Raw genomic sequence first — 57,671 nt, forward strand, 5'->3', positions numbered from 1 at the left:
CAGCTGCAGATAGAGGGCGGTGGATACGAAAGAGAGGGGGCATGCACCCCCTTAGTCGGTTTTCATAATGTTCGCGTAGAACTGCTTCGAGGAAGTGAACAGCCCCTTGAGTGCGGCGTTCAGCTGTTTCTTATCACGCGAGGTAAGCGCGGCGAGTATGGCGGACCGCTGCTTGACGCTGTTTTCTTTGGCTCCCGGTACGCGGAGCAGCTTCAGGCTCGTTTCTCGTCTGAGGTGAATGCTCATTTGCATCAGCTTGTTGAAGATTCGATTGTCGGAGCGTTCGCCGATGCGAAGGTCGAAATCATCAAGCAGCTGGAGAAAAGCATCCGCCTCCATATGAACCGACTCGGTCATATGGGCGAGCTTACTGTCAAGCAAAGCAAGCTCCTCCTCGGTGAGCTGTCCGGCGGCGGAAAGGTAAACCTCGGTTTCAATAAGCTGCCTAGCCGCATAAACCTCATCGAGGTTATGCTTCTCCCGATGGAACATCCATGCAATCGTGTCCGAAGGAATCGGCTCTTCCTGTTTATTCACAAAGCTGCCTTCACCCGCTTTGATGGTGATGAGGCCGATAAGTGCAAGAGCTCGAAGCGCCTCGCGGACACGCCCGCGGGTAACGCTGAACCGCTCGGCCAGATCTCGCTCGTTAGGCAGCTGCGCACCAGGCTCAAGATGACCGTTCGTAATCAGCTGGGCGATCTGCTCCATAATTTGTTCGGTAACCGTGAGTCGTTTGACAGGTTCAATCTGTATCATGAGAGGTAGTCTCCTTAATTGGCACATGGGATTGAAAATTAACATTGATGGATGATCATGGTTCGTGATACGCTGGTCTCGTGGTACTACCAGAGAACCGAGCTTGGAAAAAGCTTAACACGAAACAGAAACCGAGTAAAGAACAGCCAGTCAGCCAATTAGCCAATTAGCCATTCAGTCAGTCATCCGCAAGTTATCCAGCTATCCAGCCATCCAACCAGGCATCGAGTCATCCAGATATCGATCCAGCTATCCATCCAACCAACCAGGCATCGAGACATCCAGCTATCGATCCAACCAACCAGCCATCCAGCCATCCAACCATCCAACCATCCAACCAGTCATCCAGTCATCCAGTATCCCATTCATTAATCTCTAAATTTATATGTACTCAATCCATCAATCCATCAATCCATCAATCCATCAATCCATCAATCCATCAATCCATCAATCCATCAATCGTGGTACTACCAGAGTACCGCGCTATTACTAGTCAATCATGATGAAAGGTGATGACAAATTGACGACAACATTAAGAGGCATTACATGGAACCATAGCAGAGGGTATGTGCCGAAGGTGGCGACCGCGCAGCGTTTTATGGAAACGCATCCAGGCGTGGAAATCACTTGGGAGAAAAGGTCGCTGCAGGAATTCGCAGATGCTCCAATCGAGCGGCTGGCCGAGCGGTATGACCTGCTCATTATCGATCATCCATGGGCGGGTTTCGCAGCGGATAAAGGAATCCTCGTTCCGCTGGAGCAGCATGTGTCGGCGGCTTTTCTCGCCGATCAAGCGATAAATTCGGTCGGTCGCTCGCATGAGAGCTACCGCTTCGATGGTGTGCAGACAGCGTTCGCCGTAGATGCAGCGACTCCGGTAGCTTCGTATCGGCAGGATTTACTTGCGGCTTCAGACGAAGAGGTGCCGCAGACATGGGATGAGCTGTTAGCATTAGCGAAGAAGGGCAGGGTTGCTTTTGCAGGGATTCCGGTCGATACGTTAATGAATTTCTATATGCTCTGCGTCACGCAGGGTGAGGAACCTTGCAGCAACAACAGCGAACAAGTAGTGAGCGAGGAAACCGGCGTCCGAGCATTGGAGCTGCTTCGCGAATTAACGGCTCTATGCCCCGAAGAGATGCTGCAATGGAATCCGATCCGAGTATACGAAGCCATGTCCTCGGGGGATCAAATCGCTTATTGCCCGTTCGCTTATGGTTACTCCAATTACGCTCGTGTTGGGTATGCGCGGTATTTGCTTCATTTTGCCGATATGGTGTCGCTCGGTTCATACGGGCCGCTTCGGTCCACGCTTGGCGGAACGGGAATCGGCGTCTCGGCACGATGCGCGAATATCGATCTGGCGGTCGAATATGCTGCCTACATGGCTAGCCCGGTGATTCAGCGAACCGTATTCGCGGAGAATGGTGGTCAGCCTGGACACCGTGCTGCTTGGGTTGACGAAGAGCTCAATCGGCGCACGAATAGCTATTTCCAGGCTACATTACCGGCACTTGACCGCGCCTACTTGAGGCCGCGCTACAGCGGATACTTGGATTTCCAAGACCATGCGGGCGACGCGGTTCGCGATTATATCATTTCCGGCGGGCGGCCGCAGGAAGTACTAGAACGCCTTAATAAGCTTTACCGATCATCCAGAATGGAGGCGGCGAAATGAAACCATTAGAAGGGCTGCTGGTATTGGATTTCAGTCAGTTTCTGGCCGGACCTTCGGCTGCGCTGAGGCTCGGTGATTTGGGTGCGCGGGTCATCAAGATCGAGAAGCCGGGGACTGGAGAATTGAATAGGCAGCTGTCGATCAAGAATCAGATGGTGGACGGCGACAGTATGCTGTTTCATACGATTAATCGGGGAAAAGAGAGCTATGCGGCGAACTTGAAGGACAGTGAGGATGCAGCAAGTGTAAAGGCATTGATTGCGCGAGCGGATGTGCTGATTGAGAATTTTCGGCCGGGGACCATGGAGAAGCTTGGTCTTGGTTATGATGCGGTCAAGGGGTTGAACAGCGGCATCGTATATGCCTCTGTGACAGGTTATGGTCAGGAAGGACCTTGGCGGGATAAGCCCGGGCAAGACCTGTTGATCCAATCATTATCAGGACTCGCATGGCTGAACGGGAATGCGGATCAGCCGCCCGTACCTTTCGGGCTCGCGGTCGCGGACATGTTCGCAGGTGCTCATCTGGTGCAAGGGATTCTAGCCTGCCTAGTGCGCAGAGGCCGAACCGGTCAAGGGGGACGAGTGGAGGTCAGCCTTCTGGAATCCGCGCTGGATCTCCAGTTTGAAGTACTGACGACACACTTAAACGACGGCGGGGAGCTTCCCCAGCGAAGTGCGGTGAACAATGCGCATGCATATTTGGGAGCACCTTATGGGATCTACGAAACGAAGAATGGCTATTTGGCACTTGCGATGGGCTCCGTTGTGCGGCTGGGTGAGCTGTTGGCGTGCGAGTCGCTGACAGCTTTTCAAGATTCGAAGAGGTGGTTTACGCAGCGAGATGAGATTAAACAAATTCTCGTAGCACATATCCGGACGCGCAGCACCGAAGAGTGGCTGCAAATATTGGAGCCGGCGGATTATTGGTGCGCCGATGTGCTGACGTGGGAGCGTTTGTTTGCGCATGAAGGATTTAAGGCGCTTGGCATGGTTCAAGAAGTAGGGCATGAAGATGGCGGCCGCCGACTTCAGACGACGCGTTGTCCGATTCGAATCAATGGCGAGCGGCTATTCGATACGAATGCGGCACCGAAGGTGGGGGAGCACAATGCGGCAATCGAGCAGGAATTTCAACTGCGCGATGCACAGTCTCCCGAGGGACAACAGGAGCCTAACGGAGGCGAGAGAGCTTGATCGACTTCAGCAGCAAGAGCGAAACCGAGCCTGGTGCAATGATGCTTCAACGACCATTGGAAGGGATGCTCGTACTTGATTTTGGGCAGTTTCTGTCTGCTCCTTCCGCCGCGCTAAGGCTGGCTGACCTTGGCGCACGCGTGATCAAAGTGGAGCGGGCAGGCAGCGGAGATATTTGCCGAAGCTTGTATATCTCCAATATGGAGCTGGACGGAGACAGCACGCTGTTCCATTCGATCAACCGCAACAAAGAGAGCTTCGCCGCCGATCTGCGCGATCCGATCGATGCAGCCGAAGTGCATGCGCTAATCCGGCAAGCGGATGTGCTCATACAGAACTTCCGCCCGGGTGTCATGGAACGGCTGGGTCTTCATTACGATGCCGTCAAGGCGATTAATCCAGCCATTGTCTATGGAGAAATTACAGGCTACGGGAACGAAGGTCCGTGGGTAGGCAAGCCGGGTCAGGATTTGCTCGTACAATCGATGTCCGGATTGACGAATGAAGGAGGTCTCCGCCGCGGATCGCCAATGCCGCTCGGGCTCGCGGTTACGGATATGATTGCCGGTGCGCATCTGGTTCAAGGCCTATTAAGCTGCCTTGTGCGAAGAGCAGTTACCGGAGTCGGAGCGAGAGTAGAGGTCAGCTTGCTGGAATCGGCGCTTGATCTACAAGTAGAGTCGCTGACTGCGTATATGAATCGCGAAGATGAGAAGACAAAGCCGCAATTTCAGCCGGAGTCCCAGTCGCACTCCCAATCCCAATCCCAATCCTCACACATTGCCATACCTAACAGCGGCATCTATGCCACGAGTAATGGCTACGTCACTGTGCTGCCGCGGGAGCAAGAAGCAGCTGAGGCAGAAAACGATGCAAACGATGCAAACGAAGTTGCTGCAAATGCTGCAAATGCAGTAAATGCTGCATCCCCAGAATCCTACCTGCTCGCCGCCCACACCATGACGTCGCAGCAGTTAACCGAAGCGCTTGAGCCCATCGGATACGAAGCTGCAACGGTGCTGAATTGGCGGCAGCTGCTGGAGGAGGAACATGTTCAAGGGCTGAATATGGTGCAATCCATCACGCGCGGCAACGGAACCACGATGCGGACAACTTGCTGTCCGATTCGCATAGACGGCATACAGTTTAGGTCAGCGAAAGGCTCACCGAAGGTGGGCGAAGATACAGCAGCAATCCGGAAACAGTTGATGGATCCAACACCTTAAAGGAGGATGTCGCACAAAGATGATGAAAATCGACGCGCACCAACACTTTTGGCATTTGGAGAAGGTCGCTTATCCGTGGCTTGATCCTGCATTCGGCACGATTTGCCGCACAATCGAGGCGCCAGAGCTGGAACCGCTCCTTAAGGAAGCGGGCATTGATAAGACCGTAATCGTACAAGCGATGAACAGCTACGAGGATACGGAATATATGCTGCAAGTTGCGGAGGAGAAGGATTGGGTGGCCGGGGTCGTGGGCTGGGTGCCGCTCAATATCCCTGATATCGCAGATAAGAAACTGAAGCAATTGAAGCATAACCCCTATTTCAAAGGCGTCCGTCACTTAATCCACGAAGAGAAGGATCCGGACTATATCATTCGCGATTCCGTGATTGATGGTCTCCGCGTGCTTGCCTCCTACGACCTCACTTTCGATCTCGTGGCCGTATTCCCGGATCATCTCAAGCATGCTCCGCGTCTGGCCAAGGAAGTACCGAACCTCAGAATCGTCATCGATCATCTGGCCAAACCGCCCATAAAAGACAGAACGATGGGCGAGTGGGCGGAGCAGCTCGCGCGAGCCGCGCAGTTCGAGAATGTCTACGCCAAGGTGTCGGGGCTGAATACAGCCGCAGATCACGACAATTGGTCGGCCGAGGATTTGCAGCCATACATCGATTACGCTAAGGAACAGTTCGGTGCAGATCGCCTCATGTTCGGCAGCGATTGGCCGGTTGCGAACTTAGCCGGTACTTACGGCAAAGTATGGAGAGAAACGAACCGCGCTATCGCCGCTTATTCGGAAGCGGAGCGGGATGCGATCCTCGGCGGTACTGCAGCGAAATTTTATCAAATCAAATAGACCGGGAAGCATGTGCGTATACAGCGATATGGCAGTGTAATCCAAGTGAAGCCTGAGATGCTGGAGGAATTCAAGCGTCTGCATGCAGCGGTTTGGCTGGATGTGCTGGAGTGCCAAGGCGAATGGTTGGCGGACATGGAAGAAGTATTACATCTGGACTAACACTTAGGAGGAACGATTACGATGAGAAGCTTATTTTACGACGATTACGAGATTGGGACAGCAAGAAGCACGTTCGGACGCACGATCACGGAGACGGATATTGTGCTGCATGCCGGCCAAACCGGAGATTTCTATCCGCATCATATGGATGCCGAATGGTGCAAAACGCAACCGTTCGGCCAGCGAATCGCTCACGGCACGTTGGTGTTCAGTGTCGGTGTCGGAATGTCAGCAGGTGAACTGAATCCGGAGGCGTTCTCCTATGGGTACGACAAGCTGCGTTTCACCAAGCCGGTGTTTATTGGGGATACGATCTCGGTGCGCATTACCATCTCGGAGAAGCGTGATTATCCGAAACGTCCGGAATACGGCGTCGTTGTGGAACATGTGGAGGTCCTCAATCAGAATAACGAAACCGTTCTGGTCTGTGACCATCTGCTGCTGGTTAACAGAAATAAACCGGCTTCCCTATATACGGAAATCTAGCGTACAGTAGAAACGATTGACCATCTGCCAGACAAAATAGTATGGTAGGCTTGCAGCACCATCAGAGGGGCTAGGAGGCTTCTGCATGTTCAACGTCATGATTGTTGAAGACGAAATGCTCGTACGTTTGGGATTCAAAAACTCCGTGCAATGGGACAATTACGGGATGACCGTATGCGCTGATGCGGCCAATGGCAGGGAAGCGTGGGAATATTACACGAACAGCGTGCGACCGGACGTCATCATTACCGACCTTCGCATGCCGATCATGGGCGGGATTGAGCTCATCAAGAAGATTCGGGAGCAGGATGCGCAGACCCGTATTGTCATCTTGTCGTGCATGGAGGATTTTGACTTAATTCGCCAGGCCATGCAGCTTGGCATCTCCAGTTATATTCTGAAGCTGACGATGACGGAGGAGGAGATCCATCATGTGCTGATGCGTGTGCGCGAGGAGCTTGGCACGCAGATGACGCTCGGTTCATCCAAAGGGATCATCCGTAACCCGGATCTGCTGAAGGAAAACATTATCAAGAACTTCGTCTTCTACCATCTCTACTCCAAAGACGAGTTCGTTCATCATATCGATCAATTGAAGCTGCGGCTGAACCCGGAGCGGCTCATCGTTTCGATGATGGAAATCGATCATTTCGAGCTGGTGCAGACGAAATTCAATGACGAGAAGGGCGAGCTGATACGCGTTACCTTCTTGAATGTCTTGAATGAGCTGCTCGTGCAGTCGCAGCGCGGCGAGGTCGTATCCGATGAAGACAAGCGATATCTCTTCATCTTCAGCTTCCGTGATATCGCGAGCGAATATCAAATTCGCGAGGAAATGATCGGGATTATGACCCAGATCCAGAAGGTGCTGAGTCGGTTCTTCAACATTTCCGCAACGTTCGGCGTGAGCGGGATGAAGAGCGGATACGCGTCGCTGCACACGCTTTACAAGGAAAGCGAACGAGCGGTTGCGCAGAAATTCTTCTATGGCACGGAGCGATTGCTGTTTCTCCGTGATGTAGATTCCGATGCGACCGAGGAGCTCGTGCGCAGGAAGCTGCAGCAGTTTCATGAGAAATGGTCGATGATCGAAGAAGCGGCACAGAAGGATGTGGAAGCCATTGTGCAATCCTTCCTCACATCCGGTAGGCTGAGCCATGAGCAGGATATCAGGAAGCTGTTCGTCAGGCTGCTGCACTGCCCATCCGTCACTGCTTCGCTTAGCGAATCCGAAGTAACAGCGCTTGTCTCCACCTATGGGGAAGAGATGCAGAAATGCGAAACGCTGGATGAAGCAGCGACAGCTTATAGTAAATTTCTAACCGAAATCATCTCCAGAGGCGGCATCAAGAAGCAGCTGAGCAAAGACATTGCGCGTGCCGTAAGGTTCATTCAAGATCGATTCCACGAGGATATCTCCTTGCAGCAAATTGCGCAGTACTTGGAACTGACGCCGAACTACTTAAGCGTATTGTTCAAGAAAGAGCTGCAAATGAATTTCTCCGAATATCTCAACCGCATTCGCTTGGAGAAAGCGAAGGAGCTGCTGCTCGGCACCAATCTCCGATCCTATGAGGTGGCGCAGCAGGTCGGATTTACCGATGACAGCTACTTCAGCCGCGCCTTCAAGAAGCACACAGGCGTCAGGCCGAACGGCTTTCGCAGATTGTGGATCAATGACTGGACAGGCACGGCGGAGGCGGAGGACAAATGATCGCTAAAGCATCGAAGTTGAGGTTCAAGTTTAGACTCTCCGGCATCTCGCTCAAGGCACAGCTGATTTTCTCCTTTATGGCGGTTACGCTGCTTGTCCTGTCCGTCAGCTCCTATTACAGCTATAAGAAAACACTGGATATTTTCCAAACGAGAACACAGGAGACCACCTTATCGCAATTTCGTCAGATTGAAATGAATACGCTTACTTTACTCCATGAGGTGGATAAGCTGTCGAAGACCTTCCTCATGGAAACGAAGGTCCAGTCGTTTCTGCAAAGCGACAAGCTCTCGCACCTCGAATTTATTGCGCTGGAACGCGACATTATGGATCGGATCAATCAATATTTAACGACTTATAATTATTTGGATTCGGTGTATATCTTCGCTGAGAACGGCACGGTTATCGGGGGAACGCTTTCTCAGAATCAGAGTACGGCGGAGGTAGGCAAGAATTATCCGTTCTACGCTACTCCGTTGTACGAGCAAGTGAAATCCAGTTTCCCGCAAACGATCTGGACAGGCGGCTTGGAGACGATTGACTTTATGCGCAGCTCGATTCCGGATGGGCTGTCCAATTCCAGAGTCATCTCTTCGCTGCGCGGCGTCAGATGGATCGGGGGCAGTCAGATGAGCGCAGAGCTCGTCTTTAATGTGAATGAGCGGTATTTCAATTCCGGCTATGGAAGTTTGCAGAGCACGCCAGGCGGCTCCATGCATATCATTGATCGCTACGGCAAAGTGATTTCAAGCACGATTGAGGATACGATCGATCGGACGTATCCGTTCATCACCAAGCTCACGCCGGAGCATGCATTCGGCAGTTTCGCAGATAGCCGGGCCGGAACGCATGAACAAATTATTTATTATCGGATGAAAGAAACCGGCTGGACCTTGGTGAATGAGGTGCCAACCGAGCTGTATACGAAAGATATTAGCCAGATTGGGCGATTTACGGCTGCGGTCTTCCTGCTGTCGCTCATTCTGATCGTCGTCTTCGCATCGTTATGGATGGACCGCATTATGAAATCGCTGCATCAGCTGATTAAAGGGATGAAGAATGTCGGCCGAGGGAACATCGGCATGACCTTGCCGCAAGCGTCCAATAAAGAAATCGGACTGCTGATCGAGCAGTTCAACAGCATGTCTACCGGTATTCTGGAGCTGATGAATCAGAATGAGGAGACCGAGAAGACGAAGCGCCAGCTAGAGATCGAAGCGCTCCAATCCCAGATTAATCCTCACTTCTTGTACAACACGCTGAATACCGTGAAGTGGATGGCGGCTATCGCCAAGGCACCTAACATCATGGAGTGCATGACCAGCTTAGGTAATATGCTTAGGCCGATTTACTATGATCCTTCGCCACTCTGGTCGATTAAAGAGGAAATCGCGTTCGTTCAGAGTTATATCAACATCATGAATTTCAGGTACGGCGAGGAAATGAGGTTCGAGTTTGACGTGCCGGAGCAGCTGCTGCAATGCCAGACGCTCCGATTCATGATTCAGCCTTCCATCGAGAACGCGCTGATCCATGGCGAGATGCATAAAGGGGTCATTCAAATCTCGGTCTCCGAGCATGGCGGAGATTTGCTTGTCGTTGTGCATGACACATGCGGCGGTATGGCAGCGGATAAAGTGATCGAAGTCAATCGGAAGATTCAATCCCAATTGAATGGGGATCGGGCATCGAAGGGGATCGGGCTGAACAATGTGAACAAGCGGATCAGGCTGCATTTTGGCGAACGATACGGCATTGAAGTGCAAAGCAAGGAAGGGGTCGAGACGAAAGTATTCATGACCATTCCCGCGATCTATGACAATGCGGCTTCGTGATGACCGGAATCGCGAGCAACCAACCGACTAACCAAACAACCTCACTGATTACTGGAGGCGAACAGCTTGAACCCGATATTTAGGCCGCGAATCATGTTGACGATGACGATCATGCTTGCCTTGTTGACCGCTTGCAGCGGAACCGGCGAGCCGCAGCAGCAAACGCAGGATGTGCAGACAGCAGAAAACAACGAAACTGTCGTGCCGGCCAAACAGCCGGTAACGCTTAAGGTTCAGCTGAACAGCGTAGGCAAAGATTTCGAGCATACCGAGGTGTTTAACGAGATTACGAGACAGACCGGCGTGACGATGAATCTTGAATTGTATGATGAACAGAAATTCAAGGTCGAGCTGGCGGGCGGCGATTTACCGGATATTATCCAGGTGCCGAATAAGAACATCAAGGAGCTAATAGCAGGCAATAACATCATTCCGCTGGACGAGCTGCTGAAGACGAACGGGCCTGACTTGCAGCTCCCGGTATATGAGAAAAGCTTCGAGTACATTCGGAAATTCTGGAGCGATAATACGAACAAGCTGTACATGGTTCCGGTTCAAATCGGCACCAGTGATTTTGGCTTTGAGCAGCAGGTCGGTTTTAATGTGCGCTGGGATTATTACAAGGAGCTCGGGTATCCGAAGGTCGAATCCATCGACGATATGGTGAATGTGCTGGCCGATATGGTACAGAGGCATGGGACGACGAAGGACGGCAAGAAAGTGTACGGGGTCAGTATGTGGAATGACTGGGCAACATGGGGCATTCGAAGTATGGGGCTGATTACCGGAAACGGAATGTTCAACACAAATTTGATGCAGCTGATCAACACCTATACCGATACGACTCACAGTGAAATCTGGGACACCGCGAAGTTCATGTACAAGGCGCAGCAGAAGGGGATACTGGACCCGGATGCTTTTACAGCCAAATATAACGATATTGTAGCCAAAGCTTCAGAGGGCACACTGCTCTCGGCTGTCGCGACTTGGCCGTTTACACAGGTGAATGCGGATCTGCTGAAGGAAGGATCTGATAAAGGATTTGTCACGATTCCGCTGGACTGGGGATTCTCGAATGTCGGAGGCACGACGATAGCGGGCTGGAACGATCGCGCTTTTGCCATTTCGGCGAACTGCAAGTATCCGGAGCGTGCAATGGATCTCATCAATTTCCTTGTGTCCGAGCAAGGCTCGCGGCTGATTGCCAGCGGCATTGAAGGTGAACATTGGACCTATGTGGATGGCAAACCGGCGATGAAACCAGAGACGGTCACACTTGCGGCAGCCGGTGGAGACAACTGGAAGAAGACGGGAATTGGCATGATCGCCAACCAGCAAGGCCTAGCCGATTATACGAAGCTCAGCGACGGAGGAATTGTCAACCTGTTCAATACGCCTGAGGTATTCGCAACCAAGGTGAATTCGCTGAACAAGGATTATGACGAGTACTATGATGTTTCTTACCCGGCAGAGGCGTACAAGCGGCTCGTAGATCAAGGGAAAGTGAAAACGCTGTCCCATATGCCGCAGGATGTGCTGAGTGCAATGCCTTCGCCGCCGGATGACATCAAGCGCATTCAGACCAAACTCGATGAGCTGCTCGTAAAAGGAATGCCGATCCTCGTGCTCGGTTCCAAGGACGATGAAGCCTTCAAAGTCAATCAGCAGGAATTAATAGATGAATTAATAGACGCAGGCGCAGATAACTATTTCGCCTGGTATAAACGTTCCTATGAGGAAACAAAAGCACGCCTTGCAGGCGGATAAATGTTCATGCAATCATTCCAGGCTCTTCCAAAGCAGCTTTCAGCTGCCGCGGGGGAGCCTATTTTAGTCCAGAAATCGTAGAAAACTTCATATTTACGTCTTTGGCGATTTCTTATACTGAGGATAGAAAAAGAGATGGAGTGATACGAGAGATGAAATTTAAAGCTAGCCGAGTCACATTGTTCATCATGGTTGTGCCGTTTATCCTCCTGGTATTCGCCTTCAACTACATTCCATTGTTCGGATGGGTGTACGCGTTCTACGATTACAAGCCAGGCATTCCGTTATCGAAAACGCCGTTTGTCGGATTGAAGTTCTTCCGCTGGGCGATTGAGGAGAAGGAGGATTTGTTCCGAGTGCTCACCAATACGCTCGCGCTCAGCTTCTTATCGATTCTAGCTTCTCCGCTGTCTGTCATCTTTGCGATCATGCTGAACGAGTTGAGAAGCAAACGCTTCCGCAAAATCGTGCAAACGCTGACGACGCTGCCGAATTTTATAAGCTGGATTATCGTGTATTCCCTTGCTTTCTTCATGTTCTCCTCCGGTGGCTTGCTCAATGAAATACTGATGAAACTCCATTGGATTGATGAGCCGACGACTTTGCTTGGCAACTCCGCAGCGACCTGGTGGTTTCAAACCGGGATTGCGATTTGGAAAAGCTTAGGCTGGGGCGCCATTATCTACTTGGCCGCGATAGCGGGCATTGATCCCGAGTTGTATGATGCAGCCAAGGTCGATGGCGCGGGCCGCTTTCAACGGATTATGGCCATTACGGTTCCGGGGATCATGCCAACCTTTTTCGTTCTGCTGCTGCTCAACATTGCAAGCGTTCTCTCTAACGGGGCATCCGGCTTTGAGCAGAACTTCGTCTTCTACAATTCGCTGGTAGCAGATCGAATAGAAGCCCTTGATTACTACGTCTACCGCGTCGGGATTACGACAGGCGACATCTCCTTCGGTACGGCAATCGGCATAGCCAAATCGATCATCAGCATCCTGTTATTGTTCTCCATGAACGCGCTGTCCAAGAAAGTAAGAGGCCATTCCGTATTCTAGCTGGAGGTATTGACGACTTATGAAAAATGATTCCTCGCTTGTGTTCGATGTGTTCAACTACACGGTACAGATTCTATTCACGATCATGTGCATTTATCCGTTCTACTATATCTTAATCTACTCCTTTAGTGAGCCACAGGAAGCGCTGAAAGGGGTGCTGCTGATACCTAGAGGGTTCACATTCGTCAACTATACAACAATCTTTAAGCTAGACGACATGCTGCACTCCTTCTTCATCTCCGTACTTCGTACGGTCATTGGAACCGCGCTCACGATAGCCTGTTGTTCGTGGTTTGCTTATGCCGTAACGAAGAACGAGCTGTATCTGCGCAAATATATCTACCGGTTCCTGGTCATCACAATGTACTTCAACGCCGGTCTGATTCCGTGGTATATCACGATGAAGGAGCTGGGGCTGAAAAACAACTTCCTGCTCTACATTCTGCCAGGTGCTGTTGTCGCTTATTATGTTGTGCTGCTGAAGACGTTCATCGAACAGCTTCCGCAAGCGCTGGAAGAGTCCGCAATGATCGACGGCGCCGGACATTTTAAAATCTTCACAAATGTCATCTTCCCGCTCTCCATGCCGATTGTCGCTACTATTGCCGTCTTCGCTTCGGTGGGGCAGTGGAACACCTGGTATGACAATTATTTTCTCGTATCGAGCGATAGACTGCAGACGCTGCAGTTGATCCTATACAACTATTTGACGGATGCGCAGCGTATCGTGGCAAGCAGCAGCATGCAGGATTTAAACCGAGGCATAGCCTCCAAAATATCGCCGGATTCGATTCGAATCACCATTACGATGGTGGTTACCCTGCCCGTGATGCTCGTATATCCGTTCCTGCAGCGTTTTTTTGTCAAAGGACTCATGCTTGGCGCTATCAAAGGCTAGTAAGTCCATAGCGTTGGATGTAATAGCTCATTAGAAGCTATCATCATAGAACATAATTTCAGGAGGTCATGGTATGAAGGTAAAGAAAGCACGAGGCAAAGCAGCTCTCATGCTTGCCGCAATGCTGGTTGTATTGTCAGGCTGCGGCGGCAATTCAGGTAACAATGCCAATAATACGGCTTCGACGAACACACCTGCAACGACAGAAACAGAGAACACCACTGCAGAAGCTGCGAACAACGCCGCAGCGACAGATGAGACTGCTGCCAATGCTCCGGCCGAGAACGCCAAAGCACCTATTACGTTTAAAGTACAAGTAAACAGCACGACTAAGGATTTTGAGAGCACCGAGGTATACGCCGAAATTACGAAGCAAACAGGCGTCACGATGGATCTTGAAACTTTCGATGAAGAGAAGTTTAAGGTTGAATTGGCAGGCGGCGATTTGCCGGATATCATTCAAGTGAAGAACATCAATACCTCATACTTGAAGCAGCTGATTGAGGGCAACAATATCATTCCACTTGATGATTTGGTTGCGTCGAACGGCCCGGATATTCAGAAGCCGCTCTTCGAGAAAAGCTTGGCGTACAGCAAGAAGTTCTGGAGTAACGACACAGGCAAGCTGTATGTGATTCCGGTTCAAATCGGCCAAAAGGGATGGGGCTTCGAGCAGGGGACCGGCTTCGTCGTCCGTTGGGATTATTACAAAGAGCTCGGCTTCCCGCAAGTGAAGAGCATTGATGATATGGTAAACGTGCTGGCAGACATGGTTGCCAAGCATCCGAAAACAGCAGACGGCAAGAAAGTATACGGTACTTCGCTTTGGAACGATTGGGGCACTTGGGGCTTAACCAGCATGGGCATGCTGACCGGCTCCGGCGATCCGATTGTAAATGACTACACGGATCTGGAGAAAAGCGGTGTCTGGGCAAATGCGGAGTTCCTGTATAAATCGAAGCAAAAAGGGATTCTCGATCCGGATGCGTTCACAGCCAAATACGAGGACCTTGTAACGAAGGCTTCCCAGGGCACGCTTCTGAACGCGATTGCGACATGGCCGTTCCAAAACGCGAATGCAGAATTGCTCAAAGAAGGACCTGACAAAGGCTTTGTTACCCTTCCGCTCGACTGGGGCTTCGCATGGGCAGCCGGAACTACGGTTGCAGGATGGGGCGACCGCGCATGGGCGATTACATCTAACTGTAAAGATCCTGCGCGTGCAATGGATTTGATTAACTACCTGTCCTCAGAGCAAGGCTCCCGTCTAATCGAGAGCGGCATTCAAGGCGTTCACTGGGATATGGTTGACGGCAAACCGCAAATGAAGCCTGAGATTGTTGAACTTTCCAAAGCCGGCGGCGATCCTTGGAAGAAAACAGGCATTAACATGATGGCGAACCAACAAGGTCTTTCCGACGATACGATGCTTAGCGATGGCGGTCCTGTAAATCTGTTCAATACGCCTGAAGTGTTCACAACGAAGATGAATTCATTGCAAAAAGACTACGCCGACCACTTTGGAGTTCCATATCCAGCGGCTGCTTACTCTAAGTATGAGGATGCAGGATCGGTCAAAACACTTAATGTCATGCCGCAAGACGAGCAGGCTGCAATGGCACCGCTGACGGATGATATGAAACGGATTCAAACGAAGCTGGATGACTTAATTACGAAAGGCATTCCGGATATCGTCTTGCATGCGAAGAACGAAGAAGATTATAAAGCAAGACAGCAGAAGCTGATTGATAAGCTGAACGATGCAGGCGCAGAGGAGTTTTACCAATGGCGTCTCAAAGCGTTTGACGAAGCGAAAGCGAAATTCGAATAAGCGGCTAATGTTTAGTTCATAGAAACAGCGCCGGACTGTTGAGAGGATTCAACTTGTCCGGCGCTTGTTTTTTTGCCGTTTAGAAAGGGAGACGAACATGGGCATTGGCAGACAGGAACTGAATGGGGCATGGAAGCTGCGGGGAGCAGACGGACAGCGAGGCGCAGTGAAGACGCATCACCTATTCGAAACGGATGCAGCGAAGTGGATGGACGCAACCGTCCCTGGCGAAGTCCATCTGGAGTTAATGAAGCAAGGACTGATTGAGGAACCGACAGAAGGACTGAATGCCTTGTCTGCTCGGTGGGTCGAAGAGAACCTGTGGAGCTACAGAAGAAGCTTCACCGCTACGGATGAAGCCATCGAGAATCATGCTTGGTTGATTTTCGAAGGGCTGGATTATCATGCGAAGATTTATCTCAACGAGGAGCTGATTGGCGAACACGCCAATTTCTATCGCCCTTGTAAGGTTTCTGTGTCCGGCAAGCTGCGCAAGGAGAATCTGCTCGTCATCGTACTCGACAGCGGATTGCATTTGGCTGGGAACAAGTCCATCGAAGGCTACTACGAGAATTCACAGGATCATGAGCTCCATAAGCGGATCTGGCTTCGTAAGCCGCAAAGCTCATTCGGTTGGGATTGGTCAACTCGCCTCGTGAATGTCGGTATTCATAAGCCTATTGCGCTTGAATGGGCGACGAGTGTCCGGCTGGATGACGTCGTTATTCTGTCTCAGGTGAGTGAAACGATGGATGAAGCGGTCGTGACTGTTCGCGCATTCGTTGAAGGGTGCGGGGAACATCCTGTTTCTGGTAAATTAACGGTTCGAATCGGCGAGGATACGAGTGCCGTTCAGTCGTTTGACTATACAATCGAACCCGGCATGCAGCGGCTCGAAGCGAAATGCACGGTAACGCAGCCGAAGCTGTGGTGGCCGGCGGGTCAAGGGGAGCCGCATCTCCTTGAAGTGGCAGTGGAGCTGCTCGTGGATGGTGAGGTCGCCGGTTGCCGCTCGAAGCGAATCGGGCTGCGCAAGCTGCGGATTAACCAAGATCCGCATCCGACCGGCGGCAGTTACTTCTATCTTGAAGTTAACGATCGTCCGGTGTTCGCGAAAGGTGCGAATGCCATTCCGCCGGATATGATTTTCTATCGTGCGGATCGTGCTCGTTATGAGGGGCTAATCAGTCGCGCGCTCGAAGCCAACTTTAATTTCCTGCGGGTCTGGGGCGGCGGCATCTATGAGACGGATGATTTCTATGAACTGTGTGATGAACATGGCATCATGGTCTGGCAAGATTTTGTATTCGCCTGCGCGGATTATCCGGTGACAGATGCGTCATTCATGAGCAATGTAAAGCAGGAGGCTATTCATAATGTTCGGCGGCTTGCGCATCATCCGAGTCTTGTGATGTACTGCGGCAACAATGAGAACGAATGGCACACCTTCTACCGGGAGGAAGGCATTATTTATCCGGACTATGCCCTCTATCATCATATTCTTCCGCGTATCGTGCAGGAGGAGGCCCCCGGTCGGTATTATCAGCCGAGCAGCCCATTCTCGCCGGATCATCAGTATCCGAATGCGAATGATCGCGGCGATCAGCATCCATGGGCGGTTGGTTTTGAAAATAACGACTTCCGCGATTATCGCGAGATGATCTGCCGCTTCCCGAATGAAGGCGGCGTTCTGGGCACGACCAGTTTGCCTGCCACCGAAGCTTGCCTGCCTGAGAGCGGACGCTACGTGCAATCCTATGCGTGGCAGCAGCATGACAATGCGGTTGACTCGTGGTTTGCGCTCTCGGCACCGGATAAGCAAATCAGCGACTGGACTGGACTTGATCCGCGGGCGATGTCCATCGAGCAATACGTCTATTACGGAGGCTTGATTCAAGGGGAGGGCTTGCGGGAGTATATCGATAATTTCCGTCGGCGCATGTTCGACTGCGCATCGGCGATCTTCTGGATGTTCAATGATTGTTGGCCGGCGACGCGCAGCTGGACAATCGTCGATTATTATTTGAACCGGACCCCGGCGTTCTACCCGGTGAAGCGGGCTTTCCAGCCGATTTCGGTCGTGGCAGCCAAGGAAGGGCAGACGGTTCGTGTATTCGGAATCAATGAGACCGATCAAACCTGGGTGGGGCAGCTGCAGGTTGGTTTGTTCCGATTCTCCGGCGAATATGTGATGGATGAACATCGGACTGTGGAATTGCCGCCGAATACATCGGTTTGTGTAATGCAATTCAGCGATGCGCAGTGGGAGGAAGCAGGTATTTCCGATACGGCTGCTTTCGCAAGACTGCTGAATGAGCAGGGGGAGACAGTGGCGCGGAATCGGTTGATTTTACCTCGGTTTGTGGAGATGAAATGGAGTAAACCTCGGATTGAAGTGTCTAGAGAGGATTCGTTCGCGGTGTTCCGAAGCGACGTGTTTGCGTGGGGTGTATGTATCGATTTGGACGGAACCGAGCCGCTGTCCGATAACTTCTTCGACGTTTGGCCGGGGATGGCTCATCGGATTCCATGGCCGGAGGGTCGAGCGCTGCCGCTTGTGCAGTTTGTAGGGAACTTGGTTGAATAACGGATGTGGAGCGGCAGTACGCGAATGGAGCGTATTGCCGCCTTTTTTGCGTGGTGACAATCGGCTCCAAACCGTATGCTAACCGCCAAATGAGGTCACTACACACGGTTCGTCAGCGGTTCCCTCGAGAATCAAAACGAAACGTGGGGGAGTTTATAGGCTGGATTGCTGGGTTCAGAAGATCTAACGAACCGAGGGGAGTTTATAGGCCGGATTGCTGGGTTCAGATAATCTAACGAACCTTAGGTGCGGTAAATGGCTGCAGTGGTTCAATTCAACTGTCCAAAAACAGTAGAAATCTTCATTTCACCAACCAGCGCTGAAACGCTATACTTTATCTGTATAAGAAAGCGCTTTCAATTTGAGTTGTCGAACGACGATTATCACTTCATAAAGTCGACGATACTCGCTTCTTTATACGTCCTTCATAGCTTCTTAAGTCATAGGAGGTAGGTAGCTCAAGTGTAGGCATCGGCTCGGCTGATTTCAAGTCCGCCATCTGAGGGGTTTGAGATACAATTTTTTAGGAGGAAGGGTGTAATTGATGAAGAGAAGGTTAATCTCGTATCTTCTGATTGCGGCTTTGCTGTTGACCGGTTATGTTACGGCAGCCCCGCAGAAGGTATCCGCAGCAGGCAACACGTACTATGTCGATGGCGTGAACGGCAACGACACAACCGGAACAGGCAGCACGGGCAGTCCGTGGAAAACGATCAGCAAAGCGGCAAGCATCATGACAGCAGGTGATACAGCCAAGATCCGTACCGGCGTCTATCGCGAAACGGTCAAACCGACGAATTCGGGCACACCGGGCAATGAAATTACGTTCCAGCCCGATACCGGAGCAGATGTCACGATCAGCGGCGCGAATCTCGTAACCGGCTCGTGGTCGGTTCACTCCGGTAGTATTTATAAGGCAAGTGCCACGCTGCCGATGGGCGACTACCTGGATTCGGTGTACGTCGATGGGATAGCCAACAACTTGGCTCGATCCCCGAACACAGCCGTCGGCAACCTGTACGACCCAGCCCTCTATCAGTATAACAACACCTCAAACCGTGGACTGCTCGTCGATTCCACCAATCTGACACAGGCTGCGGGCTATTGGGATAACGCTTCTGTCTTCGTGGAGGATTCCGGCGAATGGAACTTCAGTAACGCGCTGGCAACCACTTATACACCTGGCAATCTGAATCTCAAAACCTCGCAAAATGCATACAGCCTTAAATTTTCCACCTATGATAATACACTCAAACTGCTTGGCGTAGGCGGGGCCGTATTAGGCTCCTACAATGTCACAATTGCTCAGAACACCACTTACAACCTGAAGGTTACGACCTCCGGAAGCTCCATTAATGTCTATCTGAATAATGGAGCATCGCCAGTCATCACAGCGACGGATACGAATTTGAAGGAAGGAAGCTTCGGCTTAGGCGTGGAATCGAGCAGTTCATCTACTGCAGCGAAGGCGGAGTTTACGAATGTTAACGCAACCATTACAAGTCAAGATCCGAATCAAGCGACTGGCCGGGAGGCAGCGTCTTTCACCAGTAACATCAAAGGCTGGTACGCACCGGAAGCTTCCGGCTACTGGAAGCCAAGCGGAGCTACATTGTTTGGCTACACGCAGCCTCAAACTTCAGGAACAACCGCGTGGTATGAGTCCACAACCACGGCCAAAGATTTTACCTACTCTGCAGATGTGAAGCTGACTAGTGCGGGTACGGCATATCTCGTATTTCGCAAGGAAATGCCACCGGGCAGCGTTATCGATCTATCCAACTGGGGTTATGGAGCAGCGGAATATTTTATCATGGGCAAGCTTGCCGCGCTCGATTATCCGGGGGAATGGTATTATGACAGAACAGCCGGTCAGCTGTACTTGCGCACAACGGCGAGCAACAGCCCGGCATCCCATACGGTAGAGTATAAAGCGAGGAATTTGGCTTTCGACCTGACGGGCAAATCCAATATCGTCATCAAGAACGTGAAGCTGTTCGCAGCGGCTATTGATACGACAGACGGTTCGAACAATGTCATCGACGGCATTAATGCCAAATACTTATCGGAGTTCAACCGCGCCATTACCTATTCGGCAGGTGTCTGTCTGTGCGGAACGAACAATACGCTGAAGAATAGCGAGCTGCAATATTCATCCGGTGCTATCGTGACAATCGAGGGCGATAATAATAAGCTCATTAATAACTCGATCCATGACGGAACGTATGGTCCGATCGTCTTTAACTCTGTCGTCGATATTACCGGCAGAGGCCACCTGATCAGCCATAATACGGTTTACAATTCAGGAAGATCGCTTATTGGCGGTGAATTCTTCGCTACGGTTATCCAATATAACGATTTTCATCACGGGAACTATTTTGCCAAGGATACCGCGATGCTGTATACGGCCCATAATGATCTCGGGAACTCCGAGATTCATCATAATTACTGGCATGATTCCGTAAGCCGTGCGAATGCGGATGCCAATGGTTCGGGAGGATGGACCGGCGGGATCTACTTGGATGAATCATCGGCCAACGCCTTAATCTATAAGAACGTGACATGGAATTTGTCCTGGGTCGGCGTTATCGTCAATCATCTCTCCGACTATGTCATGGTCTATAACAACACGACGCATAACTTCTCCGGTATCCGGATTTCGGAACCGACTTACGGCATTGATGCTTACAAGGATCGGATTGCCAACAACATAGCGCTGCAAGAGTTCGGCACGGGCGCTTCCGCCATTGGAGCGGTTTTCAGCAACAATATGACTTCCGGTTCACCGCTATACGTGAATACGGCGACGAATAATTTCCAGCTGCAATCTGGTTCAGGCGCCAAAGATATAGGGCTTGCGATCAGAGGAATCACGGATGGATATACCGGTACTGCACCGGATGCGGGGGCTTATGAATACGGCGGCACAGCCTGGACGGCCGGCGTCAATTTTGCCAGTCCGCCAAGTCCTGTCTATCAGCTTGCGGACACGGATTACAAGAATCTGGTCGTAAACGGCAGCTTAGATATGAATCGGATGCATCATCCGGTGATGGATAGTTTATATGGCTGGACAAAGACAAATTCACAGACTGCGCAGCCTGCCTATGATTATTCCGGAGGCAAGGTATCGAGTAGATTCAGCTATGAGACCGGTGCCAGCTTGGGTTCGGGGGCGGATGGAATCGAGCAGACGATTACGGGCTTGACGCCAAATACGACCTATGAGCTTTCAGGATATCTGCGGGCCGGAACATCTGGGCAAACCGTCCGACTAGGCGTCAAGAATTACGGCGGCAGCGACACCTACCAAGAGAACACCACGACAGCGTGGGTGAATAAGACGTTTACCTTTACAACCGGTGCCGCTAATACGAGTGCGACGATTTATGGGCTTAAGCCTACAACCGGCGGTTATGCTTTCGTCGACGATGTTATGCTGTCCGCGACGACTGCGCTATCGGGCAGCGACACGACCGCTCCTAGTGCGCCAACGAGCCTGGCTGTAGCATCAGTTACCGATACTACCGCATCGCTGACGTGGACGGCATCCACGGATAATGTAGGTGTAACGGGATACCGAGTTTACCGTAACGGCGCGCAAGTGGGCACGCCAACCGGAACCAGCTTCACGGATAGTGGATTATCGGCAAGCACGACCTATACGTATACGGTAAAAGCCATCGATGCCGCAACCAATTTATCAGCGGCCAGCAACTCGGTTTCTGCTACAACTTCTGCCAGCGGTTCCAGCGGCTATTCGGAAAATTTCGAAAGCACGACAATCGGGCAAGTACCTGCCGGCTGGACGATCAACGCTACAGGCGGTACGGTGTCCGTTCAACAAGTCGCGGACGGAGCCAATACAACGAATCGCGCCTTGACTTTAACGCAATCGGCAGGGAGCTATGGCGTGGCGGATGTCAGCGCCACAAAGTCTTTCACAGCCGCGACAGGAACCGTAACGATTGATACGCGGATGAAGGCGAATCAGACGAACGCTCTCACTGCCAGCCCCGTCTTGATGAACAGCAGCGGAACTCCGATCGTGCAGCTCGGCTTCCGAGATAACGGGAAATTCGCTTACGTTAGTTCAAGCATGGCATGGACAGACACGACGATGACGTACGCGGCGAATCAATGGTACGACGTTCATATCGTGGTGAATCTGCCCGCGGGAACGTACAGTCTGACGATTAACGGCACGTCTGTATTAACGAATGTGCCTGTAATGGCTTCATCCAGTAATCTGTCGTCAATTAATTTCTCATCTAACATGTGGTATACGGGAACGGTTTCTTACGATAATATCCAAGTCGGTACCGGCGGCGGGTCCGGCGATACACAAGCGCCGACAGCTCCAACCGGATTGACCGCAGCTTCGGTGACTGCAACAACCGCTTCGCTCACGTGGACGGCATCGACCGATAATGTTGGCGTGACCGGCTACAAGGTTTACCGGAATGGCGTCGAAGTAGGCACCGCTTCCGGTACCAGCTATACGGACAGCGGATTGACGGCGAATACAACCTACACGTATACGGTCAAAGCGTACGATGCCGCAACTAATCTGTCATCTGCCAGCGGTTCGGTTAATGCCAAAACAAACATCTTCTCGGAGTTCTTTGATGCTACAACGATTGGGCAAATGCCTGCCGGGTGGACGGTTACCGCTTCCGGCGGCGCAGCATCGGTACAGCAGGTTGCTGACGGAGCGAATACGACGAATCGTGCGTTAACGTTGACGCAATCGAACTACGGGGTCGCGGATGTCAGCGCCGTGAAGACGTTCACCTCCACGTCGGGAACGGTCACGATCGATACGCGGATGAAAGCGAATCAAACCAATGCGCTCCTCTCCGGCCCGATCCTGTTGAATAGCAGCGGAACACCGATCGTGCAGTTCGCCTTCCGCGAGAACGGGAAGTTCGGCTATGTCAGTTCAAGCATCGCTTGGACGGATACAACGATGACCTATGCGGCGAACCAATGGTACGATGTTCGTCTCGTCGTGAATTTAACTGTAGGAACGTTTAATCTGTCGATCAACGGAACGTCTGTACTAACGAATGTGCCTACAATGGCAGCAGCATCCAGCGTTTCACAGCTTTCTTTTGTCTCCAACATGTGGTATTCCGGCGTGGCTTCTTTCGATAAAATTCAGATCTCGCAGTAACGATAGGGAGAGCGGTTAGTGCATTCGTGCGCTAGCCGCTTTTTCGATAGAGTTGCGGGGAATTCGTCCAAAAATCGTAGATTACTTCATATTTGGTCCTGCCTCCGGCTCGTATACTCGAAAGTGTGAGAGTGGGATTCCAAGACTATTGAAGATAGAGGTGTAGGGATGAAGCTGACGTATGACGGCAAATCATTTATGAAGGACGGCGAGCGGATCTGGGTTATAGGCGGTGAAATCCATTATTTCCGTCATCCGCGAAGGGAATGGAGAGAGGTATTACTACGGGCCAAGCGTGCCGGGTTGAATACGATATGCACGTATGTGGCATGGAATTTTCATGAAGAGAAGGAAGGTCAGGTGGATTTCGCGGGCGATAAGGATCTTGCCGCATACATTGACCTCATTGGGGAGCTGGGCATGTATGCCATGCTGCGGCCCGGTCCATATATTTGCAGTGAATGGGATGGCGGCGGAATACCGGCATGGCTGTGCGCGAATCCGGTTCTGCGGTTCCGCGAGGACGATCCTGTCTATATGGCTGCCGTTGAAAGCTGGTTCGATCAGCTCATTCCGATCATTAGCGAACGCCAGATTACGCGTGGCGGTCCTATCATTACCATTCAGAACGAGAATGAATATCCGGGCGGCTGGGATGAATCCATGCGTCGTTATCTCTACAAGATCAATGAAATCTACTATGGACATGGCATCAATATTCCGATTCTGGCCTGTAATGTACATGGCGCCACCCCAACAACCGTTAAAATCAATGATTCCACGGAAGCAGCCGATCAGCTAATCGATGAAAGTATGATTCTGACTTACAACCATCATGTTGAGGTTGAGCCGGTGTACGACCTAAAGAGCAAGCAGCCGAACGCGCCATTGATTACGACCGAGTTCTGGTGCGGTGCTCCGATTTATTGGGGCAATCAAGTCAGCGACTGGCCGAATCGGCTCGATCTGGCACGAGCGGTATATGAGTATACGTCATCTGCCACTCAGGTTTGTTATTACATGTTCGAGGGCGGAACGAACTTCGGGTTCTGGGGCGGTAACAACATTGCTACCTCGTATGCCTCCGGCTACCCAGTAGGAGAAGGCGGGAAGCTGACGGACAAATATTATGCGGTGCGGCCGGCTAATTTGTTTATCGCGCATTTCAGCGAATACATCATGGATAGCATGGAGCTTCAGGATCGCGGCGGTATGACAAGCGAGGAAGGCGTGCGACTAATTGTTCGCGAGAGCGAGAAAGGCTCGCTTGCGTTTGTGTCGACAGCTGATGCGAGGCGCGAGCTTCTGGTTACGACCAAAGCCGGGAAGCAGCTGAACATTCATCTTGGGGAGGTCGCTGCCGCGGTTCTTCCGGTGGAGCTGCAGCTGTTTGGAACTACCGGTGGCGTAACGATTAATTACAGCAGTCTATGCCTGCTGGCTTGCAATGAATCGAGGAAAACCATTCTATTGTACGGTCCGGCTGGGACAGATGGTGTAATAAGCGTGAACGGGATCGAGTACGACTTGTCCGTAAAACGGCGGAAGGTACAGCATACGGCAATAGACGGCATTACGATCATCGTTGTTGATGAAGAAATGGCCAGAAAATGCTGGATCGTCGAAGATCAGATTGTCTTCGGACCCGATTATGCAGCTGAGCTGCAGCAGGATGGTTCGTTAGATATTCGGGTAAGTGACGGAACGCCGGAGGTGGTTTATCTCGATGCGAACGGAATGCCGGTTAGTCGCAATTTCCAACATAAAGCCCTGCAAATCACCTTGCCAGAGCTTCATTCGTGGCAAATAGCGCCTTGTCCTGAACTGCATACAAGGGGAGAAGCAGCCGGTTGGACTGCACTCGATAAGCCTCGATCCCATGAGGATTTAGGTGTCGTTCAAGGGTATCTCTGGTACAGTGCAGAGCTGGAGTGGGACACAGACGGCGTGGAGACCATGCTGCTCAGTCATACGCCAACCCGAGCAACGGTATTCGTGAATGGTCAACTATGCGGCGTTCATGCCGAGCGCCGGTCTGTGCGCATGAGAGACGAATACGGTCATCCTGCGGATTGGGCGTTCGAAGAAATTACGGTAACGCTGAAGAGGGGGGTAAACCGATTCGTCTTCTTGTCCGATGATCTCGGTCACAATTACGACGTGCCCATTGCAGTCGGTATTCAAGGGCCGGTGGTTGTTGGATCGCGCAGGGTTCAGATCGAGACATTCCGTGAAGTGAGCCCGCAGCCGATGTCCGCACAAGCCTTCCATTTCTTATATAACCGCTTCTATCGCGAACAAGAGCCGCTTCCGGCAATTGAATTCGACCTTTCACTTCAGTCCGATCAGCAAGCTTTCATTATGATTCATGGCGTGAAGGCATGGGTGACGGTGAATGGCGAGGAAGTACTGCCATTATCTTATCCGGACTCGCCGTGGACGATGTTTTCCCAAATCAAGCGCTGGATCACGTGGCAGATTCCCGTGCCATCGGAAGTCGGCGGCAGCCTCAAAGTCCGGATACATTACGCGGAGAATGTGCCAGATGCCGTGAAGGAGAATTTGGCTGTCTATGTGGCGCCTCAATCAGGTCAACTATCCAACTGGCAGTGGAAGCCTTGGGAGGAAAGCGGGGACTTCTCGGCTTCGCAGCTCATGAACGGGCAGGCCAAGGAAGAAGAAGGACTTGTCGTGCTGCTTCCGGTCGGTAACAGGGTTGCTCGGAAAGGCCGGGCATTGAAACCGGCCTATCTGCAAACGCAATTCAAGCTGCCGGAAGGGGATCGACCCGTTTACCTTCAGATTGGGGAGCTGCAGAAAGGACAAATTTTCTTAAACGGACATAATGTCGGCCGGTTGTGGGCTTATGGCGGCACGCAGGATCGTTATTATTTACCAAGGAGCTGGATGAAGGCGGATAATGAGCTGATTATCTTCGAGGAGCTCGGGTTAAATCCGCAGAACACGTCGCTGGTGTTTGGCGAAGCCGGCGACTGGAGCAGCGTAAAGCTGCAATTCGAGCAGTTAGAAGCGCACAAGGGGTGAATTCGGAGTGACCATTGACTCTATTTATGTGGCAACGAATGGGCTGGACTCCAATCCCGGTACGGAGGCGCGGCCGGTAGCTACGCTTGGCGAAGCGCTGAATCGCACTAGGGCAAAGAAGTTCGATGAAGCAGCAACAGCAGCTGCTGCAAAACGCATTGTCGTTCGCGGCGGACATTATTACGACGTCAGCTTGTCGCTTACTAACGAAGATGCGGGACTTCAACTTGTCGCCTATCCGGAGGAGAGCCCGATTCTGTTCGGCGGTGCTCCGGTGACATCCTGGCAGCGGGAAGGAGATTGGCTCACGACACCGCTTGCCGGCGTGCATAATCGGGAGTTGGATTTCCGCCTCATTGAAGTGGATGGAAGTTACCGACAGCGCTCGCGACTGCCGGAGCAGGGTGCATTCCGTCATTTGAACGAGTTTAAAGTAGAATGGCTGTCGACCTTCGCCGGTGGTTGGAAGCGACCGCCGAGGGAGGACGAAATGATGTCATTGCGCGTGAAACGAGAGGATGTCTCAGACTGGCTCGATACGCGTAATGCAGAACTGACCATTTATCATGAATGGGATGAGTCGCTTGTCGGTGTTGCGAGTATTCGGTCCGAAGGCGATGAAACTGACATTCAGTTCTTAGCTGCGCCGGGTCATCCGCCGGGTGCGTTCTACGAACGTAATGCCAACGCAAGAACCTATGTGGTTTGGAATGTGCGCGAGGGCTTGAAGCAGCCGGGACAATGGTACTTAGATCGATCGAACGAGAAGCTAGTCTACTGGCCGCTGCCCGGTGAGGAGGCGGATCGCATCCAGCTGATTGTGCCTTCGAAGGAGCATATCCTCTATCTGGAACCAGGAACTCAAGATGTTCGCTTGGAAGGACTAACCTTCGCTTGTGCGGCAACGCCGTTATCGGCAGGAGGCTTTGGGGCGCTCTCCGTGAGCGCCGCCATCCACGGCGAAGAAGTGCAGAAGATCGTATTCGATCGTGTAACCGTGCGGAATACAGGCGGATGGGCGTTTAATCTTAGCGGTAAAGAGATTCACCTGAACGAGTGCCACATTCATCACACCGGAGCGGGAGGCATCAAGTGGAAAGGTGAAGGGGTTCGACTGGAGCGATCAAGGATTCATGATATCGGGCTTACTTATCAGAGTTCAATCGCCGTTAATAGCGACGGAACGAATCATACCCTTGTCCATAACGAGATCTACAATACGCCTTATAGCGGGATCGCCAGCAGCAGTCCGAATACGGTGATCAGCGGCAATTTGCTGTATAACACGATGCAATTTATGAAAGACGGCTCAGCCATATATATCTGTTGGTACAGCGATCATGTGACAGTTAGCGGAAATGCGGTTTTTGCAGCGTATAACGCCTCGGAGAAGGTTCGTAGATATGCCTATTACTTAGATGAGAAATGTACGAATTGTTCCGTGCAAGACAATTTGGCCGTTAATCTCGGTGTGCCTATGCTCAGTCATATGACGCGAGATTGCAGCTTCGAGAACAATATTTTTATGGATCAAGGGCTGCAGGTGGTATCGGTATTAAATTCGTCCGGCACAAGGTTCGAACGGAATATTCTCATGGCTGACGCGATCGAAATTCATTCCCCGCAGGGGAATCCGGAAGGTTTAATCTCGGAGGAATATGACTCGCATCCCTATATGAGCACGTTCTCCACGTCGGATGGGATCGTTTCCTTCCGGAACAATATGTTGTTCAGTCGGAATCAATCGAGACGTTTCAAGCGGTTTTTTCATTATAAGGCGATCCATGAACATGAGCTGAAGGAGATTGAAGGTAACGCGTTTGCTGACCCCTTGTTAACAGGAGCCGATGCTGGCGAGTATTCGTTCGATGCGGATTCTGTGGTTTGGTCACGCGGCATACGGCCGTTATCGTTCGTTCATGTAGGCTGTGATGGACGATTTACGGAGATATTTGATCATTTTAATAATGCTGACCATAGATCATGACGAGAGGACGAATGGAAATGACAAGCAACGCGGCACCACATATGAAATGGTTTATGGACGATCGCTTCGGCCTGTTTATCCACTGGGGACTCTACGCGATTCCGGCGCGCGGCGAGTGGGTGCGCAGTTTGGAGAAACTGTCTGTAGCCGATTACGAGCCGTTCTTCGAAGAATTTAACCCAGTTAAATATAATCCGAAAGCATGGGCCAAAGCTGCAAAAGCAGCAGGGATGAAGTACGCGGTTATGACGGCAAAGCACCATGACGGCTTCTGCTTGTTCGACAGTAAGCTGACAGAATACAAAGCTGCCCATACTCCGGCAGGCAGAGATCTGATCCGCGAATATATTGAAGCATTCCGTGAAGAGGGGCTGCGCGTAGGGCTCTATTATTCCATTATCGATTGGCATCATGAAGATTATCCGCACTTTGGGGACAAAATTCATCCGATGCGCGATCACGAAGACTATCGGAATCATCGGATTGAATTCGACCGTTATCTGACATACATGCACGGACAAGTGAAGGAATTGCTTACGAATTACGGGACGATTGATGTGATGTGGTTCGACTTCTCCTACGATGACATGACCGGCGAGAAATGGAAAGCTACAGAGCTCGTGCGGATGATGCGCAGCCTGCAGCCGGACATCGTAATCGATAATCGGCTTGGCGGCGATAAGAAATCGGCCGAACCTGAAGTGTATGCAGGCGATTTTATGAGTCCGGAACAGCTGCTCCCGCCGGAAGGCGTCGTGAATGAAGCCGGCGAACCGCTGCCTTGGGAAGCGTGCATTACGTTGAATGATCACTGGGGGTATTGCGCGGGGGACAACAACTACAAATCGCCTAAGACCGTCATTCGCGGGCTGGTCGAATGCGTAAGTAAAGGCGGCAACCTGCTGCTTAATGTCGGTCCGAATGCCAAAGGCGAAATTCCGCGGCAATCCCTAGAAATTCTGGCCGAAGTCGGCCAATGGATGGATGACAACGGCGCCAGCCTGTATGGCTGCGGGCCTGCCAAGCTGGAGAAGCCCGAATGGGGCCGCTATACGCAGAATGGCAACTACCTGTATGCGCATATTTATGATCGTGGCATGGGACCGATTAACTTCCGTGGCTTGAATGGCAAAATCAAGCGCGCACGCCTGCTCGCAGACGGCACGGAGATCAAAGTAGAAACGCCTTGGAATGCTTGGGAATATCCGCATGATGCATTCATTAGCTTCACCGGTGCCTCGCTCCCGGACGAAGTGAATACGGTCGTAGAGCTGGAATTATGGGAGAACGTCTTAGATAATTAATTGCATTAATCATTCCATGGAACAGGATTAGCGTTTGAGAATCGGTTCGAGCAATAGGGGCCGATACTTACATCGTAATCCTGTTCTTCTTTTTCATAGATGTGTGGGGTATTATGGAAGAAGTGGAGGTGATTGTTATGGACGAGATCAGACCTAATCAAATATCGCGCAGAGCATTTATCGGCACTACAGGCAAGCTTGCCATTGGAGTCGTTGGCGCACTGGCAGGAACGAGCGGCTTGTTCTATTACGGAGCGATTAAGCACCGTGGGAATGGTAATGAAGGTTTGCCGCAGAGCTATGCGCTGCTCGGTGATCATAATTGGTTAATGTCATTAAATGACGTGGTGAAAATCAATTACAGCGCCATCTACGACGATGCTTGGAACTCCAAGCCGGTGAACGGAGTTGTCTATGTTGCAATTGATGATCAAGGCATGCTGCGGATCATGTCGCCTGCCTGCTCGCATCTCGGGTGTACGATTGAGCCGGCTACAGCTGCGCAGATCAATGCGGCGAAGGACAAATCGACGTACTTTAATTGTCCCTGTCATGGTGCACAATTCGATCGATTCGGAAATGCTACCTTTGCCGTAACAAGAGGCCTTGATTTATATGAACCGATCCTCTCCGGCGGCAACGTATATATGGATATTATGAAACCGATTGTGCAGCAAGACGCTCAGCGGACTTAATATCATGTAGTTGCAGTGTTGCAGAATTCCTCTTCAATCAGGTAGGATCTAATAGATGTGAGATGTAGGAGGAAATCATTGTGATCACGAAAGAAGGATATATTGAAGTACCCGGTGGGAAAGTCTGGTATGTGCAAGTAGGCAATACGGGTAAAACACCGCTCTTAGTGCTCCATGGCGGGCCCGGAAATGTACATGATCCCTTAAAATCGGCGTTAAGTGCGTTAGCGGATGAGCGTCCGGTTATTTTCTATGATCAGCTGGGCTCCGGTAATTCGGATCATCCTGAGGACCCGTCATTATGGCATACCGATCGGTTCGTAGAAGAGCTTGCTTGCATTCGCGAAGCGCTCCATCTGGATGATGTGCATGTACTTGGGCATTCCTGGGGTACGATGCTGGCATCCTCTTATTGTATAGAGCGGAGACCGACAGGAATCCGAAGCTTGATATTGTCCAGCCCTTGCTTGAGCGCGCTTCGTTGGAAACAAGATGCGGACCGTTTGCTTGCACAGCTGCCGGAAGAAATGCGGCAAGCTATTGAAGCGCATGAGGCGGAAGGGACAACGGATTCCGAAGCCTATGGGGAAGCCATTAAAGCCTATTACAATCGGCATGTATGCAGACTTGATCCTTGGCCGGACATTATGGCGGAGAGCAGACCGAAAGGGAACAAAGAAGTCTATCTGTCCATGTGGGGACCATCCGAATTTTGTCCGACCGGCAGCTTGAAGACCTACGATGTCACGGCACAGCTGCATGAAATCAATGCGCCGACATTGTTCCTTTGCGGCCGATACGATGAAGCGACTCCGGAGGCAACGCAGTATTATCATTCTCTCGTCCCGGGAGCGAAGCTGCATGTATTCGAGGAAAGCTCGCATATGGGCTATTTGGAAGAAACGGATGCCTACTTGCAAGTGGTTCGTCAATTTATTCGCGATGTAGAAGAAGAAGAAGGTAGTCATGGTCATTAATGAATCGGAGCTTCCGCTGACTCGGACGTCCATCGCTGCAGCGATGAGACAATTAGGCGTACAACCGGGAATGACGTTACTCCTTCACTCCTCGCTGAAATCATTTAACCGCTGGATTGTCGGCGGCGCTGAAGCTGTCTTACTGGGATTAGAGGATGCCATCGGCGAAGAAGGTACGCTGGTTATGCCGACGCATAGCAGTGATTTATCCGATCCTGCGTTATGGGCCAATCCCCCGGTACCGCAGGATTGGTGGCCTATCATAAGGAATGAAATGCCTGCATTCTCGCCGGATCTTACGGTAACAAGCGGGATGGGCCAGCTGGCAGAATGCTTCCGCAAACAGAATGGAACGCTCCGCAGCCGGCATCCGCAAGTTTCTTTCGCCGCGCGAGGGCCGAAGGCAGCGTTTATTACGGAAGGACATTCGCTCGAATTCGGCCTTGGCGAACACTCTCCGCTTGGCAAACTCTATGCATGCGAAGCATTCGTGCTGCTGCTTGGGGTAGGCCATGGCAATAATACTTCGCTTCATTTAAGCGAGTACCGGTCAAGCTATCCGGGCAAGAGCGAAATTACGCAAGGAGCACCGATTCAAGTGGAAGGCACCAGAGAATGGGTGACATTCCGGGATATTAACGTCAATTCGGATGACTTCACTGAGCTAGGCGCAGCGTTCGAAGCACATGCCGGCCTCTCTATGAAGTCGGCTCTCCTGGGAGAAGCTGAGGTGAAACTGATGTCGCAGCGCGAGCTTGTTGATTTCGGTATACACTGGCTTGTTAGCTTCCGGAAACAGTAGCCAAGTCTACGAGGATACGAACCGCATAAACCCCCTATCCATAAGCGGATAGGGGGTTTTGTATATATGTCAATATTAGCTTATTTTAGCGTTCCCGTTCTATTTGGAGATGTGAGGTTTTCTAGTATTTCATTTATATTACAGATGCTTGCAAGGGACTTTCTTCTCTCGATCCCACGCATATTTTCAAATATTACTAAGTAAAAATGAGTATCGCAATAAATACGAGCGAGCACATTTCGTGTGAAAAGGAAGTGTAGCCATGAGGAGTTATCAGTGGATCAAGTGGCGCAAATTCCTCATAAGGCTCACCGTCATCGTCATCATTGGCGTGTTGGTGTGGTCAGGAGGGCCCCAAGTATGGGGGATTACACTGAGCATAGTCAGTCTCCTATTCCAGCTGTTATTTGCCATGATGTTCATGATTATTCAATTCGCAGCACTGTTCTGGTTTCTCGCGAGGGGGCGAACGTATTGGATTCTGCCCGGTGAGACCGGTGCCACCTGGGATGATTACAGGGGGAATCCCGAAATCGTAGAGAATGCAAAGCGGATTGTAATCCTGCTCAAAGGGGTTAAAGAGTTCAAGGAGATGGGAGGAGAGGCGATCCGGGGATTCTTGCTATGCGGGCCTCCGGGTACAGGTAAATCCTACTTGGCACAAGTTATTGCGAATGAAGCTCAGGTTCCCTTCGCCTACGCGTCAGCGCCGAGCTTCCAGAATATGTTCTTTGGGGTCGGTAACCTCAAAGTCATGCGCATTTACAAGAAGGCTAGGAAGCTTGCCAAAATGTACGGCGCCTGTATTATCTTCATCGACGAAATTGACGCCATCGGTATGAAACGCCAAGGTGGCGCAGGTGCAATGGGCGGGATGATGGGGATGGGCGGCGGTTCAGGCCTGCTTAATGAGCTGCTCCTTCAGATGGATCCGCCGAATATCGATAATACGAGAATTGCGAAGATGATGCGTATGCTCGGGCTGCGCCGCAAGAAAGCGGATCGACCTGCCGTGCTTACGGTCGCCGCGACGAACTTGCCGGATGTGCTCGACTCCGCACTGCTGAGGCCGGGGCGGTTCGACAGACAGCTATGGATCGATACGCCGGATTATGACGGCCGTGTGGACGTCTTCCAATACTATCTCAAGAAAGTAAAGCATGATTCCTCCCTGACGCCGGAGAAGGCCGCATTGGATACGATCGGTTACAGCCCGGCTCAAATTAAGCATATCGTCAATGAAGCTGTCGTCATCGCTCATCAGCGCGGTGTCTTTGTCGCCGAATATCCGGATTTCCGCGTTGCCATGGAGACGTATGAGTGGGGACTTAAACAGCCGCTGCGATCCATGCGTCCCGATGAGAAACGAAACGTGGCTTACCATGAGGCGGGTCATGCGGTTGCCCAGTATTTGTTGAAGCCGCATGATCGGGTATGGAAAGTAACGATCGTTCGGCGCGGCAATGCGCTCGGTCTTGCTGCCACCAAGCCGACGCACGAGCGGTATAATCGAAGCGACAGTGAAATCTTGGCGAGTATTCAAGTCTGTTTGGCTGCCAGGGCGGTTGAAGAGCTGTTCTTAGGCAAGAAGCTAAATGGCGTCACTTCCGATTTGCAGCAGGCTACGAATATGGCAGGTGCCTATCTCGGAGCGGTTGGTATGGGCGATGAGTTGTTCAGCTTCCTGGCTGTCGGTTCGCAAGCGGATGCGCTTAGATCCCTGCGACCGAAAATCAACGAGCTGCTCAAGGATATGATGAATCAGGTGAAGAAGCTCGTATCGGACCATACTGATTTTGTGCATGCAATCGCGGAGCAGCTGCTGAGTCAAGAAGATCTGACCGGCGAGGAGATCGAGCAAATCTATATCCGTCTATACGATCAGGACAGACCGGATCCTTCAACTATTCGGACGATCATATTCGACCAGCCGTCTAAGAATAAAGAAGTAGAGGCACCTGTGGAATCCGAAGACGAAGACGAATTGGCCCAAGAAGAGAAGGAAGCTACAGACGAGGACGACGATACGGAGAAACCGGAAGAGTCTTAAGTGTTACGTAGTTGTGACGAAATCGCGAGAACCCAAACAAGCAACAGCTGCTCAGAAGCAGCTGTTGCTTGTTTGGTGTTGTGTTGTCAGGAAAGAGAAGCGAAAACGACAAAGGAAAATCCAGATTCAAGCACGAATGTAAATAGTAGGTGAAGCAAACAGGAAGTTCGGTGTTCTGACAGATAGGAAGCTGCGCGCAATACCGCAACATTAATCTCGTCAAGGAGGTCAAACATGTTTGTGCGATGGGGTCAACATCATAACGATTTAGAGACAATACCGTTTATTCACGATGAAGTCCGGTACAATCTGCTTCATCTTATTCACGATGAAGTCCGGTACAATCTGCTTCATCGGATTACAGAGATAAAAGATTCCATATGTATTCGATCCGATAATGGTCAGCTGCTGTTTGCGCAATCGCCGGGACAGAACGGTTGGTTATGGATGGCAAGGTCGCTGGCAGGGGATGAGGAGAAGCGGATGCTTCAAGAGCTGGTTAATCATCTGGATGGCCATTCGCTGCCAGGCATATCCGGTGCTCCGCAGACGGCGTATCCTTTTGCCGTGGAATATTCAAGGGCGAACAACTTGCGTCACTCGACTCAAATGACGATGGAGGCTTATCATTGTCCTCAGGTGAACAAGCCCTCGAATGTGAGAGGGGATGCGAGTGTCGCGACGCTGCAAGATGTTGAAGTGATTGCGCAATATCTGGCCGGATTCTCGGAGGACGCACACGGAAGAACAGTCGATCCGGAGAGCCAGCTGGAGTCAGCTCGGGGGTTGGTTGCTTCGCGCAAGCTGTATTTGTGGCGCGTTGATGGTGAAGCGGTTTCTATGGCTAATATAGCTCATCGTTCGCGGAGACACGGTCGTATTAACGCTGTATTCACGCCGCTGCGGCTGCGGAAGAAAGGTTACGCAAGTGCGGTTGTTGCTGCCGTCACCGAGCAGTTATTACAGGAGAATTTAACTCCGATGCTGTATGCCGATTTACGTAATCCCAGCGCTAACAAGGTATATCGAAACATCGGCTTCATGCCAAACGGCCAAATTTCGGATATCGGATTCAGTCCGAACTAAATATATGGTTTGCAATAAGGCATCTCGATCCTAGTAAAGGATGGTCGAGGTGTCTTTTAATATGTCCATACGATCGCCCTTGCAACTGCCGGGAGAGAAGCATAGATATAAGAAAGGATTGAAGAAGCTACCTTGGCTGATTAAAGGGGGAAGCAGCGCGGACATATGGTTACGATAAGCCTTTGCATGATCGTGCGTGACGAAGAGTTGGCATTGGAACGATGCCTATTAACCATTCATGATATTGTCGATGAGATTAACATCATTGATACCGGATCCATTGACCGTACGAAACAAATTGCACGGAAGTATACGGACAATTTTTATGATTTTGGTTGGATAGATGACTTCGCTGCTGCGCGCAACTTCGCCTTTCAGACAGCAACGAAGGATTATATATTATGGCTGGATGCCGATGACACCATCGAAGAAGAAGATCGGATCCGCTTTAAGCTTCTGAAGCAAGCACTAACGACCGCTGTTGACAGAGTGACGATGCCCTACAATCTTGGATTTGATCATGCAGGCAACGTAACGTCCAGTTTAAGGCGCAATCGACTTGTCCGAAGGGAATGCCAATTTCAGTGGATTGGACCTGTTCATGAGTATTTGAATGCTTGGGGGCCGGTACTGGATAGTGATGTTTGTATCACGCATAAGAAAGAGAAAACATACACCGATCGGAATCTGCAAATCTATCAGAAGCGTCAGAAGGCCGGCGAGGAATTCTCCATTCGAGACTTGTATTACTATGCCAATGAGCTTCGTGACCATCGCATGGATGCAGAGGCCGTCGTTTATTATGACAAGATGCTAAGTTCCGGCCAAGGATGGATAGAAGACAACATCCAGGCATGCCTCAAGATGTCGGAATGTTATCAACGACTGGCAAACAAGGAATTGCAGTTCCATTCCCTCACTCGCGCGCTCCTATACGAACGTCCACGACCCGATGTGTCCTGTGCACTTGGAGCTTATTTTCTCGAGGAGAAACAATACGAAACCGCGATCTTCTGGTATCGCCAAGCAACGGAAGTCACTCAGCCCGCGACGATGGGAATGGTGAACAACGCAACCTCGACTTGGTTCCCGCATCTGCAGCTCTGTTTGTGTTATGACAGGCTAGGGCAGTATGAGGCTGCATTTGCTCATAATGAGACTGCGCTGCGTTACAATCCGTCACATCCGAGTTTATTGTATAATCGCGATTATTTTAAGGATGTTCGCAAGCTCGGCGGGACGTCTTAAGCGAAGGAGGTAGTGGCAAATGACAGATAGACTGGGGAGGATAACACTCTCTATGGTTGTGCGAAACGAAGCAGGACGTTATCTTCGCAGAGCGCTCTTGCAGCATCGTGAGTTTATAGATGCAGCCGTCATTATCGATGACTGCAGCGACGATGAGACCGTTGCGATTTGTATGGAAATGCTGGCGGGCTTACCGCTCAGAATTGTGAGCAACCAACGTTCGGAGTTTAGCAACGAGATCGAGCTTCGCAAACAGCAATGGCAAGAAACGGTGGCTACGAATCCAGAGTGGATTCTTAATCTGGACGCCGATGAAATCTTCGAAACGAATATGCGTGATTATGTGCCGGCCATGGTGAATCAGCATGTGGTCGATACGTTTGGGTTCCGCTTATACGATATGTGGAGTGAAACTCATTACAGGGAAGACAGCTACTGGCAGGCTCACCTCTTCTATCGTCCGTTCCTGGTTCGATATCGGCCGGACATCGATTACAGATGGAAGGAAACACCGCAGCACTGTGGCCGCTTCCCTCTCAATGTACTCGAATTTCCTTTCTGCATCCACGAAGCGAGGTTGAAGCATTACGGCTGGGCGACTCCGGAAGATCGACAAAACAAATACAATAGATATATGCAGCTTGATCCCGATGCCCGTTATGGGTGGAGAGAGCAATATGATTCCATTCTCGACCAGGCACCTCCGCTTAAGGAATGGACGGATTAAGGAGAGTGACTTTGTTGAGCAAGAAGCGCGTGCTGATCGCAAGTCCCGTCAATCAGGTCAGGATTATCTTGGAACCCTTCTTGGAATCGTTGATGACACTTGCGAAGAGCGAACTCATCGTTTCGTATTTGTTTATCGACGATAACCAGGATCCGGCCTCCGGCCTCCTCTTGCAGCAGTTTCAACAGACGGCAGGGAACACCGAGCTTCTGCGTTACTCGAATCTCACTTTCCCGGACGCCCGAGTTCATTTCTATCATAAGGACGAGAATACCCATTATTGGAAAGAAGATTTGATTTGGAAGGTCGCAGACATGAAGGACTATATGATCCGAAAGGCGATCGAGCAACAGTTCGATTACATCTTCCTGATCGATTCCGATCTCGTCCTGCATCCCGGCACGTTGGAACAGCTTGTCCTGGCACAGCGGGATGTGATCTCCAATGTCTTCTGGACGAAGTGGGATCGAAGCGGGATGGAGCTTCCTCAGGTGTGGTTGTCGGATGAATACATCCTATACGATAAGAAGCGAGAGGAACATTTGCTGCCAACCGAAATTACGGCCCGCACGCAGCAGTTTATAGAGCGACTTTGGGTACCTGGTGTATATGAGGTAGGTGGTTTGGGCGCATGCACGTTGATCAGTCGGCATGCTCTTAGCGCGGGGCTTCGATTTGCCAAAATACCTAATCTGAATTTCTGGGGCGAAGATCGACATTTCTGTATTCGGGCAGCAGCCATGGGCTTTCCTTTGTATGTAGATACTCATTATCCGGCGTATCACATCTATCGAGAGGCGAATTTGACTGGATTGGAAGCTTTTGCGGCAAATGGGTATCGAACGATGCGCGACCGATTAGGGAATGCGCATTGGCTGCAGCAGCAAGAATGTTATGATCTGGCTTGCGTGCAATATGAGGCTTATTTGGATGAGAAGCTCGGATTACCCGAGCAGATGCTCGGCGCGGCCAAGAGCCTTGCAGCTTGCTGGGAGAAATTAGGGGAAACCGATAATCAAGTTAAGACGCTGCGCCGTGCGCTTGAATTAGGAGGACTTCCGCAGCCAGACTGTTATTGCCAGCTCGGAGCCGTACATGTGGAACGGAAGGAATGGCAGCAAGCGATCGAGGCTTACACGGCTGCCGCGAACATGAGCGACAAAGATATGCCGCTTGAACTATGGAACACGTATTGCACATGGCTCCCTCATTTGCAGCTTAGTTTATGCTATGACCGTCTGGGGTTGCTAGAGGCTGGAAACCGACACAATGAAATTGCTTATTCCTATCATCCGGATCATCCTGCTATCCTGTACAATAAAGCTTACTTTACAGAGGTGTTGAAGAGTTAGAATGGCAACGATTAAGGCGACGTTCACCGCGTATATGGCGGTAAGCGTCGCCTTCTGTTATTCAGATGTTCTTCGCTTCTTCAGCAACACGCGGAAACAACTCAGGCCGCCCCATTGCTCGGTGTATAGGACATTTGCCGGCAATGTCGTATCAATGGAGCCAACAAATTCAAAACCTGTTAGCATCATGATCATTTGAAAGAATGCAAAATCGACGGTCGGGTAATCCAGTGTAATTACGACTGCGCCGTCATCTTTCAGTGTGCGATGAAATTCATGCATGGCAAGAAGTGCGTCTGATGGGCTTAAATGCTCCATCACAGAGATGCAAAATATTCTGTCAAAGAAGCGGTCACTGTATGGAAGCTCAGTCAGGTTTGCTTGCTGAAGATGGATTCTTGAGCGGAATTGCGAGTCGATTAACTTAGCTGCCTCATCGCCGATATCTGTGCGGACTCCTTCTACGATGTTGTCAAAGGAGGTTATAAGCGGATCCCAATCGCAGGCATAGGTTTGTTTGCAATGCCGTGCCAAGTAAAACTTAAAGGGGTGTGAAATGCCGCAAGCGGCATCCAGTACAATGTCATCGGCTTCGGCAAAAGCAGAGCACCACCGATATTCATAAGGTCGGCTCCACCAGGAGCTCGGAAGCGGGAAGACGATTTCGCTGGCATAAGGATCACTCTCCAGTATGAACCTGGATGTGAGGTCAGACGGAGGCAGATGCTTCAAGCGTTCACACTCCTTCTCGGACGATCATTCTGATATTGCTGATAGTGTATGAGTGATAGGTTCGTTTGTGTACAGCCGTTTGCGGAGCATTTCGAAAGACTTTCGTAACATTTGGGAAAGGGTCAGGTATGGTTTCTCCATTACGATTAGAGCAATGAATGAGTGATGGAGGGGTTGCACGATGAACGAACCTATTGTTGAGGTCCATAATCTAACGAAGCAAATACGCGGAAAAACGATCGTGCATCATCTTAACTTTCAGCTAAACCGCGGCGAAGTGTTTGGTTTACTCGGACCTAACGGAGCGGGCAAAACGACAACGATTCGCATGATGGTTGGCTTAATAGCCATGAGCGATGGCGATGTCCGAATTGGCGGGAGCAGCATTCGAAGTCAGTTTAAGGAAGCGATTCGGCATGTCGGCGCAATCGTGGAGAACCCTGAGCTGTATAAGCATCTCACAGGATTGCAGAATTTGATGCAATATGCCCGCATGGGCGATGGGATTACGCTGAGACGGATCGAGGAGGTTGTCGCACTGGTGGGACTCCCTTCTCGCATCCAAGACAAAGTGAAAACCTATTCGCTGGGCATGCGCCAACGACTAGGCATCGCGCAAGCGCTGCTGCACAAGCCGGCCGTACTCATACTCGATGAACCGACCAACGGCCTTGATCCCGCAGGGATCCGCGAGATGAGGCGACTCGTTCGTAAGCTTGCTCATGAAGAGGGCATCGCGGTTATGGTTTCGTCACATTTGCTCGCTGAGATGGAGCAGCTGTGTGATCGATTCGGCGTCATGGTGGATGGCCGACTGCACGCGACCTTTGCGCTGGAGGATCTGACCCATTCACAAACTTTAGAAGAGAAATACATGCAGCTGACGGAGGGCGAAAATCATGCAACAAGTAGTACGCAAACTGCTCGTTAACGAACTGCATAAGCTTTATACGCGGATGGGGACCAAGATCATGGTTCTGCTCGTTCCTGTGATGGCAATTGCTGCGGGACTGCTTTGTTTCTATTCAAGCGAGCAGGAGATTCAAGTAAAGGATGCATGGGAGTTTCTCGATCTGGTCTTAACCGCGATTCCGAACCTCATGGATATTGTGACCTTGTGTACGATTATTGTTGGGGCAGGCATCGTCGCGTCTGAATTCTCCGGCGGTACCATCAAGCTGCTGCTCATTCGACCTTATAGTCGTTCGCAAATCTTACTGGCCAAATACGCAGCGATGCTCTTGTTCGGACTATCGCTCGCACTAGTCATGTTGGTTACAGCTTTGATCACCGGCGGTTTATTGTTCGGTTTCGGAGCTGGTGATCCTGCAGAAGGTGTTCTGGGTAACTTGTTGAAAGCAGCAGCCTATGGCGGAGTTGAGCTTGTGGTTATGGCGACATTCGCTTTCATGATCTCATCCGTTCTTCGCTCAAGCGCAGTCGCGATCGGAGTATCGATCTTCTTCCTGCTGAGCGGACGGCAGCTTGCCTATATGCTGAAATCATTCGGCTGGACCAAATATCTGCTGTTTGCCAATCTGGATTTATATTCGTATACGGCGGGTAGACCGTTCCTCAGCGATATGACGTTGATCTTCTCGCTGCTCATTCTGGCAGGTTATACGGCCTTATTCGGTATTTTCGCATGGGGCGTATTTGCGAAGCGGGATGTCGCGAACTGACGATTCAGCTCTGACTGTTCATGGATTGGCAGAAAACGGTATACTGGTAGCAACTAATAGCCAAGGTGGTAGCAGCATGCAAAGTCAACTTTTACTCATAGAGGATGATTACGCGATAGCAGATATGGTTCAGCGGCATTTGTCCAAGGAAGGCTTTGTCATCCGCCATGCGGCAGATGGGGAAGAAGCAATTCGGCTGCTGACTAACGAAACGTATCAGCTCATCCTGCTTGATCTGATGCTGCCAGGCGTCGATGGCATGGAAGTACTGCGTCACGTGAGGGGAAGCAGCACCGTACCGGTCTTGATTCTCTCTGCCAAAGACAGCGATGTGGATAAGGCGCTCGGGCTCGGGTTTGGAGCGGATGATTATTTGGCCAAGCCGTTCTCGCTTATTGAACTTACTGCCAGGGTGAAAGCGGCGCTGAGAAGAGCATCGCAATATGCAGGTACAGCATCGGTTACCGCACAGCAGCAGGTGCTTCGCGTTCATGAGCTGACGCTGCATACCGAAGAGCATCTGGTGATGAAACGCGATCATCCCATTAATCTAACGGCCAAAGAGCTGCTCATTCTGAAGCTGTTGATGACGTATCCGAAACGTGCGTTTTCGAAAGAACAAATTTATCGTGCGGTGTGGAATGATGATTATTTGAACGACGTAAATGCGATCCAGGTTCATATATCACGCCTTCGGGACAAGATCGAGGACGAGCCCGCCAGTCCGAAATACATTAAGACGGTATGGGGGATCGGCTACAAAATGGGGGAGTTCCAGCATGATGCTTGATCTTGTGCTCGTTCTAGCCGGACTTGTGCTGGCTCTGCTTGTGCTCGTTCTTATGCTGCTCAAGCGTGGAAGGGCTCTCACTCATGATCTTCGTTATGTGCAGCACAAACTAAATGCCATTATCGATCAGGATTCCACGGAGAAGGTGCTTCGGCATACGGAGGCCAGGCAGGTTCAAGAGCTGCTTATTGCTGTAAATCGACTACTTGATGCCAATCGGAAAACAAAGTCAGATTACATCCGGATGGAGAATGCGCTGAAGAAAATGATCGCCAACATGTCGCATGATTTGAAGACACCGCTGACGGTCGTACTTGGATTGACAGAGACGATGGCGCGGGGGACATCGGCGGATGATCCCGGCGAACAACGCAGACTCTCCCTTAAGGTTCATGAGAAAACGCTCGATATCATCAATCTGACGAATCAGTTCTTCGATCTGGCTAGGCTGGAATCCGGTGATCGACCCGTTCCGTTGTCCAAAATCAACCTAAGCAGCTCCTGTCGCAGCAGCATCCTGTTCTATTATGAGGAAATTGAGTCACAGGGATTGCAAGTGGAGGCTGATATTCCGGAGGAGCCGATTTATGTCTATGGGAATGAAGACGCGATTGGACGTGTATTACATAATCTCTTATCTAATGCCATAAGGTACGGTCATGATGGCGGAATTGTCGGAATTGCGATCGTTGAGCAAGGAGATCATGTGCTTATTGAGGTATGGGATCGCGGGAAAGGAATTCGGCAGCAGGATCAAGCGAGTGTATTCGACCGGCTGTATACGTTGTCGGATTCCAGAAATCAATCGCACCAAGGAAGCGGTCTCGGTTTAACGATTTCGAAACGGCTTGCGGAGCTGATGGAAGCGGAAATTTCGCTTAAGAGTGTGCCGAATGAGAGGACGGTTTTCACGATTCGATTCATGAAAGTCCGTTTCTAAGGAGGGGGAAACACGCATGAGCATAATCATGCAAACGAAGCAGCTATCAAAGACCTATAAGAAGAAAGAAGTCATCTCAGGCGTAAACATGAGCGTGCGGCAAGGGGAAATCTATGGATTTCTCGGACCGAACGGAGCCGGCAAAACAACCGTCATGCGTATGGTGACAGGACTTGTGCAGGCGACAAGCGGCGAAATCGAGCTGTTTGGCGAGAAGCAAACACCGGGGTCCTATGAATGGATGAAACGGATGGGCAGCATTATTGAATATCCCATCTTCTATGACCACCTGTCTGCACATGCCAATCTGGAGCTGCACTGCGAGTACATGGGCTATTATGACAAAGCTGCGATCGTAAACGCGCTGGAGCTGACCGGGTTATCCGATGTTGATCGGAGAAAGCCGGTCAACCATTTCTCGCTTGGCATGAAACAGCGACTTGGGATTGCCCGTGCGATATGCACGAAACCGGAGCTGCTCATCCTCGATGAGCCGGTTAATGGCATGGACCCGTCAGGAATCAGGGAGCTGCGGGATCTGTTTCGGATGCTCAGCAAGGAGTATGGGATGACGCTGTTGATCTCCAGTCATATTTTGCAGGAAATCGAGCAGTTGGCGGATACGATTGGCGTAATCAATCATGGGCGGCTGATCGAAGAAGTGTCCATGGAGCGGGTAAGAGAAAGGCAGAATGAATACGTGGAAGTAACGGTCACGGACAGCAAGCAGGCGGTGCTTGTTCTGGAAGACAAGCTGTCCATCGCCAACTATAAAGTGATGGGGCAGGGGGCAATTCGCATCTATGACTCCGGCGTAACACCTGTGGAGCTGAATCGACTGTTGGTACAGCACGACATCGGCGTTGAGTCGCTGAACAAGAAGTCGCGTTCGCTGGAAGAGTATTTCCTCGGATTGATCGAAGGAGGCAGCGGGCATGTTATGGAAGCTGATCAAGCTGGAGCTTAAGAAGACGCGATGGCGCGGACTGCTGCTCTCTGCCGTGGTTACGATTCTGATGCTGGTGCTTTGGGTGGTAGGCAGCGATATCCCTAATAATGATGTCGATTCGTATGATCGCGCTTTTCAAAGCATTATGAATTACGTGGGCATTACGTTTGTAATCTTCGCATCCGTGTTGATGTCGAGAATGGTCATTGATGAATATCGCAACAAAACGGTGACGATTCTGTTCGTATATCCGGTGTCACGCAACATGGTCTTCGTGGCTAAATTGATTATTATCGGCGTCTGGACTTTTCTGACGGTCATTATCGGACATCTTGTGGTTTCAGGTGCGCTGTTGGTTGCCAATTCCCATTATCACTATATTACCGAGCCGTTAACGAGAGATCGGCTCTGGGAGGAAGCAGTGCGAATCATCATTATTGCGGTTATCGCTGCCGGGTTGTCCCTCGTTCCGCTCTTCTTCGGTATGCTTCGCAAGACGATGCCGGCGCTGATCATCAGTTCGTTTATCATCTCCAATTCGGGGATGGTCGTTATGAATAACGATGTCCTGTATCAGAGCCTGCAGTCCATGTCGATACTGGCTTTGGTCAGCGTTGGTTTCGGTTCATTCATGGCTTATTTGGGGGTAAGGCGGAGCGGAGAGTTATAGGGAGTAGGGTAATCAAATAAGCCGGAGAGTATCGCTCGCCTTGTGATCCATCGATTACATGAGCGAGTCAAATACCCTCCGGCACAAATGCATGAATGTATTAGAGCTGATCTGTCAGCCAATTCGCGCTGTTGCGGATCAATTGTCGGCAGGCCGGATGCAGGAAAGAGGGCTTATGATGCCCGGGCATCAGATAGACCAACCTGCCTCGACCGCGGTTAGCGGTCCAAGCGGCCGGATAACGTTGACCTTCCATTGCATATTCCATCAACACGCTGACGCTGCTTGCCGGATGAAATTCGAACCTGTACGGCTCTTCTTCAAGGAAGAAGGGGACGACGCCACTTGTGACGGGATGCTCCGTATCGGAGAAATGAAATTCAAGGCTTTGATAGTCCGGATGTCCGGTGAAGCGCGCACCGATGAGCTCGACGCATTCCTCTCGGGACTGAAGCGAGATTCCGTTATGGATAACCAGCAGACTGCCTCCTTGATGTACATATTGCATCAAAGCAGCAGCTTGGTCCGTTTCAATTGGTGAGCTCCAACAGTCCGTGTAGGAGATAAACAGATCGCAGGCATGCAGAATATCGACATCCAATGTATTGTAATTATCGGTGTAACTGATTTCATATTGTTCCTCGCCAAGAATGGCAGAGAGTTCCTCTTGAATGTTGATCAGTGGATGGTAAGGCGCCTTTGCATTATCGCCAAGCACGAGCACATGCTTCCGAGTATTTACAGTCATCGCATTATCCCTCGCTTTCTCGTTCTCACCAAGGCATTTCATTTCCTAAGTAGTCTCTGTACAGCGGCTTATCGGACGGTTCATTCGGTTTGAGCTCAAGGATGCGTTGGATAATATGAGCTGCAGATTGATCTGCAGTGAGGGTCGCTTCGGTATTTAACGTCCCGCTCATGTACGATTGTACCCAGCCTGGATGGAGGAGCAGGACTTGCCCGAAGGCCTTCTTCACTTCGTTATGGATAAGTGCACCTTGCATATTCAGCGCTGTCTTCGACATGCAATAGCCAAACCAGCTTGTACGTTCGCAATCGGCAATGCTGCCGGCTTCCGAGGAGATCGTGACGAACAGCTTGGATTCGCTGCGCAGCACCATAGGAGCAAGCGCATTGGTGACGCGCAGCGGTCCGAGCGTGTTTACATTGTACACCTGCTGCATGTCGGCAAATGGAAGCGGATCCAGAATGGTCGCCTGAATGTCGCCTAATATACCGGCATTATTGAGCACCAGATCCAAGGTGTCGGTCATGGCGGCTATTTGTGCTGCCGCTTCGGCCACGCTTCGATCACTCGCGACGTCCAGCTTCACTAAGCTGAGGGAATCCTGAACCTCAGACGCGAGCTGTTCAAGCTGCGGACTTTGATCCAAATAGTGACCAGCTATCACGTGAAACTGTTCTTGAAGAAGTCCTTTCACAAGCGCAAAGCCAAGCCCGCGATCAGCGCCTGTTACGAAGGCAAATCGTTTCATCTGAGCAGCCATCTCCTTATGCGATCGAGTAGTAGTGGTGGAAATAATCGTGCCTATTTCCATTTTACTCTTTTTCTGGTTGCTGCTAAAGGGTAATATTGGCTATGTAAGCGAATTCTAACTTTCGGCAAAAGGTGGCTTCACGACGAATGAAGAGCTATTCAAGGGTTATGGGAATTCCGGTTCCTAAGCTGACGATGAAAGAAACGATTGCCATTATTGATCAAACTATAGACGAACGTCGATCTGAATTATTTCATGTTGTTACGCTTAACCCCGAAATTACAATGTCCTGTCAGCATGATGCGCAGCTGCGCAGTATTGTAGAAGAAGCGGGACTGCTCACAGCGGACGGCATGGGCATCGTAATGGTTTCCCGGCTGAAGGGAAATCCGCTTCCTGAACGCGTAACCGGCTGCGACCTGCTCCTGCAGCTGCTGCAGTCAAAAGGGCCGGTTGCCAGAACCTATTACTTGCTTGGTGCGAGTGAAGAGACCAATCAATTAGCGGCGGAAGAGATTGAACGGAGCTATTCCGGTGCGAAGGTTATTGGCAGACATCATGGCTTCTATGGCGAACACGAAGAAGGAGGCATTATCGCAGAGATTGGGAGGCTGAGTTCCGGATATCCTGGTCGTGGCTTTAGGTGCGCCTAGATCGGAACAGCTAATCTACCGCTATAAGAGCATGCTTAACGCGAGGATTGCCATGGGGGTCGGCGGCAGCTTGGATATTATCGCCGGAACGGTGAAGCGAGCGCCGGCGATCTGGCAGAAGTGGAACGTGGAGTGGCTGTATCGACTGCTTAACCAGCCTTCCAGATGGCGCAGACAGTTGATATTGCCGCGTTTTGCAATTCGTGCATTGATGTATAAGGACAAGAATTAGAGCAGTGTACTCAGCGCTGCAGCAGCAATCGGTTTAATTGTTGAGCTAAACCGGCACTAATCGGACTCATAGGCAAGCGCAGCGAAGGTGAGGCAAGAAGGCCTTGCTCAGCCAGGATCCATTTGAGCGGTGCGGGATTAGACTCTTGAAACAGGGCATGAATCATAGGAGTGAGCGAATGGAATAGGTTCTGCGCTTCGATCATTTCTCCTTGTGACACGTGGTTGAATAATCGCACAAACCGTTCGGTATGAACATTCGCCGATGCTAATATGCCTCCGGTTGCTCCGTTGGCTAACATCTCCAAGTAGGTTTGATCATTGCCGCAGAGGATCGGTTTCGTATCCGATTGTACAAACTGGGTCAGGAGCTGTGTGTTGCTTGTGCTGTCCTTTAATCCAATGACACCTTGTAGATCTAAGATTCTGCGAACCGTTTCCGAAGTTAACTGCAGCCCAGTTCGAGCAGGTACTTCGTATGCAATAACGGGCACGCCGACTTCGGCAGCTCTGCGAAAATGCTCGATCACGCCTTCCTGCGAAGGACGGCTGTAATATGGCGTTACAACGAGGACGGCATCTGCGCCCAGCTCAGCGGCTAATTCGGTCCGCTGAACGGTGGAGCGGGTGCTGTTCGTTCCCGTACCGACAATGATCGGCAGTTCATGATTGCACCGTGTCATCGTCTGTTTGGTCGCTGAGAAGATTGTTGCTACTTCGTCCCAGCTTACAGTCGGTGCTTCACCGGTGGTTCCGTTAACGACAATGCCTTGTATATGATGTTGCAGCAAATTCGACAGATAACGCTGGTAGGATTCCAAATCCAGCTCTTCCGTAGGCAAGAATGGTGTAAGCGTAGGTACATAAGTTCCCCTTAAATCGCGTTCATTCAGCATGACAGCATCCTCCTAAAGTGTAGTTGCTATCACTTTAACATGTTCTTTCGCATCACAGTTATCTATAATAAGTGATGAGTGTTATCAATAATATTGAAGTGGTGACGATATGGATCTTACTTATTTCCAGACCTTTCGGGAGGTCGCATTCCATCAAAGCTACACGAAAGCAGCGGGAGAGCTTGGCTATGCGCAGTCCAGCGTGACGATGCAAATCCAGAAGCTGGAGCAGCTGTACGGGGTAAAGCTGTTCGAAAGGTTTGGTCGCAGCTTGCGGCTGACATTGGCAGGAGAAGAGCTGCTCAAGATCTCTGTTCAGATGCTGAATTTGTTTGATCAGTCCAAGGGGATGCTTGCCGTTCAAGGCGGGGGAACTTTGACGATCGGGACGATTGACTCGCTTGCTTCGTATTATCTTCCACCCTTTATTCAGCAGATGAGGCAGCGGTATCCGGCACTTACAATCCGGATTCAGCCGGATCGCGAAGCTGCGATTGTGGAGAAGGTGCGAGAAGGGGAGTATGATCTGGGACTCTTACTGGAAAATAAACCTGCTCATTCCCCGCTAACTTGGACGGCTATACGTGAAGAACCGCTGGTTCTGGTTACAGGTGCCGATCATCCGGTTACATCGATCGGAGCCATTCAATTAGAACAGCTTCAAGACGCAGAGTGGCTGATGTCCGAGCCCACCTGCAATTATCGGACGATGCTGGAACGGGTCCTGCAGGAGCAAGGCATTTCGTACCGCGTTGGCTTGGAGCTCGGTAATCCGGAAGCGATTAAGCGCTGCTTAAAGGCTGGCTCAGGTATCGCTTTGCTGCCTCGAATGGCTGTGCAAGAAGAGATTGAACGTGGCGAACTGGCTGTACTGCCATTCTCTCATGCAGATATCAGACTGGACCTGCAGCTTATCCTTCACCCGAAGAAATGGATCTCTCATGCCTTGCAAGACTTTATCGATTTGTTGTATTAAGGGGTGGTTGGCGTACTTCACATGTTGGGTTGTACAGCAGAGGATCGCTTGTTAATTATTAACGCGGATGACTTGGGAATTACGCAGGGGACGAATGAGGCTGTCTCGGAGCTGTTTGCAAGCCGCGCCATTGCATCGGCTTCCATTATGATGCCATGTCCAGGTGCGAGAGAGGCGGCTCGGCTCTGCTTGCAAGATGACAATAGTCATATTGGCATTCATCTAACCTTATCCAGCGAGCAAACCCATCCATATCGACCTGTGTATCAATCAGAGAGGCTGTCCAGTTTAGTGACAGCGGACGGTTTCTTGCATAGCGACTTATCGTATATTGGGCAGCATGGCGACCCGGAAGAAATTCGCTGCGAGCTAGAGTCGCAGATCCAGCTTGCCCTAACCCTCGGCATCGACCCGACCCATCTGGACAGTCATGGGGGCACGATTATGGGACTGACAGGAGGGCGAGATTTTCTGGAGATTGTGTTTGATTTATGCGCGAAGTACCGACTTCCCTTTAACTTGCCGACACGCATCGTGGAGCAGTCATTTATTACATCAGAGCTGAAGATGATGTTTCAGGCCAGGATCGAGACTGCAAGGAAGCGAGGGATCTTGCTAATCGACGATTTGATTTCTTTGCCGTACTGCATGGACGAATCGATGGGATACGAGACAGCAAAGGATCAACTCATGAAGCTGATGGAGAATCTAAAACCGGGAGTCACGCAATGGACGGTTCATCCTTCCATACGCACACCTGAGCTTAAACCGTATACATCCTGCGCACGTGAAAGGGAGATCGAATTTCGATTGCTGCTGGACGAGGATGTCAGGCGTCACATGATGAGAGATGGCATACGTCTCGTTTCTTGGAAAGAAATTCGAGACATGCAGAGAAGTCAGTAATACACAACTACTAGGCTTCTGCTTCTAATAGAAGTTGTTCCAGTACAAGAGCGACCCCATCATTATCGTTCGTATCCGTTACTCGATAGGCAATCTCATGCAGCTCTTGGATGGCATTCCCCATAGCGATCGGATAACCGCAGATTCGGAACAAACCAAGGTCATTATAATCATCGCCAAAGACGATAACCTGTTCAGGAGTGATGTTGAGACGCGAGCAAACCATCTTCAGCGCTTCTTCTTTGGTTGCTTGGGTGGACATGATCTGTATGAGTTGTCCGGCATCTGTGTGAAGAATATTCGCGCGCTTGCCATACTGGCTTACCAGCTCATCAATAGCTTTGAAGTGCGTCACCAATAATTTAGAAGCAACAAGTGCTGTAAGCTCCTCCAATGGGATTAACTCCGGTCTATCTTGGACCTTAATTATGGTGCTGTAATCGGATTCCGTATGGCTATACCATCGATCACTGGATTCCACTGAAATTTGAGGCGAATATTCAAACGACTGTAAATAGGTGATGAGCTCACCGAGAAGCAATGGATCAAGTGGAAAATGTTCATGAATGTCCAGACGCTCACTAACAACCAGCGCTCCATTGTAATAAATCATAATCCCCAGATCTAACAATTCCGCAGGCAGCAGCTGCATAATCGCACGAGGCGGTCTTGCCGTAGCGATAATGACAGGAATATTACGCTCACGGCACTGCCTCACAGCTCGCAGATTGCGAGGACTGACTTCTTTATTCGAATTTAATAACGTACCGTCTAAATCTAGTACAATAGCAGCTGCTTGCATGTCTTCTCCCATCTCCATTCGACAGAGAGCAGCCCGCCACATGCGGCAAGCTGCTCTCGGACAGATTCTTTATTTAGTGCCGGTGATCCAATTGTGGGCTGGCATTTCGCTGCTATCGTACATGCTGATGTTCGCGCCCAGTGAGCGGAAGGAGCCAACCACATCCTCATAACCGCGATCGATATGCTGAACACCGGCAATTGTGGTTGTGCCTTCCGCGCGTAGACCGGCAAGAATCAAGCATATGCCGGCTCTAACATCTGAAGCGTGTACCAATGTACCGTGCAATACGCTTCCGCCTATGATTGAGGCTACGCCAGAGCGGATCTTAATATCCGCACCCATGCGAATAAGCTGATGGGCATGATTGAATCGAGCCGGATAGATCCGCTCGCCGATGATGCTTTTGCCGCGGGCTTGGGTAAGTAACGCCGTCAATGGCTGCTGCAGATCAGTTGCAAAACCCGGATACATGGCCGTACGCACTCTCGTAGCACGAAGGATTCCGGTTGAGTGTGCGGTAATGGCGTTATCGTGCACATCCAGCTCCATCCCAATTTCACGCAGCTTCGCTAAGCAGGAAGAAAGATGCTCGGGGATCACATTATCCACGGTAACCGATCCGCCTGTAACGCCGGCTGCCATCAGGAATGCACCGGCAATCAGCCGATCCGGTATGACTGTATAGGTACCGCCGTGCAGGGATGTAACACCTTCTATGCGAATGGTATCTGTGCCGGCTCCGGTTATTCTGGCACCTAATCGATTGAGCAGATTTGCGGTATCTGTAACTTCCGGATCACGAGCCGCATTGAGCAATACCGTTGTGCCTTTCGCACGCACGGCTGCCATCATGACGTTAATCGTTGCGCCGGATGTAATCATGTCAAAGTAAATTGTCGCACCATGCAGCTCTTTAGCTTCTACAGTGTAGGAGGTCGGTTGAAACGTGAACGTTGCGCCCATCATCTGGAGTGCTTTGATATGCTGATCCATGGGACGGCTGACAAAGTCATCACCGCCGGGATATCCGACAGAAACTTTGCCAAATTTGGCTAGAAGTGAACCGACGAAATAATAGGCAGCACGGAAAGAAGACGATTTAACGGGATCAAGCACCGTGCTCGCGATATTTCGCGGGTCCAATGTAATGGCACCTGATTCATGACGCTCGACCTGAAGTCCGATTTCACGGCTCATTTCATAGATCACTCGCAAATCAGCAATGTCCGGTATACCGAGCAGCGTGACTGGTTCATCGGCCAAACAAACTGCTGCAAGCAGTGCTAGTGAGCTATTCTTGGAACCGGGGATTTGAACGCTGCCATGAAGAGAGTTGGACCATTCCACACTAATTGCTTTCATCGGTTACGCCTCCGCTTGAATAGTGTTCATCGGCAATGATGACATTGATGTTACGGTTCTCACATTCCTGTATAAAGGGATCGGGAGCCTTCTGGTCGGTAATAAGCAAATTAATCTGCTGCAAGGGGACAGAGGTGGCAAAGCTACGGACGCCAATCTTCTCGTGAGGCGCAAGACAAATGGTTGACTGAGAGGCATCAGCTACTGCTCGAATCAGTGCAGCATTCTCCGGAGTTGCGACGCAAATGCCGTTCTGTGCTATTCCGCCGCCGGTAATAAATCCGATATCGTAATTAAATCTGCTGATCATTTCGACGGCAATGACGTCAATCAAGCTTTCACCGGCAGCTCTAAGCTTACCGCCGACAAGGTAGGCTTCAATATGAGTCATGGATCGAATGGATTCTGCGATCATAAGAGAATTCGTAACGACGGTGAAAGGAAAGTCGTTGGGGAGATATTTCAACATGCCGTACTGAATCCCGGCTCCGCCAATGAAGATCGTATCGTTCCGTTGAATGTAAGAAGCGGCTAATTTAGAAATGGCATTCTGGTGCGGCGCGCCTTCCCCGTACCGAATATTCTTCGGCTGCGGTTTGGCACGTACTTTATGCGATTCATTCGGAGCTAGCGGTATCGCGCCTCCGTATGTTTTCTGAAGGAGGCCTTGCTCCTTCATAATGGTTAAATCACGGCGAATCGAATCAATAGAAAGCTGAAATTGTTGTGCCAGCTCCTGTGCAACGACTCGGCCGTCCTTGGCAAGCATCTCCAGGATGCGCTGCCTTCGTTCCTCTGCGAGCATGGTGACCTCCGCGGCTTTTACTAACTAATAGAACTCTTTTGCCTATATCCTATTCCGTATTGTTCATTGTTGTCAATTGATTTATTCGGTTTTCTTCATGGTTGTTCATTATTCGTGACGAAAGGGAGAAGAACATGAACATTGAACGTAACGAAACCCTTATTCGGCAGTGGGCGGAGTCGAATGCAGCCTCGTTAGGGCTGCAGCAGGGGACTGAAGTGCAGGTTACTTATATTTACAATCCCGGTGGATTTGTGAATCAGTCCTATCGGGTAACGGATGGGAAGATGATGAGGCATCTCAAACTCGCACCTCATGCGAAAATGCATCGCCTTCAGCAATGGGCTGTTGTCAGCCAGCAGTTGTCGAGCCGCTATAACGCCCCACGGCTAATCCTCGAAATTCGAGAGGAAATCATACCCGATTATCGATATGGGCTGGTGTTCGAATATATTCGTGGCGATTCTTTGTCATCGATCTCGAATGCATCAGCTGCGATTTCGAAGGTGTTGATCAAGTTACAGCAGTTGCATCGTGATCAAGAGCTCGCGACGGCTCTTGTTCGCAGAGACGAAACGTTTACTTATGCAGATGCCTTCGCTGATGCTTACATTTCTCGTTTCGAGGGAGATATGGTTACGATTAGGGAAGGGAAGCATTTGCTTCATTTTGTAACGGAGGAGACCTTGGATTGGTTTGATGCTGAGATTCGAGCGTTGCGAGAGACGGTATATGCCCATCCGGCTTTCCGGAAAACAGCGAACGATGTTGTCCATAATGATCTGGGCTGGAACAATGTGCTGGTGGATGAGCGCGGTGAGATTTGGATGATTGACTGGGATGACTTATCGGCAAACGGAGATGCGGCGATGGATTATTCCGTCCTGTTATGGCCGCTATATAAGTCAGCTGATTGGCCTAATTGGGAGGGGAAAGTGATCGAGCAGGCAGGCGAAGAGCTCTATGAGCGACTATCGATATATTTTCGAGCCAGTTTGCTGGATGACGTCATCGACATCCTTGCTGATTACGTTGATGCGGAGACGATCCCGGAGCTGAGAGAGAAGACGCAAGCAAGGGCACAAGCGACACATCTTCGTGCTTATCCGGAATATTTGAGGTTGTACTCGGTTTAGGTTCAACCTGTAACTTAGCTGTTTATCTCGAGCTCAGACTATGTAGATTTCAGCTCTATTTTTCTCGAAATAACGCCGCTACGGTTCGTTAGATTGTCGGAATCAACAATGATGCAAAATTTGGCCAAGAAGGAGGAGAACCCGTTGAACCTTGAAGTAACTGTACTCCCATACGAGGACAAAACGATCCTCTACCAGCTCATTCAACTATACCGTTATGATAGCAGCGAGTTTGATGGACATGTGCTGAATGAGCATGGCTTCTATTAATACAAATACTTCGATCATCAGTGGACAGACGACTATCGGCGTCCATATCTAATCAAGGTAGACGGCGAGATTGCGGGATTTGCTCTTGTAAGCCTGGAAGTGCCACCTGAGTATATGAAGCTGAGTACTGCTGAACGTACGCATACCATCGGTGATTTCTTCATCATGCGAAAATATCGGCGAAAAGGCGTTGGGAGGAAGGTGGCTCTCTACATCATGGAGCAGCATCGCGGTTGTTGGGAAATACGGCAAACATCCGGCAATACATACGCGCATACCTTTTGGAAACAAGTTATTTCAGATTATATCGGGGAAGGCAATTATCAGGTAGAGTGGATTCAGAATGATCAGTGGCATGGGCCGGTGTTTGTATTTCGCAATGAATAATATAAAGCCGAGGAGTTAGATGGAATGATCGTGAAGTCATACGTTGCTCAGAATCAAGATATTGCAACGCAGATGGACAGTCTTATCCGGATTGTTCTAATGAATCCTGTACTGGAGCAAGTGTTGGCGAAGGCATCGTCGTTCCAATTGGAGCACTATTACATAGGGGCAGGCTGCGTGACGCAGACGGTCTGGAATTATCTGTGCGGGCGTCCGCTGAATGATGGGATAAAGGATCTTGACTTTGTGTATTATGACGAGGATTTGTCGTACGACAAAGAAGGAGAGATCATCGACAGAGTCAGAGAATCGTTCGGCGAACTGCCCTATCAGCTGGATGTGAAGAATCAAGCTCGCGTTCATCTTTGGTATGAAAACCATTACGGCTATCCGATCCAGCCCTATCGATCATTAGAAGCAGCCATAAACTGTTGGCCGACAACGGCGACGGCAATTGGGCTCAGAAGGGCTGAAGATGGCACCTGGAAGATCTATGCGCCATTCGGATTGAATGATCTGTTCGGGCTAATCGTACGAGCCAATAAGGCACAGATCACGGAACCATTCTATCTGCAGAAAGCGGCGAAATGGAAGGCCAACTGGCCGGCATTGACGGTCATTCCATGGGATAAATAGCGACGCCTAAGGGGGAGACGTGCGATGACGAATACAAAGCTTATTCTGCTTGAAGGGATTCCGGGATCGGGCAAATCTACCTCTGCACAATTTATCTCAGGAGCACTTACCCGTGCCGGGTTGAAGCATAGATGGTGGTATGAAGAAGAGGTCGGTCATCCTGTTTATGTCTTCGAGGATTCGGCTTCGCTGCATCAGGTTGTGCACGACCTCGAGAACGGGAGCTATCAGAAAGTCATCGATGCCGCTCTTGCCAAATGGCAACAATTCAGCAACGCAGTTCAATCATCGGATGAGATTGTAATCATAGACAGCTGCCTGTACGACAACACGGAAGGGGCTTGGTCGGAAGACGAGCAGAAGCTGTTGGCTTTTATGGGACTGGAGGCCGGCACGAATAACGAGGCTGTGACTGTGGATTTGCAGCGATTTGCAGGGGTTTATTATGCGAAGTCAGAGGATGATGAGCATACTTGCGAGGTGCGATTCGATCTTGATTCCGCCTCGCTTATCGTTGACCGACTTCCACAGGTTTGGACGCAAACGCCATTAATTCAGCGCGGTGACAATGTCTTCGATGTTCAGTCTTTACCGTTACAGGTTCACTTCGAAGAAGGTGACAACGAACAAGGTATTCGCTTGCACTTAACCGGACCAACGCTGCTGAGTGGGAAGGTAGATGTTGTATTAATGAAGCGGCCTTACCAGCGTAGCTCATAACTCTTGCGCAAATTGGAAAATATAAACACTATATTTTCTAGTTTGCGAGAAGAGAAGGGGACATTCTACGATGAGCATTAAAGGACGAACGAACGATCGACAGGAAATAGTCGATGCGATCAAGCAACGAGCAAACCGCTTGGATCAGCCTGTGGATCTTCTGCATCTTGCGAACGCATCGGCCGGCTCGAAATATGTATTGCTGGGCGAAGCGAGTCATGGAACGAGTGAGTTTTACACGAATCGAACGGCGCTCTCCCAAATGCTGATTGAACAGTATCAATTTAGTTTCATCGCAGTCGAGGGTGACTGGCCCTCCTGTTATGAAGTAAACAAGTACGTCAAGCATCACCCAGAGGCACTAGGCTCCGTCGACGAAGTGCTGCAATCCTTCGATCGCTGGCCGTCGTGGATGTGGGCGAACCGTGAAACGGCGGAGCTCATATCTTGGCTGCGCGAGTATAATCGCGAGCTGCCTGAGGAATATCGGATTGGATTCTATGGTATTGATGTGTACAGTCTCTGGGAGTCGATGGACGAAATTATCAAGCATCTGAAGAGGACGAATTCGCCGGAGCTTGCTGCAGCGCTGAACGCCTTCTCCTGTTTCGAGCCTCACAGCCGGGATGGCCAGAACTATGGCATGTCTGCCGCATTCTTCTCCGAGATGTGCCAGGATGAAGTGCTTCAACTGTTGAGAGAGCTGGAAGCGAAGCGCAATCGAGCAGGCGGCACGCATGAAGCGCTGTTGAATGATGAGATCAATGCGCTCGTTGCCGTTAATGCCGAGCGTTATTACCAGGCCATGGTGAAGGGCGGACCTGATTCGTGGAACATTCGGGATCGGCATATGGTCGAGGCGCTTAATCGAGTCATGCATTTCTACGGTCCTTCTGCAAAAGCAATCGTATGGGAGCACAACACTCACATCGGAGACGCGCGTGCTACAGATATGGAAGCAGACCGTATGGTGAATGTGGGTCAGCTTCTCCGCGAGCAGAGCGAAGATATGGAAGTCTTCGCCATCGGATTCGGGACACATAGCGGTACAGTCATCGCAGCTGATGCCTGGGAATCTCCGCTTGAGGTGCTGCGTGTACCGGAAGCGCAGCGCGGCAGCTGGGAGGATCTGATGCACGAAGCAGGTGCATACGATCAATGGTTGATTTTCCGAGGGACGGATACGGAGGTCTTCCATCATACGTACGGCCATCGCGCGATTGGCGTGGTCTATCATCCGCATTACGAGCGAGGAAATTATGTCCCGAGCGTCATGGCGGAACGCTATGATGCCTTCGTGTTTATCGACCGATCGAACGCGCTTCAGCCGTTAATTCCGGCCACGGTTTAAAGATGTAAGCAAAAGAAGGAGCTAAGCCTGCGTGTGCTTAGCTCCTTCTTCTATGAAGGCGGCAGGCGCGCATACTCACGATGGAATTGGGAAATCCTGCATAGAGATGTCGAACGAGCGTCATAGGACGGAAACTACCAACGAGATATGAGGATGAACTTTCATGAAGGCGTATCGTCAACCACCCATCGATTCGCAACACCAAGAATTGAAACGCCCTCTGTCCGCGAACCTCGATGAAACTTTGCAAATGCTTCGCTCTATCTACGATAAATGCGAATATGTGACTATTCACGAATTCGTCCTGTCTAATAGACGGAATGCCGCCCTGATCTATATTGAGAACTTATCCGGTAAAGAAGCCATAGACGAATTTGTGCTTGCCCCACTCATCGCGCAAAGCTCCTGGCTGGAAGCCGGCGAATCTATAAAGGCTATTCAAGAGAAAATTCCGGTTTCCAAAATATATACCGTATGCCAGATTGCAGACGTCATTGAACGAGTATCCATTGGATATCCGGTTCTGCTTGTTGATCTGGAAGATCAAGGCCTCGCACTTGGTTTATCCCAATCAACCAATCGTTCTATCGAAGAACCGATCGCAGAATCCATCGTCAGAGGATCAAGAGACGGATTCACGGAAAACTTGATGACCAATACGTCTTTATTGCTAAGGAGAATCAGGAGCCCGAAGCTGAAGATGAACTGCATCAAGATCGGAAGATATACGCAGACGGACGTAGTAATTACCTACATCGATGGAATAGCTG

General features: G+C 50.6%; 47 protein-coding genes and 3 pseudogenes (1 of these 50 only partly in view). 42 read left to right on the forward strand and 8 right to left on the reverse strand.

All coding sequences use genetic code 11. The features are described 5' to 3' along the window. Positions 1-51 precede the first annotated feature (51 nt). Complete coding sequence (locus tag AC0YNS_RS03825; RefSeq protein ID WP_475779685.1) at positions 52-759, reverse strand: FadR/GntR family transcriptional regulator; 708 nt, start codon at positions 757-759, stop codon at positions 52-54. Positions 760-1,279: 520 nt separating this feature from the next. Here AC0YNS_RS03825 and AC0YNS_RS03830 point away from each other — a divergent pair. The 25 genes from AC0YNS_RS03830 (at position 1,280) to AC0YNS_RS03950 (ending at position 38,505) form a co-directional block, all read left to right on the forward strand. Then, positions 1,280-2,437, forward strand: coding sequence for an ABC transporter substrate-binding protein (locus AC0YNS_RS03830; protein WP_475779686.1), 1,158 nt, complete (start codon positions 1,280-1,282; stop codon positions 2,435-2,437). Then, positions 2,434-3,633: a CaiB/BaiF CoA transferase family protein gene (locus AC0YNS_RS03835; protein WP_475779687.1), complete on the forward strand. Its 1,200-nt coding sequence runs from the start codon at positions 2,434-2,436 to the stop codon at positions 3,631-3,633. Before AC0YNS_RS03830 ends, AC0YNS_RS03835 begins: the two co-directional genes overlap by 4 nt. After that, complete coding sequence (locus AC0YNS_RS03840; RefSeq protein ID WP_475779688.1) at positions 3,630-4,859, forward strand: CaiB/BaiF CoA transferase family protein; 1,230 nt, start codon at positions 3,630-3,632, stop codon at positions 4,857-4,859. The genes AC0YNS_RS03835 and AC0YNS_RS03840 overlap by 4 nt, the downstream gene beginning before the upstream one ends. Positions 4,860-4,878: 19 nt before the next feature. Beyond that, a complete protein-coding gene (locus tag AC0YNS_RS03845; RefSeq protein WP_475779689.1) occupies positions 4,879-5,718 on the forward strand; it encodes an amidohydrolase family protein in 840 nt (279 codons plus the stop codon). Between the two features lie 12 nt (positions 5,719-5,730). Beyond that, positions 5,731-5,880: an L-rhamnose mutarotase gene (locus AC0YNS_RS03850; RefSeq protein ID WP_475779690.1), complete on the forward strand. Its 150-nt coding sequence runs from the start codon at positions 5,731-5,733 to the stop codon at positions 5,878-5,880. Positions 5,881-5,901: 21 nt separating this feature from the next. Next, positions 5,902-6,366, forward strand: coding sequence for a MaoC family dehydratase (locus tag AC0YNS_RS03855; RefSeq protein WP_475779691.1), 465 nt, complete (start codon positions 5,902-5,904; stop codon positions 6,364-6,366). Positions 6,367-6,451: 85 nt separating this feature from the next. Continuing rightward, positions 6,452-8,080 carry a response regulator gene (locus AC0YNS_RS03860; protein WP_475779692.1) on the forward strand — a complete coding sequence of 543 codons (1,629 nt, stop codon included), beginning with the start codon at positions 6,452-6,454 and terminating at the stop codon, positions 8,078-8,080. Continuing rightward, a complete protein-coding gene (locus tag AC0YNS_RS03865; RefSeq protein WP_475779693.1) occupies positions 8,077-9,915 on the forward strand; it encodes a cache domain-containing sensor histidine kinase in 1,839 nt (612 codons plus the stop codon). The genes AC0YNS_RS03860 and AC0YNS_RS03865 overlap by 4 nt, the downstream gene beginning before the upstream one ends. A 66-nt stretch (positions 9,916-9,981) precedes the next feature. Further along, positions 9,982-11,682 (forward strand): extracellular solute-binding protein, encoded by a 1,701-nt coding sequence (locus AC0YNS_RS03870; protein WP_475779694.1) that lies wholly within the window; start codon positions 9,982-9,984, stop codon positions 11,680-11,682. A 152-nt stretch (positions 11,683-11,834) separates the two neighbouring features. Further along, a complete protein-coding gene (locus AC0YNS_RS03875) occupies positions 11,835-12,740 on the forward strand; it encodes an ABC transporter permease (protein WP_475779695.1) in 906 nt (301 codons plus the stop codon). Between the two features lie 19 nt (positions 12,741-12,759). Beyond that, positions 12,760-13,638: a carbohydrate ABC transporter permease gene (locus AC0YNS_RS03880; RefSeq protein ID WP_090976105.1), complete on the forward strand. Its 879-nt coding sequence runs from the start codon at positions 12,760-12,762 to the stop codon at positions 13,636-13,638. Positions 13,639-13,711: 73 nt separating this feature from the next. Beyond that, a complete protein-coding gene (locus tag AC0YNS_RS03885; RefSeq protein ID WP_475779696.1) occupies positions 13,712-15,469 on the forward strand; it encodes an extracellular solute-binding protein in 1,758 nt (585 codons plus the stop codon). 97 nt (positions 15,470-15,566) lie between these two features. Next, on the forward strand, positions 15,567-18,056 hold the full coding sequence (locus AC0YNS_RS03890; RefSeq protein ID WP_475779697.1) for a beta-mannosidase: 2,490 nt from the start codon (positions 15,567-15,569) through the stop codon (positions 18,054-18,056). Between the two features lie 544 nt (positions 18,057-18,600). Next, on the forward strand, positions 18,601-23,232 hold the full coding sequence (locus AC0YNS_RS03895; protein WP_475779698.1) for a fibronectin type III domain-containing protein: 4,632 nt from the start codon (positions 18,601-18,603) through the stop codon (positions 23,230-23,232). 168 nt (positions 23,233-23,400) lie between these two features. Beyond that, the gene (locus AC0YNS_RS03900) at positions 23,401-26,277 is read left to right on the forward strand and encodes a beta-galactosidase (RefSeq protein ID WP_475779699.1); all 2,877 of its coding nucleotides are present in this window, start codon (positions 23,401-23,403) and stop codon (positions 26,275-26,277) included. Between the two features lie 7 nt (positions 26,278-26,284). Continuing rightward, positions 26,285-28,264 carry a right-handed parallel beta-helix repeat-containing protein gene (locus tag AC0YNS_RS03905; RefSeq protein ID WP_475779700.1) on the forward strand — a complete coding sequence of 660 codons (1,980 nt, stop codon included), beginning with the start codon at positions 26,285-26,287 and terminating at the stop codon, positions 28,262-28,264. A gap of 17 nt (positions 28,265-28,281) precedes the next feature. Continuing rightward, positions 28,282-29,568, forward strand: a complete 1,287-nt coding sequence (locus tag AC0YNS_RS03910) for an alpha-L-fucosidase (protein WP_475779701.1) — start codon at positions 28,282-28,284, stop codon at positions 29,566-29,568. Between the two features lie 137 nt (positions 29,569-29,705). Then, positions 29,706-30,263: a QcrA and Rieske domain-containing protein gene (locus AC0YNS_RS03915; RefSeq protein WP_475779702.1), complete on the forward strand. Its 558-nt coding sequence runs from the start codon at positions 29,706-29,708 to the stop codon at positions 30,261-30,263. A gap of 80 nt (positions 30,264-30,343) precedes the next feature. Beyond that, a complete protein-coding gene (locus tag AC0YNS_RS03920; RefSeq protein WP_475779703.1) occupies positions 30,344-31,240 on the forward strand; it encodes a proline iminopeptidase-family hydrolase in 897 nt (298 codons plus the stop codon). After that, positions 31,230-32,042, forward strand: coding sequence for an AAC(3) family N-acetyltransferase (locus tag AC0YNS_RS03925; RefSeq protein ID WP_475779704.1), 813 nt, complete (start codon positions 31,230-31,232; stop codon positions 32,040-32,042). Before AC0YNS_RS03920 ends, AC0YNS_RS03925 begins: the two co-directional genes overlap by 11 nt. Positions 32,043-32,304: 262 nt before the next feature. Next, positions 32,305-34,092, forward strand: a complete 1,788-nt coding sequence (locus tag AC0YNS_RS03930; protein WP_475779705.1) for an AAA family ATPase — start codon at positions 32,305-32,307, stop codon at positions 34,090-34,092. A 234-nt stretch (positions 34,093-34,326) separates the two neighbouring features. Continuing rightward, the gene (locus AC0YNS_RS03935; protein ID WP_475779706.1) at positions 34,327-35,178 is read left to right on the forward strand and encodes a GNAT family N-acetyltransferase; all 852 of its coding nucleotides are present in this window, start codon (positions 34,327-34,329) and stop codon (positions 35,176-35,178) included. A 165-nt stretch (positions 35,179-35,343) separates the two neighbouring features. Next, entirely contained in the window at positions 35,344-36,426 is a 1,083-nt protein-coding gene (locus AC0YNS_RS03940) for a glycosyltransferase (RefSeq protein ID WP_475779707.1), read from the forward strand. 19 nt (positions 36,427-36,445) lie between these two features. Next, entirely contained in the window at positions 36,446-37,153 is a 708-nt protein-coding gene (locus tag AC0YNS_RS03945; RefSeq protein WP_475779708.1) for a glycosyltransferase family 2 protein, read from the forward strand. Positions 37,154-37,167: 14 nt separating this feature from the next. Next, complete coding sequence (locus AC0YNS_RS03950) at positions 37,168-38,505, forward strand: hypothetical protein (RefSeq protein ID WP_475779709.1); 1,338 nt, start codon at positions 37,168-37,170, stop codon at positions 38,503-38,505. Between the two features lie 57 nt (positions 38,506-38,562). Here the strand turns inward: AC0YNS_RS03950 and AC0YNS_RS03955 are convergent, their stop codons facing one another. Further along, positions 38,563-39,237, reverse strand: a complete 675-nt coding sequence (locus AC0YNS_RS03955) for a class I SAM-dependent methyltransferase (RefSeq protein ID WP_475779710.1) — start codon at positions 39,235-39,237, stop codon at positions 38,563-38,565. A 181-nt stretch (positions 39,238-39,418) separates the two neighbouring features. Here AC0YNS_RS03955 and AC0YNS_RS03960 point away from each other — a divergent pair. From AC0YNS_RS03960 to AC0YNS_RS03985, 6 genes and pseudogenes are all read left to right on the forward strand, one after another. Beyond that, positions 39,419-40,054, forward strand: a pseudogene (locus tag AC0YNS_RS03960) (ABC transporter ATP-binding protein); the annotation flags it as partial. A 163-nt stretch (positions 40,055-40,217) separates the two neighbouring features. After that, positions 40,218-40,919: pseudogene (locus tag AC0YNS_RS03965) on the forward strand (ABC transporter permease); the annotation flags it as partial. A gap of 76 nt (positions 40,920-40,995) precedes the next feature. After that, positions 40,996-41,709: a response regulator transcription factor gene (locus tag AC0YNS_RS03970; protein ID WP_475779711.1), complete on the forward strand. Its 714-nt coding sequence runs from the start codon at positions 40,996-40,998 to the stop codon at positions 41,707-41,709. After that, the gene (locus AC0YNS_RS03975; RefSeq protein WP_475779712.1) at positions 41,699-42,649 is read left to right on the forward strand and encodes a sensor histidine kinase; all 951 of its coding nucleotides are present in this window, start codon (positions 41,699-41,701) and stop codon (positions 42,647-42,649) included. Before AC0YNS_RS03970 ends, AC0YNS_RS03975 begins: the two co-directional genes overlap by 11 nt. A gap of 16 nt (positions 42,650-42,665) precedes the next feature. Continuing rightward, positions 42,666-43,616 carry an ATP-binding cassette domain-containing protein gene (locus tag AC0YNS_RS03980; protein ID WP_475779713.1) on the forward strand — a complete coding sequence of 317 codons (951 nt, stop codon included), beginning with the start codon at positions 42,666-42,668 and terminating at the stop codon, positions 43,614-43,616. Further along, entirely contained in the window at positions 43,585-44,268 is a 684-nt protein-coding gene (locus tag AC0YNS_RS03985) for an ABC transporter permease (RefSeq protein ID WP_475779714.1), read from the forward strand. The genes AC0YNS_RS03980 and AC0YNS_RS03985 overlap by 32 nt, the downstream gene beginning before the upstream one ends. Before the next feature lie 100 nt (positions 44,269-44,368). Here AC0YNS_RS03985 and AC0YNS_RS03990 read toward each other — a convergent pair whose 3' ends face one another. Together AC0YNS_RS03990 and AC0YNS_RS03995 are read right to left on the reverse strand one after the other, a co-directional pair. Beyond that, complete coding sequence (locus AC0YNS_RS03990) at positions 44,369-45,016, reverse strand: ThuA domain-containing protein (RefSeq protein ID WP_475779715.1); 648 nt, start codon at positions 45,014-45,016, stop codon at positions 44,369-44,371. A gap of 25 nt (positions 45,017-45,041) precedes the next feature. Beyond that, on the reverse strand, positions 45,042-45,764 hold the full coding sequence (locus tag AC0YNS_RS03995; protein WP_475779716.1) for an SDR family oxidoreductase: 723 nt from the start codon (positions 45,762-45,764) through the stop codon (positions 45,042-45,044). 149 nt (positions 45,765-45,913) lie between these two features. On the opposite strand from AC0YNS_RS03995, the gene AC0YNS_RS04000 reads away from it, so the two are divergent. Together AC0YNS_RS04000 and AC0YNS_RS04005 are read left to right on the forward strand one after the other, a co-directional pair. After that, positions 45,914-46,420, forward strand: coding sequence for a WecB/TagA/CpsF family glycosyltransferase (locus tag AC0YNS_RS04000; RefSeq protein ID WP_475779717.1), 507 nt, complete (start codon positions 45,914-45,916; stop codon positions 46,418-46,420). Beyond that, entirely contained in the window at positions 46,401-46,652 is a 252-nt protein-coding gene (locus AC0YNS_RS04005) for a WecB/TagA/CpsF family glycosyltransferase (RefSeq protein ID WP_475779718.1), read from the forward strand. Before AC0YNS_RS04000 ends, AC0YNS_RS04005 begins: the two co-directional genes overlap by 20 nt. A gap of 10 nt (positions 46,653-46,662) precedes the next feature. On the opposite strand, the gene dapA is transcribed toward AC0YNS_RS04005, so the two are convergent. Next, complete coding sequence (gene dapA, locus AC0YNS_RS04010; RefSeq protein WP_475779719.1) at positions 46,663-47,547, reverse strand: 4-hydroxy-tetrahydrodipicolinate synthase; 885 nt, start codon at positions 47,545-47,547, stop codon at positions 46,663-46,665. Between the two features lie 109 nt (positions 47,548-47,656). Between dapA and AC0YNS_RS04015 the strand changes: the two genes are divergently transcribed. Next, positions 47,657-48,523 (forward strand): LysR family transcriptional regulator, encoded by an 867-nt coding sequence (locus AC0YNS_RS04015; protein WP_475779720.1) that lies wholly within the window; start codon positions 47,657-47,659, stop codon positions 48,521-48,523. Between the two features lie 48 nt (positions 48,524-48,571). Then, positions 48,572-49,429: a polysaccharide deacetylase family protein gene (locus AC0YNS_RS04020; RefSeq protein ID WP_475779721.1), complete on the forward strand. Its 858-nt coding sequence runs from the start codon at positions 48,572-48,574 to the stop codon at positions 49,427-49,429. Between the two features lie 10 nt (positions 49,430-49,439). Here AC0YNS_RS04020 and AC0YNS_RS04025 read toward each other — a convergent pair whose 3' ends face one another. The 3 genes from AC0YNS_RS04025 to AC0YNS_RS04035 all read right to left on the reverse strand — a co-directional run bounded on the left by AC0YNS_RS04025 (position 49,440) and on the right by AC0YNS_RS04035 (position 52,401). Then, complete coding sequence (locus AC0YNS_RS04025) at positions 49,440-50,231, reverse strand: Cof-type HAD-IIB family hydrolase (RefSeq protein WP_475779722.1); 792 nt, start codon at positions 50,229-50,231, stop codon at positions 49,440-49,442. A gap of 69 nt (positions 50,232-50,300) precedes the next feature. Next, positions 50,301-51,596: a UDP-N-acetylglucosamine 1-carboxyvinyltransferase gene (gene murA / locus AC0YNS_RS04030; RefSeq protein ID WP_475779723.1), complete on the reverse strand. Its 1,296-nt coding sequence runs from the start codon at positions 51,594-51,596 to the stop codon at positions 50,301-50,303. Beyond that, positions 51,583-52,401 carry a DeoR/GlpR family DNA-binding transcription regulator gene (locus tag AC0YNS_RS04035; RefSeq protein WP_475779724.1) on the reverse strand — a complete coding sequence of 273 codons (819 nt, stop codon included), beginning with the start codon at positions 52,399-52,401 and terminating at the stop codon, positions 51,583-51,585. Before AC0YNS_RS04035 ends, murA begins: the two co-directional genes overlap by 14 nt. Positions 52,402-52,535: 134 nt before the next feature. Here AC0YNS_RS04035 and AC0YNS_RS04040 point away from each other — a divergent pair, with 134 nt between their 5' ends. From AC0YNS_RS04040 to AC0YNS_RS04070, 7 genes and pseudogenes are all read left to right on the forward strand, one after another. Then, entirely contained in the window at positions 52,536-53,537 is a 1,002-nt protein-coding gene (locus tag AC0YNS_RS04040) for an aminoglycoside phosphotransferase family protein (protein ID WP_475779725.1), read from the forward strand. A 144-nt stretch (positions 53,538-53,681) separates the two neighbouring features. After that, on the forward strand, positions 53,682-53,807 hold the full coding sequence (locus tag AC0YNS_RS04045) for a hypothetical protein (protein ID WP_475779726.1): 126 nt from the start codon (positions 53,682-53,684) through the stop codon (positions 53,805-53,807). A gap of 24 nt (positions 53,808-53,831) precedes the next feature. Beyond that, a pseudogene (locus AC0YNS_RS04050) lies at positions 53,832-54,194 on the forward strand (GNAT family N-acetyltransferase); the annotation flags it as partial. Positions 54,195-54,218: 24 nt separating this feature from the next. Continuing rightward, positions 54,219-54,830 (forward strand): nucleotidyltransferase family protein, encoded by a 612-nt coding sequence (locus tag AC0YNS_RS04055; RefSeq protein ID WP_475779727.1) that lies wholly within the window; start codon positions 54,219-54,221, stop codon positions 54,828-54,830. Between the two features lie 24 nt (positions 54,831-54,854). Continuing rightward, positions 54,855-55,550: a hypothetical protein gene (locus AC0YNS_RS04060; protein ID WP_475779728.1), complete on the forward strand. Its 696-nt coding sequence runs from the start codon at positions 54,855-54,857 to the stop codon at positions 55,548-55,550. Between the two features lie 70 nt (positions 55,551-55,620). After that, complete coding sequence (locus tag AC0YNS_RS04065; RefSeq protein WP_475779729.1) at positions 55,621-56,901, forward strand: erythromycin esterase family protein; 1,281 nt, start codon at positions 55,621-55,623, stop codon at positions 56,899-56,901. A gap of 163 nt (positions 56,902-57,064) precedes the next feature. Further along, positions 57,065-57,671, forward strand: the beginning of a protein-coding gene (locus AC0YNS_RS04070; protein WP_475779730.1) for a spore germination protein. 938 nt of this gene lie beyond the right edge of the window; only the first 607 of its 1,545 coding nucleotides appear in the window; its start codon is at positions 57,065-57,067; its stop codon lies off the right edge, out of view.

The sequence above is a fragment of the Paenibacillus sp. J22FR21 genome (assembly GCF_056269135.1).

What these genes read in the sequence shown, in the direction of transcription:
- AC0YNS_RS03825 (WP_475779685.1), bottom strand. Translation starts at nt 759, where the DNA reads ATGATACAGATTGAACCTGTCAAACGACTCACGGTTACCGAACAAATT.
- AC0YNS_RS03835 (WP_475779687.1), top strand. Translation starts at nt 2,434, where the DNA reads ATGAAACCATTAGAAGGGCTGCTGGTATTGGATTTCAGTCAGTTTCTG.
- AC0YNS_RS03845 (WP_475779689.1), top strand. Translation starts at nt 4,879, where the DNA reads ATGATGAAAATCGACGCGCACCAACACTTTTGGCATTTGGAGAAGGTC.
- AC0YNS_RS03855 (WP_475779691.1), top strand. Translation starts at nt 5,902, where the DNA reads ATGAGAAGCTTATTTTACGACGATTACGAGATTGGGACAGCAAGAAGC.
- AC0YNS_RS03860 (WP_475779692.1), top strand. Translation starts at nt 6,452, where the DNA reads ATGTTCAACGTCATGATTGTTGAAGACGAAATGCTCGTACGTTTGGGA.
- AC0YNS_RS03865 (WP_475779693.1), top strand. Translation starts at nt 8,077, where the DNA reads ATGATCGCTAAAGCATCGAAGTTGAGGTTCAAGTTTAGACTCTCCGGC.
- AC0YNS_RS03875 (WP_475779695.1), top strand. Translation starts at nt 11,835, where the DNA reads ATGAAATTTAAAGCTAGCCGAGTCACATTGTTCATCATGGTTGTGCCG.
- AC0YNS_RS03880 (WP_090976105.1), top strand. Translation starts at nt 12,760, where the DNA reads ATGAAAAATGATTCCTCGCTTGTGTTCGATGTGTTCAACTACACGGTA.
- AC0YNS_RS03885 (WP_475779696.1), top strand. Translation starts at nt 13,712, where the DNA reads ATGAAGGTAAAGAAAGCACGAGGCAAAGCAGCTCTCATGCTTGCCGCA.
- AC0YNS_RS03890 (WP_475779697.1), top strand. Translation starts at nt 15,567, where the DNA reads ATGGGCATTGGCAGACAGGAACTGAATGGGGCATGGAAGCTGCGGGGA.
- AC0YNS_RS03895 (WP_475779698.1), top strand. Translation starts at nt 18,601, where the DNA reads ATGAAGAGAAGGTTAATCTCGTATCTTCTGATTGCGGCTTTGCTGTTG.
- AC0YNS_RS03900 (WP_475779699.1), top strand. Translation starts at nt 23,401, where the DNA reads ATGAAGCTGACGTATGACGGCAAATCATTTATGAAGGACGGCGAGCGG.
- AC0YNS_RS03910 (WP_475779701.1), top strand. Translation starts at nt 28,282, where the DNA reads ATGACAAGCAACGCGGCACCACATATGAAATGGTTTATGGACGATCGC.
- AC0YNS_RS03915 (WP_475779702.1), top strand. Translation starts at nt 29,706, where the DNA reads ATGGACGAGATCAGACCTAATCAAATATCGCGCAGAGCATTTATCGGC.
- AC0YNS_RS03925 (WP_475779704.1), top strand. Translation starts at nt 31,230, where the DNA reads ATGGTCATTAATGAATCGGAGCTTCCGCTGACTCGGACGTCCATCGCT.
- AC0YNS_RS03930 (WP_475779705.1), top strand. Translation starts at nt 32,305, where the DNA reads ATGAGGAGTTATCAGTGGATCAAGTGGCGCAAATTCCTCATAAGGCTC.
- AC0YNS_RS03935 (WP_475779706.1), top strand. Translation starts at nt 34,327, where the DNA reads ATGTTTGTGCGATGGGGTCAACATCATAACGATTTAGAGACAATACCG.
- AC0YNS_RS03940 (WP_475779707.1), top strand. Translation starts at nt 35,344, where the DNA reads ATGGTTACGATAAGCCTTTGCATGATCGTGCGTGACGAAGAGTTGGCA.
- AC0YNS_RS03945 (WP_475779708.1), top strand. Translation starts at nt 36,446, where the DNA reads ATGACAGATAGACTGGGGAGGATAACACTCTCTATGGTTGTGCGAAAC.
- AC0YNS_RS03970 (WP_475779711.1), top strand. Translation starts at nt 40,996, where the DNA reads ATGCAAAGTCAACTTTTACTCATAGAGGATGATTACGCGATAGCAGAT.
- AC0YNS_RS03975 (WP_475779712.1), top strand. Translation starts at nt 41,699, where the DNA reads ATGATGCTTGATCTTGTGCTCGTTCTAGCCGGACTTGTGCTGGCTCTG.
- AC0YNS_RS03980 (WP_475779713.1), top strand. Translation starts at nt 42,666, where the DNA reads ATGAGCATAATCATGCAAACGAAGCAGCTATCAAAGACCTATAAGAAG.
- AC0YNS_RS03985 (WP_475779714.1), top strand. Translation starts at nt 43,585, where the DNA reads ATGTTATGGAAGCTGATCAAGCTGGAGCTTAAGAAGACGCGATGGCGC.
- AC0YNS_RS03990 (WP_475779715.1), bottom strand. Translation starts at nt 45,016, where the DNA reads ATGACTGTAAATACTCGGAAGCATGTGCTCGTGCTTGGCGATAATGCA.
- AC0YNS_RS03995 (WP_475779716.1), bottom strand. Translation starts at nt 45,764, where the DNA reads ATGAAACGATTTGCCTTCGTAACAGGCGCTGATCGCGGGCTTGGCTTT.
- AC0YNS_RS04000 (WP_475779717.1), top strand. Translation starts at nt 45,914, where the DNA reads ATGAAGAGCTATTCAAGGGTTATGGGAATTCCGGTTCCTAAGCTGACG.
- dapA (WP_475779719.1), bottom strand. Translation starts at nt 47,547, where the DNA reads ATGCTGAATGAACGCGATTTAAGGGGAACTTATGTACCTACGCTTACA.
- AC0YNS_RS04015 (WP_475779720.1), top strand. Translation starts at nt 47,657, where the DNA reads ATGGATCTTACTTATTTCCAGACCTTTCGGGAGGTCGCATTCCATCAA.
- AC0YNS_RS04025 (WP_475779722.1), bottom strand. Translation starts at nt 50,231, where the DNA reads ATGCAAGCAGCTGCTATTGTACTAGATTTAGACGGTACGTTATTAAAT.
- murA (WP_475779723.1), bottom strand. Translation starts at nt 51,596, where the DNA reads ATGAAAGCAATTAGTGTGGAATGGTCCAACTCTCTTCATGGCAGCGTT.
- AC0YNS_RS04035 (WP_475779724.1), bottom strand. Translation starts at nt 52,401, where the DNA reads ATGCTCGCAGAGGAACGAAGGCAGCGCATCCTGGAGATGCTTGCCAAG.
- AC0YNS_RS04040 (WP_475779725.1), top strand. Translation starts at nt 52,536, where the DNA reads ATGAACATTGAACGTAACGAAACCCTTATTCGGCAGTGGGCGGAGTCG.
- AC0YNS_RS04055 (WP_475779727.1), top strand. Translation starts at nt 54,219, where the DNA reads ATGATCGTGAAGTCATACGTTGCTCAGAATCAAGATATTGCAACGCAG.
- AC0YNS_RS04060 (WP_475779728.1), top strand. Translation starts at nt 54,855, where the DNA reads ATGACGAATACAAAGCTTATTCTGCTTGAAGGGATTCCGGGATCGGGC.
- AC0YNS_RS04065 (WP_475779729.1), top strand. Translation starts at nt 55,621, where the DNA reads ATGAGCATTAAAGGACGAACGAACGATCGACAGGAAATAGTCGATGCG.